The sequence below is a fragment of the Streptomyces sp. NPDC043726 genome (assembly GCF_056436565.1).
Genome location: NZ_JBWKCI010000014.1, coordinates 1 through 56,581 on the forward strand (window position 1 = coordinate 1; position 56,581 = coordinate 56,581).

Annotated in this window: 50 protein-coding genes, 1 tRNA gene, 1 rRNA gene and 1 pseudogene (1 of these 53 cut by a window edge); 31 read left to right on the forward strand and 22 right to left on the reverse strand. The window is 71.5% G+C overall.

Going from position 1 to position 56,581, the window contains the following annotated elements; genetic code table 11:
* The 3 genes from rrf to AC068Z_RS33650 all read left to right on the forward strand — a co-directional run.
* Positions 1 to 95 (forward strand): 5S ribosomal RNA (gene rrf / locus AC068Z_RS33640); the annotation flags it as partial.
* Between the two features lie 114 nt (positions 96 to 209).
* Positions 210 to 872, forward strand: coding sequence for a DegT/DnrJ/EryC1/StrS family aminotransferase (locus AC068Z_RS33645; protein ID WP_478564875.1), 663 nt, complete (start codon positions 210 to 212; stop codon positions 870 to 872).
* Positions 873 to 946: 74 nt separating this feature from the next.
* Positions 947 to 1,022: transfer RNA gene (locus AC068Z_RS33650), tRNA-Thr, on the forward strand.
* A 64-nt stretch (positions 1,023 to 1,086) separates the two neighbouring features.
* Here AC068Z_RS33650 and AC068Z_RS33655 read toward each other — a convergent pair.
* Entirely contained in the window at positions 1,087 to 3,837 is a 2,751-nt protein-coding gene (locus tag AC068Z_RS33655) for a SpoIIE family protein phosphatase (protein ID WP_478564381.1), read from the reverse strand.
* A 436-nt stretch (positions 3,838 to 4,273) separates the two neighbouring features.
* On the opposite strand from AC068Z_RS33655, the gene AC068Z_RS33660 reads away from it, so the two are divergent.
* The 10 genes from AC068Z_RS33660 (at position 4,274) to AC068Z_RS33705 (ending at position 19,105) form a co-directional block, all read left to right on the forward strand.
* Positions 4,274 to 9,676, forward strand: a complete 5,403-nt coding sequence (locus AC068Z_RS33660; RefSeq protein WP_478564384.1) for a HAMP domain-containing protein — start codon at positions 4,274 to 4,276, stop codon at positions 9,674 to 9,676.
* Between the two features lie 366 nt (positions 9,677 to 10,042).
* Positions 10,043 to 10,723 carry a response regulator gene (locus AC068Z_RS33665; RefSeq protein WP_478564387.1) on the forward strand — a complete coding sequence of 227 codons (681 nt, stop codon included), beginning with the start codon at positions 10,043 to 10,045 and terminating at the stop codon, positions 10,721 to 10,723.
* Between the two features lie 134 nt (positions 10,724 to 10,857).
* On the forward strand, positions 10,858 to 13,575 hold the full coding sequence (locus AC068Z_RS33670) for a DNA translocase FtsK (protein WP_478564390.1): 2,718 nt from the start codon (positions 10,858 to 10,860) through the stop codon (positions 13,573 to 13,575).
* A gap of 244 nt (positions 13,576 to 13,819) precedes the next feature.
* Positions 13,820 to 14,656 (forward strand): helix-turn-helix domain-containing protein, encoded by an 837-nt coding sequence (locus AC068Z_RS33675; protein WP_478564393.1) that lies wholly within the window; start codon positions 13,820 to 13,822, stop codon positions 14,654 to 14,656.
* An 84-nt stretch (positions 14,657 to 14,740) separates the two neighbouring features.
* Complete coding sequence (rimO, locus tag AC068Z_RS33680; protein WP_478564396.1) at positions 14,741 to 16,210, forward strand: 30S ribosomal protein S12 methylthiotransferase RimO; 1,470 nt, start codon at positions 14,741 to 14,743, stop codon at positions 16,208 to 16,210.
* Positions 16,207 to 16,914: a CDP-diacylglycerol--glycerol-3-phosphate 3-phosphatidyltransferase gene (pgsA, locus tag AC068Z_RS33685; RefSeq protein WP_478564399.1), complete on the forward strand. Its 708-nt coding sequence runs from the start codon at positions 16,207 to 16,209 to the stop codon at positions 16,912 to 16,914. Before rimO ends, pgsA begins: the two co-directional genes overlap by 4 nt.
* Positions 16,911 to 17,456, forward strand: coding sequence for a CinA family protein (locus AC068Z_RS33690; protein ID WP_478564402.1), 546 nt, complete (start codon positions 16,911 to 16,913; stop codon positions 17,454 to 17,456). The genes pgsA and AC068Z_RS33690 overlap by 4 nt, the downstream gene beginning before the upstream one ends.
* Before the next feature lie 109 nt (positions 17,457 to 17,565).
* Positions 17,566 to 17,946: a helix-turn-helix domain-containing protein gene (locus AC068Z_RS33695; protein ID WP_015657463.1), complete on the forward strand. Its 381-nt coding sequence runs from the start codon at positions 17,566 to 17,568 to the stop codon at positions 17,944 to 17,946.
* Positions 17,947 to 18,105: 159 nt separating this feature from the next.
* On the forward strand, positions 18,106 to 18,576 hold the full coding sequence (locus AC068Z_RS33700; protein ID WP_478564405.1) for a Dps family protein: 471 nt from the start codon (positions 18,106 to 18,108) through the stop codon (positions 18,574 to 18,576).
* Between the two features lie 253 nt (positions 18,577 to 18,829).
* Entirely contained in the window at positions 18,830 to 19,105 is a 276-nt protein-coding gene (locus AC068Z_RS33705) for a hypothetical protein (RefSeq protein ID WP_478564408.1), read from the forward strand.
* Here AC068Z_RS33705 and AC068Z_RS33710 read toward each other — a convergent pair.
* From AC068Z_RS33710 to AC068Z_RS33720, 3 genes are read right to left on the reverse strand one after another with little or no spacing between them, the layout of a single operon-like run.
* Positions 19,053 to 19,817, reverse strand: coding sequence for an SDR family NAD(P)-dependent oxidoreductase (locus AC068Z_RS33710; protein WP_478564411.1), 765 nt, complete (start codon positions 19,815 to 19,817; stop codon positions 19,053 to 19,055). The genes AC068Z_RS33705 and AC068Z_RS33710 overlap by 53 nt on opposite strands.
* A 32-nt stretch (positions 19,818 to 19,849) precedes the next feature.
* A complete protein-coding gene (locus AC068Z_RS33715; RefSeq protein ID WP_478564414.1) occupies positions 19,850 to 20,674 on the reverse strand; it encodes an Fpg/Nei family DNA glycosylase in 825 nt (274 codons plus the stop codon).
* Positions 20,675 to 20,710: 36 nt separating this feature from the next.
* Positions 20,711 to 25,678 (reverse strand): ATP-dependent helicase, encoded by a 4,968-nt coding sequence (locus AC068Z_RS33720; RefSeq protein WP_478564417.1) that lies wholly within the window; start codon positions 25,676 to 25,678, stop codon positions 20,711 to 20,713.
* 93 nt (positions 25,679 to 25,771) lie between these two features.
* On the opposite strand from AC068Z_RS33720, the gene AC068Z_RS33725 reads away from it, so the two are divergent.
* Genes AC068Z_RS33725 through AC068Z_RS33735 form a run of 3 tightly spaced genes read left to right on the forward strand, consistent with a single transcriptional unit; the run spans position 25,772 to position 27,659 of the window.
* On the forward strand, positions 25,772 to 26,728 hold the full coding sequence (locus AC068Z_RS33725; protein ID WP_478564420.1) for an AraC family transcriptional regulator: 957 nt from the start codon (positions 25,772 to 25,774) through the stop codon (positions 26,726 to 26,728).
* Positions 26,635 to 27,357 (forward strand): AzlC family ABC transporter permease, encoded by a 723-nt coding sequence (locus AC068Z_RS33730; RefSeq protein WP_478564423.1) that lies wholly within the window; start codon positions 26,635 to 26,637, stop codon positions 27,355 to 27,357. Before AC068Z_RS33725 ends, AC068Z_RS33730 begins: the two co-directional genes overlap by 94 nt.
* Positions 27,354 to 27,659 carry an AzlD domain-containing protein gene (locus AC068Z_RS33735; protein ID WP_478564426.1) on the forward strand — a complete coding sequence of 102 codons (306 nt, stop codon included), beginning with the start codon at positions 27,354 to 27,356 and terminating at the stop codon, positions 27,657 to 27,659. Before AC068Z_RS33730 ends, AC068Z_RS33735 begins: the two co-directional genes overlap by 4 nt.
* A 25-nt stretch (positions 27,660 to 27,684) precedes the next feature.
* On the opposite strand, the gene AC068Z_RS33740 is transcribed toward AC068Z_RS33735, so the two are convergent.
* On the reverse strand, positions 27,685 to 28,629 hold the full coding sequence (locus tag AC068Z_RS33740) for a hypothetical protein (RefSeq protein WP_478564429.1): 945 nt from the start codon (positions 28,627 to 28,629) through the stop codon (positions 27,685 to 27,687).
* Between the two features lie 80 nt (positions 28,630 to 28,709).
* Between AC068Z_RS33740 and AC068Z_RS33745 the strand changes: the two genes are divergently transcribed.
* On the forward strand, positions 28,710 to 28,907 hold the full coding sequence (locus AC068Z_RS33745) for a DUF3046 domain-containing protein (RefSeq protein WP_478564432.1): 198 nt from the start codon (positions 28,710 to 28,712) through the stop codon (positions 28,905 to 28,907).
* Between the two features lie 60 nt (positions 28,908 to 28,967).
* A complete protein-coding gene (locus tag AC068Z_RS33750; protein ID WP_478564435.1) occupies positions 28,968 to 30,257 on the forward strand; it encodes an AI-2E family transporter in 1,290 nt (429 codons plus the stop codon).
* Positions 30,258 to 30,260: 3 nt separating this feature from the next.
* Here the strand turns inward: AC068Z_RS33750 and AC068Z_RS33755 are convergent, their stop codons facing one another.
* Positions 30,261 to 30,833, reverse strand: coding sequence for a GNAT family N-acetyltransferase (locus tag AC068Z_RS33755; protein WP_478564438.1), 573 nt, complete (start codon positions 30,831 to 30,833; stop codon positions 30,261 to 30,263).
* Positions 30,830 to 31,495, reverse strand: a complete 666-nt coding sequence (locus AC068Z_RS33760) for a class I SAM-dependent methyltransferase (protein WP_478564441.1) — start codon at positions 31,493 to 31,495, stop codon at positions 30,830 to 30,832. The genes AC068Z_RS33755 and AC068Z_RS33760 overlap by 4 nt, the downstream gene beginning before the upstream one ends.
* 253 nt (positions 31,496 to 31,748) lie before the next feature.
* Between AC068Z_RS33760 and recA the strand changes: the two genes are divergently transcribed.
* The 3 genes from recA (at position 31,749) to AC068Z_RS33775 (ending at position 34,987) form a co-directional block, all read left to right on the forward strand.
* On the forward strand, positions 31,749 to 32,876 hold the full coding sequence (recA, locus tag AC068Z_RS33765) for a recombinase RecA (protein WP_478564444.1): 1,128 nt from the start codon (positions 31,749 to 31,751) through the stop codon (positions 32,874 to 32,876).
* Positions 32,877 to 32,879: 3 nt separating this feature from the next.
* Complete coding sequence (gene recX, locus AC068Z_RS33770; RefSeq protein WP_478564447.1) at positions 32,880 to 33,755, forward strand: recombination regulator RecX; 876 nt, start codon at positions 32,880 to 32,882, stop codon at positions 33,753 to 33,755.
* A 275-nt stretch (positions 33,756 to 34,030) separates the two neighbouring features.
* Positions 34,031 to 34,987: a sugar ABC transporter substrate-binding protein gene (locus AC068Z_RS33775; protein WP_478564450.1), complete on the forward strand. Its 957-nt coding sequence runs from the start codon at positions 34,031 to 34,033 to the stop codon at positions 34,985 to 34,987.
* Between the two features lie 188 nt (positions 34,988 to 35,175).
* Here AC068Z_RS33775 and AC068Z_RS33780 read toward each other — a convergent pair whose 3' ends face one another.
* From AC068Z_RS33780 to AC068Z_RS33815, 8 genes are all read right to left on the reverse strand, one after another.
* On the reverse strand, positions 35,176 to 35,586 hold the full coding sequence (locus AC068Z_RS33780) for a rhodanese-like domain-containing protein (RefSeq protein WP_478564453.1): 411 nt from the start codon (positions 35,584 to 35,586) through the stop codon (positions 35,176 to 35,178).
* On the reverse strand, positions 35,583 to 36,077 hold the full coding sequence (locus AC068Z_RS33785; protein WP_478564456.1) for a cupin domain-containing protein: 495 nt from the start codon (positions 36,075 to 36,077) through the stop codon (positions 35,583 to 35,585). Before AC068Z_RS33785 ends, AC068Z_RS33780 begins: the two co-directional genes overlap by 4 nt.
* Before the next feature lie 160 nt (positions 36,078 to 36,237).
* A complete protein-coding gene (locus tag AC068Z_RS33790) occupies positions 36,238 to 36,324 on the reverse strand; it encodes a putative leader peptide (protein WP_351985706.1) in 87 nt (28 codons plus the stop codon).
* Between the two features lie 109 nt (positions 36,325 to 36,433).
* Positions 36,434 to 38,161, reverse strand: a complete 1,728-nt coding sequence (locus AC068Z_RS33795) for an FAD-dependent monooxygenase (protein ID WP_478564459.1) — start codon at positions 38,159 to 38,161, stop codon at positions 36,434 to 36,436.
* A 198-nt stretch (positions 38,162 to 38,359) separates the two neighbouring features.
* Positions 38,360 to 39,265 (reverse strand): amino acid ABC transporter permease, encoded by a 906-nt coding sequence (locus tag AC068Z_RS33800; protein WP_478564462.1) that lies wholly within the window; start codon positions 39,263 to 39,265, stop codon positions 38,360 to 38,362.
* Positions 39,262 to 39,939 (reverse strand): amino acid ABC transporter permease, encoded by a 678-nt coding sequence (locus AC068Z_RS33805; protein WP_451723015.1) that lies wholly within the window; start codon positions 39,937 to 39,939, stop codon positions 39,262 to 39,264. The genes AC068Z_RS33800 and AC068Z_RS33805 overlap by 4 nt, the downstream gene beginning before the upstream one ends.
* A gap of 135 nt (positions 39,940 to 40,074) precedes the next feature.
* Entirely contained in the window at positions 40,075 to 40,920 is an 846-nt protein-coding gene (locus AC068Z_RS33810) for a glutamate ABC transporter substrate-binding protein (protein ID WP_478564466.1), read from the reverse strand.
* Positions 40,921 to 41,000: 80 nt separating this feature from the next.
* On the reverse strand, positions 41,001 to 41,777 hold the full coding sequence (locus tag AC068Z_RS33815) for an amino acid ABC transporter ATP-binding protein (RefSeq protein ID WP_478564469.1): 777 nt from the start codon (positions 41,775 to 41,777) through the stop codon (positions 41,001 to 41,003).
* A 289-nt stretch (positions 41,778 to 42,066) separates the two neighbouring features.
* Between AC068Z_RS33815 and AC068Z_RS33820 the strand changes: the two genes are divergently transcribed.
* Together AC068Z_RS33820 and AC068Z_RS33825 are read left to right on the forward strand one after the other, a co-directional pair.
* Entirely contained in the window at positions 42,067 to 42,753 is a 687-nt protein-coding gene (locus AC068Z_RS33820; protein WP_478564472.1) for a response regulator transcription factor, read from the forward strand.
* 9 nt (positions 42,754 to 42,762) lie between these two features.
* Positions 42,763 to 44,163, forward strand: a complete 1,401-nt coding sequence (locus AC068Z_RS33825; protein WP_478564475.1) for a sensor histidine kinase — start codon at positions 42,763 to 42,765, stop codon at positions 44,161 to 44,163.
* Here AC068Z_RS33825 and AC068Z_RS33830 read toward each other — a convergent pair.
* Positions 44,153 to 45,148 (reverse strand): TAXI family TRAP transporter solute-binding subunit, encoded by a 996-nt coding sequence (locus tag AC068Z_RS33830; RefSeq protein ID WP_478564478.1) that lies wholly within the window; start codon positions 45,146 to 45,148, stop codon positions 44,153 to 44,155. The genes AC068Z_RS33825 and AC068Z_RS33830 overlap by 11 nt on opposite strands.
* Before the next feature lie 64 nt (positions 45,149 to 45,212).
* Here AC068Z_RS33830 and AC068Z_RS33835 point away from each other — a divergent pair, with 64 nt between their 5' ends.
* Positions 45,213 to 45,614: a pyrophosphohydrolase domain-containing protein gene (locus tag AC068Z_RS33835; RefSeq protein WP_478564481.1), complete on the forward strand. Its 402-nt coding sequence runs from the start codon at positions 45,213 to 45,215 to the stop codon at positions 45,612 to 45,614.
* 231 nt (positions 45,615 to 45,845) lie between these two features.
* Here the strand turns inward: AC068Z_RS33835 and AC068Z_RS33840 are convergent, their stop codons facing one another.
* Together AC068Z_RS33840 and AC068Z_RS33845 are read right to left on the reverse strand one after the other, a co-directional pair.
* A complete protein-coding gene (locus AC068Z_RS33840; protein ID WP_478564483.1) occupies positions 45,846 to 47,066 on the reverse strand; it encodes a cation:proton antiporter in 1,221 nt (406 codons plus the stop codon).
* 4 nt (positions 47,067 to 47,070) lie between these two features.
* Entirely contained in the window at positions 47,071 to 47,556 is a 486-nt protein-coding gene (locus AC068Z_RS33845) for a cation:proton antiporter regulatory subunit (RefSeq protein WP_478564486.1), read from the reverse strand.
* Positions 47,557 to 47,721: 165 nt separating this feature from the next.
* Between AC068Z_RS33845 and AC068Z_RS33850 the strand changes: the two genes are divergently transcribed.
* From AC068Z_RS33850 to AC068Z_RS33860, 3 genes are read left to right on the forward strand one after another with little or no spacing between them, the layout of a single operon-like run.
* Positions 47,722 to 48,657, forward strand: coding sequence for a HAMP domain-containing sensor histidine kinase (locus tag AC068Z_RS33850; protein ID WP_478564489.1), 936 nt, complete (start codon positions 47,722 to 47,724; stop codon positions 48,655 to 48,657).
* The gene (locus AC068Z_RS33855; RefSeq protein ID WP_478564492.1) at positions 48,654 to 49,298 is read left to right on the forward strand and encodes a response regulator; all 645 of its coding nucleotides are present in this window, start codon (positions 48,654 to 48,656) and stop codon (positions 49,296 to 49,298) included. Before AC068Z_RS33850 ends, AC068Z_RS33855 begins: the two co-directional genes overlap by 4 nt.
* 49 nt (positions 49,299 to 49,347) lie before the next feature.
* Positions 49,348 to 51,219 carry a glycoside hydrolase family 5 protein gene (locus AC068Z_RS33860; RefSeq protein WP_478564495.1) on the forward strand — a complete coding sequence of 624 codons (1,872 nt, stop codon included), beginning with the start codon at positions 49,348 to 49,350 and terminating at the stop codon, positions 51,217 to 51,219.
* Here the strand turns inward: AC068Z_RS33860 and AC068Z_RS33865 are convergent.
* Both AC068Z_RS33865 and AC068Z_RS33870 read right to left on the reverse strand, forming a co-directional pair.
* Entirely contained in the window at positions 51,195 to 51,512 is a 318-nt protein-coding gene (locus tag AC068Z_RS33865) for a hypothetical protein (RefSeq protein WP_478564498.1), read from the reverse strand. The genes AC068Z_RS33860 and AC068Z_RS33865 overlap by 25 nt on opposite strands.
* A gap of 56 nt (positions 51,513 to 51,568) precedes the next feature.
* Positions 51,569 to 51,997 (reverse strand): annotated as a pseudogene (locus AC068Z_RS33870) (class I SAM-dependent methyltransferase); the annotation flags it as partial.
* Between AC068Z_RS33870 and miaB the strand changes: the two are divergent.
* Together miaB and AC068Z_RS33880 are read left to right on the forward strand one after the other, a co-directional pair.
* Entirely contained in the window at positions 51,914 to 53,431 is a 1,518-nt protein-coding gene (gene miaB / locus AC068Z_RS33875) for a tRNA (N6-isopentenyl adenosine(37)-C2)-methylthiotransferase MiaB (protein WP_478564500.1), read from the forward strand. The pseudogene AC068Z_RS33870 and the gene miaB overlap by 84 nt on opposite strands.
* A gap of 32 nt (positions 53,432 to 53,463) precedes the next feature.
* On the forward strand, positions 53,464 to 54,189 hold the full coding sequence (locus AC068Z_RS33880; protein WP_478564503.1) for a class III extradiol dioxygenase subunit B-like domain-containing protein: 726 nt from the start codon (positions 53,464 to 53,466) through the stop codon (positions 54,187 to 54,189).
* A gap of 104 nt (positions 54,190 to 54,293) precedes the next feature.
* On the opposite strand, the gene AC068Z_RS33885 is transcribed toward AC068Z_RS33880, so the two are convergent.
* Complete coding sequence (locus AC068Z_RS33885; protein ID WP_478564506.1) at positions 54,294 to 54,596, reverse strand: antitoxin; 303 nt, start codon at positions 54,594 to 54,596, stop codon at positions 54,294 to 54,296.
* Positions 54,597 to 54,620: 24 nt separating this feature from the next.
* Positions 54,621 to 54,908 carry a hypothetical protein gene (locus tag AC068Z_RS33890; RefSeq protein ID WP_478564508.1) on the reverse strand — a complete coding sequence of 96 codons (288 nt, stop codon included), beginning with the start codon at positions 54,906 to 54,908 and terminating at the stop codon, positions 54,621 to 54,623.
* Positions 54,909 to 55,091: 183 nt separating this feature from the next.
* Here AC068Z_RS33890 and miaA point away from each other — a divergent pair, with 183 nt between their 5' ends.
* Together miaA and AC068Z_RS33900 are read left to right on the forward strand one after the other, a co-directional pair.
* Complete coding sequence (miaA, locus tag AC068Z_RS33895) at positions 55,092 to 56,030, forward strand: tRNA (adenosine(37)-N6)-dimethylallyltransferase MiaA (RefSeq protein ID WP_478564510.1); 939 nt, start codon at positions 55,092 to 55,094, stop codon at positions 56,028 to 56,030.
* Between the two features lie 108 nt (positions 56,031 to 56,138).
* Positions 56,139 to 56,581: the 5' portion of a hypothetical protein gene (locus tag AC068Z_RS33900; protein ID WP_478564880.1), read on the forward strand. It continues 61 nt past the right edge of the window; the window shows 443 of its 504 coding nt (coding positions 1-443); the start codon lies at positions 56,139 to 56,141; its stop codon lies off the right edge, out of view.

A 56,581-nucleotide genomic window follows, 5' to 3' on the forward strand; every position in this document is an offset into this window, starting at 1 on the left:
AAACGCCCGGTTACATTCCGAACCCGGAAGCTAAGCCTTACAGCGCCGATGGTACTGCAGGGGGGACCCTGTGGGAGAGTAGGACGCCGCCGAACGATTATTGAAAGGGTTGGATCCTGAACTTCGGTTCGGGGTCCAACCCTTTTTTGCTGTGCGTCACTTGAAGTTCACGTTGCGGAACCAACATCCGCAGCATGGGTACTGCTGCAATGCTCAGGGCCGCCGGCGTCGGAGTCGGTGACGAGGTCGTCGTACCGGCCTTCGGGAACGCCGAGGTAGCCGAGGCCGTGGTCCTGGCCGGGGCGCTTCCGGTGTTCGCCGACATAGATCCGGTGACGTACTGCCTGGACGCGTCCCGCGTCGAGTCGGTCGTCACCGCACGGACGGCGGCTGTCGTCGTCGTACACCGCTTCGGTCGGTCCGCCGATGTCGCGCGGCTGCATGGCGTCGGACAGCGGCACGGGCTGCTGGTGCTGGAGCAGGGAGAGTCCGTGGCGCCGTACGACGAGATCGCTCAGCGGCGGCAGCGGGCCGGTTTCCTCGACGCGAAGTTGAAGGGTGTGCAGACGCCCGACGGGGGTGACGGGCACACCTACCAGCAGTACGTCGTGCGCGTGCCCGGCAATGGGCGGCCCGACCGGGACGCCTTCGCCCGCGCTGTGCGGGCTCGTGGTGTCGACTGCAGGGTGCCGGTGAAGACGCCGGTGCACCGGCTGCCGGAGTTCCGTCGGTGTGTGTCCCTGCCGGAGACCGAGCGGGCCGCCGACGAGACGCTCACGCTGCCGGTGGACGCCGGGCTGACCAAGCGGGACATGCAGAGGATCGTCTCTGCGTGCAACGCCCTGGGTGGGCTGCTCCAGCCGGCCGGTTAGCGGTGGTTCGAACCACGCGCGAATTCAGGGTATGATCTACCTCGTTGCCGCGCGGGAAACCGCGCAGGGAACAGGCCCCTATAGCTCAGTCGGTAGAGCGTCTCCATGGTAAGGAGAAGGTCAACGGTTCGATTCCGTTTGGGGGCTCCACAGCACAAAGGCCCTCGCCCTTCCGGGCGGGGGCCTTTCGCATGCGTTCAGTCTTTGTGCTCGTTCAGTCCTTGTGGAGGCCGGGGACGCGCATCGCGAGGATCGCCATGTCGTCGGACGGGGCGTCCGAGGCGAAGCGCTCCACGGCGCGCATGATGCGGGCGGCGACCGCGCCGGCCGTGAGGCCCGTACAGGTCGTCAGGACGTCGGTGAGGCCGTCGTCGCCGAGCATGCGGGTGCCTTCGCGGCGCTCGGTGACGCCGTCCGTGACGCACAGCAGGACGTCGCCGGGGTCGAGCGTCACCGTCTCCTCGTAGAGCTCCAGATCCTCCATCACGCCGAGCAGCGGCTGGGGTTCTGCGGCCGGTTCGACGGTGCCGTCCTGGCGCAGGCGGAGCGGGAGGGGGTGGCCCGCGCAGACCACCTTCAACTCCGCGCTGCCGTCCTCCTGCGGGCGCAGCTCGCCGTAGAGGAGGGTCAGGAAGCGGCTGCGGGCGCCCTCGTCGAGGATCGCGGAGTTGAGGCGCTCCAGGACCGCCGGGCCGCTGAGGCCCTCGCGGGCGAGCAGGCGCAGGGCGTGCCGGGCGAGGCCCGTGACCGCCGCCGCGTTCGGGCCCGTACCGCAGACGTCGCCGATGGCGAAGCCGTAGGCGCCGTCGCTGATCGGGAACAGGTCGTAGAAGTCGCCGCCGACTTCGTTGCCCTCGCCGGCCGCGCGGTAGATGACCTCGACCTCGACGCCTTCGATCTCGGGGAGTTCGGGCGGCAGGAGGCTGCGCTGGAGGGACTGGCTGATGGCCGTGCGCTCGGAGTAGAGGCGGGCGTTGTCGAGGGCGAGAGCGGCCCTTCGGGAGAGGTCCTCCGCCAACTCCAGGATCTCCTGGCGGAAGTGCTCGTCCGTGGGCTTGCCGAGGGTCAGCATGCCGATGACGCGGTTGCGGGCCACCAGGGGCAGTACGACCGTCTCGCCGCCCACCGCCGACGCGGTGGCCAGGGTCGGGCCGATGCCGGAGCTGACGCGGGGGAGCGGCTCGCCGAGGCCCAGGCTGCGCATGGAGGTGCGCAGCGCCGCCTCGTGGGCCGCTTCGGCGGGGGCCGACCAGATGCGGGCGCCGGGCGTCGGGACCGGGTCGGGCGGCGCGATCTTCGAGAGCAACGACTTGATGCCGTCGATGAGTTCCTCGTCCTCGTGCAGGACGTACGACAGGTAGGGCTCGGAGGCCTGGTCCGCGATCGTGTAGACCGCGCACCAGGTGGCGAGGGTGGGGACCGTCATCTGGGCCATCAGGGCCAGGGTCTGATCGCGGTCCAGGGTGCCGGCGAGCAGGTCGGAGGCCTCGACCAGGAAGCTCAGCGAGCCGCGGCGCAGCCGCTCCAGTTCGCCGAGGCGGGCCGACTCCACGGCCAGCGCGATGCGGTCGGCGGCGAACTGCAGGCGCAGGGCCTCTTCGTTGGAGTATCTGCTCGGGGCCTCGGCGGCCACGCCGAGCGAGCCGGTGAGGCGGCCCTCGACCTTCAGCGGGACCGTGACGACCGAGCGCATGCCCGTGCCGCTCAGCAGCGGTACGGCGCCGGGGACCATAGTCAGGTCCTCGTGGACCGCGGGCATGCGGGCGGAGCCGTAGCGGCCGGGGCCGGCCTCGACGGGCACGCGTGCGAAGCGCTGGCGGGCGGAGGGCAGGCCTGTGGAGGCGCGGACCTCCAACTCGGTCTCGTCGTCGGTCGCGAGGAGCAGGAAGGCGGAGTCGCCGTCGAGCATGTCGCGGGCGCGTTCCACCGTGCGCTGGAGGAGGCCGTCCAGGTCGTCCGGGGCCGGGGAGCCGATGAACACCTCGAAGGGGTCGGCGCTCTGGCCCTCGCCGGAGCCGCCGGCGTCGGAGGCAGGCAGGCGCATCGGCGTCTGCAGGACCGCGCGTTCGTGGTCCCGCACCAGCAGGCAGACCGTGGACGGGTCGCCGTCGGTGTCGCGGACGCGGAGGTGTGAGGCGTACACCGGGGTCACCCGGCCGCTGGCGCCGCGGATGCCGTAGCTGCCCTCCCAGCGGGAGAGTTGGAGGGCCTCCGCGATGCCGGTGCTGGTGCCCGGGGTGTGCGGCCAGGCGGCGAGGTCGGTGAGCGGTTTGCCGGTGACCTGCTCGGCGGGGTAGCCGAAGAGTTCCTCGGCGTCTTCGTTCCACGCCGAGATGGAGCCGGTGCGGTCGATCTGGACCACGGCGACGCGGACGCGGCTGTCGGCGAGCGGGAGGAGGTCGGCGGGGAGTGGCGGGCCGGCGGCGCGGGTGCCCACCGGGCGCTCGGGGAGGTCGAGTTGGAACCAGACCTGCTTGTGCGTGGGCGTGTAGTCCACGCCCCAGCGGCCGGCCAGGGCCGCGCAGAGCTGCAGGCCGCGGCCGCCCTCGCGGTCGGGGCTGCCCATGTTGACGGCCGTGCCCTGGAGCGGGATCTCGCGCTCCGGGTAGCGGTCGGCGACCTCGATCCGTACGCCTTCCTCGGAGCGCAGGCACAGGACGTCGGCGGAGGTGCCCGCGTGGACGACGGCGTTGGTCACCAGCTCGCTGGTGAGGACCACGGCGTCGTCGACGATGTCGGCGAAGCCCCAGCCCTGGAGGGTGTCGCGGACGAAGGAGCGGGCGCTCGCGACCGATCGCCCGACGGGCTCGAAGCTGGCGGCCGCGCGCGCGGTGATCACAGAACTCCTCGACCGGTTGTCGACGTGCAGGGCTCCCTGGCCGACCGGCTCCTGCCGCTGATGCGGCAGGCCGCCCGTCGGCCGGGGGTCCGAGGGCTGCTCCCCCGGGATCAGTCCGGTGGTCATGTTGCGGCCGCCCCTCCGATGCCCGCTCGTATCCGTGCCACCGCCCTAGCCGGACGGACCGGTGCGGCTGGACAGCCGCATGCAAGGTTACTTACCTTCGCCGTCCACGCGGATGCCGGTCTGCAGTGTTTCCGCCCGGAGGGTGTGCGGACGGTGTGTGAAGCTGCCGAACTGTTATGGCCGGGTTCAGCCGGGGTGAAACACTGGGCAAGCTTCTTGTGAAGGTGTGGACGGGCCGAGTGCGCGCCGCTCAAGGCGGGCAGCAGCACGTGATGCGGCCTGATGGATCCGGCGGAAATACTCAGTAGTAATCGGTACGCCGTTCGAAAGTGCCGGGAGCACGGCAGTGACGGTCGACCCCTGCGGGAGGGACACAGTGGAGTCTGGCGAAGCGACGCGGGGCACGAAGACGCGCGCGAAAGGCGGACAGTCCCTGATGAACCAGCGCAAACCGCGTGGCGGGACCACCGCGGTGGACACGGCCGCGCTGAACCGGCTGCTGGCGGCCCTCGTCTCCATGCGGGACGGGAACTTCCGCAAGCGGCTCACGGTCTCCGGCGACGGCGTGATGTCCGAGATCGCGGCCGTTTTCAACGAGGTGGCCGACCGCAATCTGCATCTCACCGGCGAGCTGTCGCGGGTACGGCGCATGGTGGGCCGCGAGGGCAAGCTCACGGAACGGCTGGAAACAGGCGCCTGCGAGGGCTCCTGGGCGACCGCCGTCGACAACTCCAACGCCCTGGTCGACGACCTCGTACGGCCCGTCTCCGAGGTCGGCCGGGTGCTCTCGGCGGTGGCCGAGGGTGATCTGTCGCCGCGCATGGAGCTGCGGACGCAGGCGCCGGACGGGACCGGGCATCCGCTGCGCGGGGAGTTCCTCAAGGTCGGCCGTACCGTCAACAATCTGGTCGACCAGCTGTCCACGTTCACCGACGAGGTCACCCGCGTGGCCAGCGAGGTGGGTACCGAGGGCAAGCTGGGCGGGCAGGCACGCGTGCGTGGCATGTCGGGTTCGTGGAAGGACCTGACCGACTCCGTCAACACGATGGCGTACCGGCTGACCGCGCAGGTGCGGGACATCGCGCTGGTGACCACGGCGGTCGCCAAGGGTGATCTGTCGCGGAAGGTCACGGTCCATGTGGCCGGCGAGATGCTGGAGCTGAAGAACACCGTCAACACGATGGTGGACCAGCTGTCGTCGTTCTCGTCCGAGGTGACCCGCGTCGCGCGCGAGGTGGGCACCGAGGGCGAGCTGGGCGGTCAGGCGCAGGTGCCCGGTGTGGCGGGTGTGTGGAAGGACCTCACCGATTCGGTGAACCTGATGGCCGGCAACCTCACGGCCCAGGTGCGCGGGATCTCGCAGGTCACCACCGCGGTCGCCAACGGTGATCTGTCGCAGAAGGTGACCGTGTCGGCGCGCGGCGAGGTCGCGCAGCTCGCGGACACCATCAACCAGATGACCGAGACGCTGCGGATCTTCGCGGACGAGGTCACGCGCGTGGCCAACGAGGTCGGTGCCGAGGGCCGGCTCGGCGGCCAGGCCAATGTGCCGGGTGCCGCGGGCACGTGGAAGGACCTGACGGACTCCGTCAACACGGTCTTCCGGAACCTGACGATCCAGGTGCGCGACATCGCCGCGGTGACGACGGCCGTGGCCAACGGCGACCTCTCGCAGAAGGTCACCGTCGACGTGGCCGGCGAGATGCTGGAGCTGAAGAACACCGTCAACGGCATGGTCGACCAGCTGTCGTCCTTCGGTTCCGAGGTCACCCGCGTGGCCCGGGAGGTCGGTGTCGAGGGCGAGCTGGGCGGGCAGGCGCAGGTGCCCGGGGCCGCGGGGACCTGGAAGGACCTGACGGACTCCGTCAACACCGCGTTCCGCAACCTCACCGGACAGGTGCGCAACATCGCCCAGGTGACGACGGCGGTGGCCAACGGCGACCTCTCCCAGAAGGTCACGGTGGACGTCTCCGGCGAGATGCTCCAGCTGAAGAACACCGTGAACACGATGGTCGACCAGCTCTCGGCCTTCGCCGACCAGGTGACCCGGATGGCCCGGGACGTGGGCACGGAGGGCCGCCTCGGCGGTCAGGCGGTCGTCCCGGGGGTGTCGGGGACGTGGAAGGAGCTCACCGACTCCGTCAACTTCATGGCCGGCAACCTGACCTCGCAGGTGCGGCAGATCGCCCAGGTGACGACGGCGGTGGCCCGGGGTGACCTGTCCCAGAAGATCGACGTCGACGCGCGCGGCGAGATCCTGGAGCTGAAGAACACCATCAACACGATGGTCGACCAGCTCTCCGGGTTCGCCGAGCAGGTGACCCGGGTGGCCCGTGAGGTGGGCACCGAGGGGCGCCTCGGCGGGCAGGCACAGGTGCCCGGTGTGGCCGGTGTGTGGCGCGATCTGACCGACTCCGTGAACGGCATGGCGGGCAACCTCACCGCCCAGGTGCGCAACATCGCGCAGGTCGCCACCGCGGTGGCCCGGGGTGACCTGTCCCAGAAGATCACCGTGGACGCGCGCGGGGAGATCCTGGAGCTGAAGAACACCCTGAACACGATGGTCGACCAGCTCTCCTCCTTCGCGGAGGAGGTCACCCGGGTCGCCCGCGAGGTGGGCACGGAGGGCCAGCTGGGCGGTCAGGCCGAGGTGCAGGGAGTCTCCGGCACCTGGAAGGACCTCACCCAGTCGGTGAACTTCATGGCCAACAACCTGACCATCCAGGTGCGCAACATCGCCGAGGTCACGACCGCGGTGGCCAAGGGCGACCTGTCCAAGAAGATCACCGTCGACGCCAAGGGCGAGATCCTCGAGCTCGTCACCACCGTCAACACCATGGTCGACCAGCTGTCGTCCTTCGCCGAGCAGGTGACCCGGGTGGCCCGTGAGGTGGGCACCGAGGGCATCCTGGGCGGCCAGGCGCACGTGCCGGGCGTCACCGGCATCTGGAAGGACCTCAGCGACAACGTCAACCTGATGGCCAAGAACCTGACCGTGCAGGTGCGGAACATCTCCCAGGTCGCGGCGGCCGTCGCCAACGGCGACCTGACCCGGACGGTGACCATCGAGGCGCGCGGCGAGGTCGCGCAGCTCGCGGACACCTTCAACACCATGGTGAAGACGCTGAGTTCGTTCGCCGACCAGGTCACCAAGGTGGCCCGTGAGGTGGGTACGGACGGCATCCTGGGCGGCCAGGCGCGGGTGCCGGGCGTGGCCGGTACGTGGAAGGACCTCACCGAGTCGGTGAACCAGATGGCGTCCAACCTGACCGGTCAGGTGCGGAACATCGCCATGGTCACCACCGCCATCGCCAAGGGCGACCTTACCAAGAAGATCGACATCGACGCGCGGGGCGAGATCCTCGAGCTCAAGACGACCATCAACACGATGGTCGACCAGCTCTCCTCCTTCGCGGAGGAGGTCACCCGGGTCGCCCGCGAGGTGGGCACCGAGGGACAGCTCGGCGGCCAGGCACGCGTGCGTGACGTCGACGGGACCTGGCGGGACCTGACCGAGTCCGTGAACGAGATGGCCGGGAACCTCACCCGGCAGGTGCGTGCCATCGCGCGCGTGGCGACCGCGGTGACCCGCGGTGACCTGAACCTGAAGATCGACGTCGACGCGTCCGGCGAGATCTCGGAACTCCAGGACTACATCAACAAGATGATCGCCAACCTGCGCGACACCACGATCGCCAACAAGGAGCAGGACTGGCTCAAGGGCAACCTCGCCCGGATCTCCGCGCTGATGCAGGGCCGCCGGGACCTCCAGGACGTGGCCTCGCTGATCATGAGCGAGCTGACCCCGGTGGTCTCCGCGCAGCACGGCGCGTTCTTCCTGGCGATGCCCGACGCGAGCCATGGCGGCGAGGACCAGTACGAGCTGCGGATGCTGGGCAGTTACGGCTACTCGATGGGCTCCATGCCGACGTCGTTCCGGCCGGGGGAGGCGCTCGTCGGCACGGCCGCCCAGGAGAAGCGCACGATCCTGGTGGAGAACGCGCCCAGCGGCTATCTGAAGATCTCCTCCGGCCTCGGCGAGGCTCCGCCCGCGCAGGTGATCGTGTTGCCGGTGCTGTTCGAGGGCAAGGTGCTCGGCGTGATCGAGCTGGCCTCCTTCACGCCGTTCACGCAGATCCAGAAGGACTTCCTCAACCAGATCGCGGAGATGATCGCTACCAGCGTCAACACCATCTCCGTCAACACCAAGACCGAGGTGCTGCTCAAGCAGTCGCAGGAGCTGACCGAGCAACTCCAGGAGCGGTCGGCCGAGTTGGAGAACCGGCAGAAGGCCCTTCAGGCGTCCAACGCCGAACTGGAGGAGAAGGCCGAGCTGCTGGCCCAGCAGAACCGCGACATCGAGGTGAAGAACACCGAGATCGAGGAGGCGCGGCAGGTCCTGGAGGAGCGCGCCGAGCAGCTCGCCGTGTCGATGCGCTACAAGAGCGAGTTCCTGGCCAACATGTCGCACGAGCTGCGCACCCCGCTCAACTCGCTGCTGATCCTGGCCAAGCTGCTCGCCGACAACGCCGAGGGCAACCTCTCCCCGAAGCAGGTCGAGTTCGCCGAGACCATCCACGGCGCCGGTTCCGACCTGCTCCAGCTGATCAACGACATCCTCGACCTCTCCAAGGTCGAGGCGGGCAAGATGGACGTCTCCCCGACCCGTATCGCGCTCGTGCAGCTCGTGGACTACGTGGAGGCCACCTTCCGGCCGCTGACCGCGGAGAAGGGCCTGGACCTGTCGGTGCGGGTCTCGCCGGAGCTGCCCGCCACGCTGCACACCGACGAGCAGCGCCTGCTCCAGGTGCTGCGCAACCTGCTGTCCAACGCGGTGAAGTTCACCGACTCCGGCTCGGTGGAGCTGGTGATCCGGCCGGCCGGGGCGGACGTTCCGGTGGCGATCCGGGAGCAGCTGCTGGAGACCGGTTCGCTGCGGGACGCGGACGCCGATCTGATCGCGTTCTCGGTGACCGACACCGGCATCGGCATCGCCGCCAGCAAGATGCGGGTGATCTTCGAGGCGTTCAAGCAGGCCGACGGCACGACCAGCCGCAAGTACGGCGGTACGGGACTGGGGTTGTCGATCTCCCGGGAGATCGCGCAGCTGCTGGGCGGCGAGATCCACGCGCAGAGCGAACCGGGACGCGGCTCGACCTTCACGCTGTATCTGCCGCTGCACCCGAGCGAGCTGCCGCCGCAGGGCTACCACCAGCAGCCCATGCCCGCGCTGGAGGCCGGGGACCTGGTGGCGTCGGCGGCGGAGCTGTCCGAGCTGTCGGACGTGGAGATCGAGACGCCGGCCGAGGTGAAGTCGTACCGGGAGACCCAGAACGGCGCCGCCGCGCTCTTCCGGCGCCGCCGCAGGACCGGTGCCGAGCTGGAGCAGCGGCCCGCGCAGGTGGAGCAGTGGCCGACGGTGGAGCGGGAGCCGGCGCCGCAGGGGCGCAGGGGCATCCGGTTCGGCGGCGAGAAGGTGCTGATCGTCGACGACGACATCCGCAATGTCTTCGCGCTCACCAGCGTCCTGGAGCAGCACGGCCTGTCGGTGCTGTACGCCGAGAACGGCCGTGAGGGCATCGAGGTGCTGGAGCAGCACGACGACGTGGCGGTGGTGCTGATGGACATCATGATGCCCGAGATGGACGGGTACGCGACGACCACGGCGATCCGCCGGATGCCGCAGTTCGCCGGGCTGCCGATCATCGCGCTGACCGCCAAGGCGATGAAGGGCGACCGGGAGAAGGCGATCGAGTCGGGTGCCTCCGACTATGTGACCAAGCCGGTCGACCCCGATCACCTGCTGTCGGTGATGGATCAGTGGATGCGGGAGGAGTGACGGGACCGGCCGGGCGCCGCCCGGCCCCGGTGTGCGGGCTTCGTACGAGGTTCGTACGGGCCCGGTGACCAGGCCCGTACGGGGCCCGGTGGGAACCTACGGTGTTCACGCGGAGTTGCTGACTCAGTGTGTGCGACGCCGTGTAGAAGTACGGGATGCGGGGAACCTTCTGGTCTCCCGCTACGTTTCTGCTACGTGCACAGTGACATCGCGGTGACAGGGTGTGGCGACAGGCGGGGTGCGGCTACCATGACCGGCACGAGGACGGGCGGCGCAAGGGAGTCGTCCCCCGGGGCGGCGCCCGTCGGCGCTTCCCCAAGTCCTGCGGACAGGGGAGGCCCCATGCCGGGGCGAGGAGGGCGGGCCATGGTGCAGAAGGCCAAGATCCTCCTGGTCGATGACCGGCCGGAGAATCTGCTCGCGCTGGAGGCGATCCTCTCTGCGCTCGATCAGACCCTGGTGCGGGCATCGTCCGGGGAGGAAGCGCTCAAAGCGCTGCTCACGGACGACTTCGCGGTCATTCTGCTGGACGTCCAGATGCCGGGCATGGACGGTTTCGAAACCGCCGCGCACATCAAGCGGCGGGAGCGGACCCGGGACATCCCGATCATCTTCCTCACCGCGATCAACCACGGTCCGCACCACACCTTCCGCGGGTACGCCGCGGGGGCGGTGGACTACATCTCCAAGCCCTTCGACCCGTGGGTGCTGCGAGCGAAGGTCTCGGTCTTCGTCGAGCTGTACATGAAGAACTGCCAGCTCAGGGAGCAGGCGGCGCTGCTGCGGCTGCAGTTGGAGGGCGGCGGCCGGAGCGCCGGCGCCGAGACGAAGGAACCGGCGGGACTGCTGGCCGAACTGTCCGCGCGGCTCGCGGCGGTCGAGGAGCAGGCCGAGGCGCTGTCCAAGCAGCTCGACGACGAGTCGGCGGACGCGGCGGCGGTCGCCACGGCGGCTCATCTGGAGCGCAAACTCACCGGACTGCGGCGCGCGCTGGACGCGTTGGAACCGGGCGCCGGCAACACGTCCTCGGTGTCCTCGCCGAACTGACGCCCGCGTGAGGCGCGTTGGAGATGACCTTTTTGTGAACGCGCGTCAGTTCAGCGCCGTCGTAACGGCGACACGAACGGGTGAAGCAGTGGGCACACGTGTCCCCTGTCGTCTCCACCGGTAATCTCACCTCCATGGCCTCACGTCCCTCCGCAGCCAAGAAGCAGCCCGCGAAGAAGGCGGCCGCTCCCGCGAAGGGTCCGGTGAAGAAGGCCGCTGCCAAAAAGGCTCCTGTGAAGAAGGCGCCCGCCAAGAAGGCCGCGGCGAGGAAGCCCGCGCCCAAGCCGGCCCCGAGCCCCACCGGAGGCGTCTACCGGCTGGTGCGCGCCGTCTGGCTCGGGCTCGCGCACGCGGTCGGCGCCGTGTTCCGGGGGATAGGGCAGGGCGCGAAGAACCTGGACCCGGCCCACCGCAAGGACGGCATCGCGCTGCTGCTCCTCGGGATCGGTCTGATCGTCGCCGCGGGCACCTGGTCCAATCTGCGCGGTCCCGTCGGCGAACTCGTCGAGATCATCGTCACCGGCGCCTTCGGGCGGCTCGATCTGCTCGTGCCGATCCTGCTCGGGGTGATCGCGGCCCGGTTCATCCGGCACCCGGAGAAGCCCGAGGCCAACGGCCGTATCGTGATCGGCCTCTCCGCGCTCGTCATCGGCGTCCTCGGCCAGGTGCACATCGCCTGCGGCTCGCCCGCCCGCAGCGACGGCATGCAGGCGATAAGGGACGCCGGCGGCCTCATCGGCTGGAGTGCGGCGACGCCTCTGACGTACGCGATGGGCGAGGTGCTCGCCGTACCGCTGCTGGTGCTGCTCACGATCTTCGGGTTGCTGGTCGTCACGGCCACCCCGGTCAACGCCATCCCGCAGCGGCTGCGGCTGCTCGGGGTGCGGCTCGGGGTGCTGCACGACCCCTCGGTGGACGAGTTCTCCGACTTCGGCGACGACGAGCGCTACGACGAGCAGTGGCGTGAGGCGCTGCCCGCGCGGGGCCGTCGGCGGCGGCCCGAGCCCGAGTCCTACGACCCCGACGGCGCCGAGCAGGAGGCCCTCTCGCGGCGTCGGGGGCGGCCCCGGCGCTCCGCGGTGCCCCAGCCCGACATGAGCCGTCCCATGGACGCCGTGGACGTGGCCGCGGCGGCCGCGGCCGCGCTCGACGGGGCCGTGTTGCACGGCATGCCGCCCTCGCCGATCGTCGCCGACCTCACCCAGGGCGTGAGCGCCGGGGACCGCGAGGAGACCACGCCGACGCCCACGCCGACGCCCGTACCGGCCGCTCGGCCGCCCCGGCAGGAGAAGCTGAAGGCCGAGGTCGCCGACCTCACCAAGCCCGCCCCCGAGGCCCCCGCCGACCTGCCGCCGCGCGCCGAGCAGCTCCAGCTCTCCGGGGACATCACCTACGCGCTGCCCTCGCTGGACCTCCTCACGCGCGGGGGCCCCGGCAAGTCGCGCAGCGCGGCCAATGACGCCGTCGTCGCCTCGCTCACCAATGTCTTCATGGAGTTCAAGGTCGACGCGGCCGTCACGGGCTTCACGCGCGGGCCGACGGTGACGCGCTACGAGGTGGAACTCGGCCCCGCCGTGAAGGTCGAGCGGATCACGGCGCTGACCAAGAACATCGCGTACGCCGTGGCCAGCCCGGACGTGCGGATCATCTCGCCGATCCCCGGCAAGTCGGCCGTGGGCATCGAGATCCCGAACACCGACCGCGAGATGGTCAACCTCGGTGACGTGCTGCGCCTCGCCGCCGCGGCCGAGGACGACCATCCGATGCTGGTGGCGCTCGGCAAGGACGTCGAGGGCGGCTATGTCATGGCCAACCTCGCGAAGATGCCGCACGTCCTGGTCGCCGGAGCCACCGGTTCCGGTAAGTCGTCGTGCATCAACTGCCTGATCACCTCGATCATGGTCCGCGCCACGCCCGAGGACGTCCGGATGGTGCTCGTCGACCCCAAGCGGGTCGAGCTGACCGCCTACGAGGGCATTCCGCACCTGATCACGCCGATCATCACCAACCCCAAGCGGGCCGCCGAGGCGCTCCAGTGGGTCGTACGGGAGATGGATCTGCGCTACGACGACCTCGCGGCGTACGGCTACCGGCACATCGACGACTTCAACCAGGCGATAAGGGACGGCAAGGTCAAGCCGCCGGAGGGCAGCGAGCGCGAGCTCCAGCCGTACCCGTATCTGCTGGTGATCGTCGACGAGCTCGCCGACCTGATGATGGTGGCGCCGCGCGACGTCGAGGACGCGATCGTGCGCATCACGCAGCTCGCGCGCGCGGCCGGCATCCATCTGGTGCTGGCCACCCAGCGGCCGTCGGTCGACGTCGTCACCGGTCTGATCAAGGCGAACGTGCCCTCCCGGCTCGCCTTCGCCACCTCCTCGCTCGCCGACTCGCGAGTCATCCTCGACCAGCCCGGCGCCGAGAAGCTGATCGGCAAGGGCGACGGACTGTTCCTGCCGATGGGCGCGAACAAGCCCACCCGAATGCAGGGCGCCTTCGTGACCGAGGAGGAGGTCGCGGCGGTCGTCCAGCACTGCAAGGACCAGATGGCGCCGGTCTTCCGGGACGACGTCACCGTGGGCACCAAGCAGAAGAAGGAGATCGACGAGGACATCGGCGACGACCTGGACCTGCTGTGCCAGGCGGCCGAGCTGGTCGTCTCCACCCAGTTCGGCTCCACCTCGATGCTCCAGCGCAAGCTGCGGGTCGGGTTCGCCAAGGCGGGCCGGCTGATGGACCTGATGGAGTCGCGGAACATCGTCGGGCCGAGCGAGGGCTCCAAAGCACGTGATGTTCTTGTGAAACCTGACGAACTGGACGGAGTGCTCGCCCAGATCCGCGGGGAGGCTTGAGGAAAGTCCCTCGCGGGCGGGCCCGGCGATGCGTGATCGTGACTCACCCGTAAGGGATCATTGAGCAACCGTTTCCCTTCGGCGTACGTCAAGTTGAGGGAAGCGAAAAGCTCCTGCCCCACCATCGGTGTGACCGGCCATACCGATGGCGTACAAAGTCCCACCGCCCGGTTGCCCCACCCTTTCGCACCCCCCCTAGACTGAACCTCCAGCACAGGCGGCTACACGCTCGAAAGGCGCCCCCGTGTCCATCGGCAACTCCCCTGAAGACGAGCGTCCGTTCGAAGACGTTTCCGACGAAGCCCGCCTCTCCGTCGGCCGGTCCCTGCAGCAGGCGCGAGTCGCTGCCGGGCTGACCGTCGACGACGTCAGCAACGCCACCCGGGTCCGCCTGCCCATCGTGCACGCCATCGAGGCGGACGACTTCGGCCCCTGTGGCGGCGATGTGTACGCCCGGGGCCACATCCGAACCCTGGCCAAGGCCGTCGGCGTCGATCCTGCCCCGCTGATCGCCCAGTACGACGCGGACCACGGCGGGCGCCCGGCGCCCACTCCCGCGGCCCCGCTGTTCGAGGCGGAGCGCATCCGCCCGGAGCGGCGCGGGCCGAACTGGACCGCGGCGATGGTCGCCGCGATCGTCGCCGTGGTCGGCTTCGTCGGCTTCACCGCGTTCAAGGGTGAGGACGACGGCGGTGCGGCCTCGGTCGCCGAGGGCGCCACGCCCTCGACCAGCAAGCCCGCCACGTCCAAGCCCAAGACCGAGAAGCCCGAGGACCCGAAGCCGGACCCGTCCGACAGTGCCATCGCCGCGGCGCCCCAGGACAAGGTCACGGTCCAGGTCAGCGCCACGGACGGCAAGAGCTGGATCTCCGCGAAGGACCGGAACGGCCGGCTCCTCTTCGACGGCCTGCTCCAGCAGGGCGACTCCAAGACCTTCCAGGACAGCGAGAAGATCAACCTCATCCTCGGCGACGCCGGCGCGATCCAGCTCTACGTCAACGGCAAGAAGATCGACGACGACTGGCAGCCCGGGGCCGTGGAGCGCCTGACGTACACGAAGGGCGACCCGCAGGTCGGCTGAGACGGTGCATTACGTGCGGGGTTGGCTGATCTTGGCCAACCCCGTCGACGTTGGGTGTCAGTGAGACAAAGTAGTCTTGAGCCCATGCCTGAACGCCGTACCGTCGCACTCGTCACTCTTGGCTGCGCCCGTAACGAGGTGGACTCGGAGGAGCTCGCAGGCCGCTTGGAGGCGGACGGCTGGGACCTCGTGGAGGACGCCTCCGACGCGGACGTCGCCGTCGTCAACACCTGTGGCTTCGTCGACGCCGCCAAGAAGGACTCCGTGGACGCCCTGCTGGAGGCCAATGACCTCAAGGGGCACGGAAGAACCCAGGCGGTGGTGGCGGTCGGCTGCATGGCCGAGCGGTACGGCAAGGAACTGGCCGAGGCCCTGCCCGAGGCCGACGGCGTGCTCGGCTTCGACGACTACTCGAACATCTCCGACCGCCTCCAGACCATCCTGAACGGCGGCATCCACGCCTCGCACACCCCGCGCGACCGGCGCAAGCTGCTGCCGATCAGCCCGGCCGAGCGGCAGGAGTCGGCCGCCGAGGTGGCGCTGCCCGGGCATGCCCCGGTGGACCTCCCGGAGGGCCTCGCGCCCGCCTCCGGACCCCGTGCGCCCCTGCGCCGACGGCTCGACGGCGCCCCCGTCGCCTCGGTGAAGCTCGCCTCCGGCTGCGACCGTCGCTGCACCTTCTGCGCCATCCCGTCCTTCCGCGGCTCCTTCATCTCGCGGCGGCCCAGCGACGTGCTGAACGAGACGCGCTGGCTGGCCGAGCAGGGCGTGAAGGAGATCATGCTGGTCTCCGAGAACAACACCTCCTACGGCAAGGACCTCGGCGACATCCGGCTGCTGGAGTCGCTGCTGCCCGAGCTGGCCGAGGTGGACGGCATCGAGCGGGTGCGTGTCAGCTACCTCCAGCCCGCCGAGATGCGCCCCGGGCTGATCGACGTCCTCACCGGCACGCCCAAGGTCGCGCCCTACTTCGACCTCTCCTTCCAGCACTCCGCCCCCGACGTGCTGCGCGCGATGCGCCGCTTCGGGGACACCGACCGCTTCCTGGAGCTGCTGGACACCATCCGGAGCAAGGCTCCCGAGGCGGGCGTGCGCTCCAACTTCATCGTGGGCTTTCCCGGCGAGTCCGAGGCGGACCTGGCCGAGCTGGAGCGTTTCCTCAACCACGCGCGGCTGGACGCCATCGGCGTCTTCGGCTACTCCGACGAGGAGGGCACCGAAGCGGCGACCTACGAGCACAAGCTCGACGTGGACGTCGTCGCCGAGCGCCTCGCGCGGGTCTCCCGGCTGGCCGAGCAGCTCGTCTCGCAGCGGGCCGAGGAGCGCATGGGCGAGACCGTGCGGGTGCTCGTGGAGTCCATGGACGAGGAGGGCGTGTACGGCCGTGGCGCGCACCAGGCGCCCGAGACGGACGGCCAGGTGCTGCTCACGAGCGGCGCGGGCCTGAGTGTCGGTCGTATCGTCGAGGCGAAGGTGGTCGGCACCGAGGGTGTCGATCTCGTCGCCGAGCCGCTCGAGGGCTCGCTCGCACCCGGTCAGGAGGCGGCCAGATGACGGGAGTCCCGGCGTCCGCCGCGGGCGGCTCCGCCAAGGCGACGCCCGCCGCCTCCGGTGAGGCGGGGGGCGCGAAGCCGGCCCGGGGCGGGAAGATCGCGGCGGCGGCCGTCAACCAGGCCAGCGTCTGGAACATCGCCAATCTGCTGACCATGCTCCGGCTGCTGCTCGTGCCGGCCTTCGTCGCGCTGATGCTGGCCGACGGCGGCTATGACCCGGCGTGGCGTTCGCTTGCCTGGGCGGCCTTCGCCATCGCCATGATCACCGACCTGTTCGACGGTCATCTGGCGCGGACGTACAACCTGGTCACCGACTTCGGGAAGATCGCCGACCCCATCGCCGACAAGGCGATCATGGGGGCGGCACTGATCTGTCTGTCCGCGCTCGGCGATCTGCCGTGGTGGGTGACCGCGGTGATCCTCGGCCGGGAACTCGGCGTCACCCTGCTGCGTTTCATCGTCATCCGGTACGGCGTCATCCCGGCGAGCCGGGGCGGCAAGCTCAAGACGCTCACCCAGGGCGTGGCCGTGGGGATGTACATCCTGGCGCTGACGGGGTGGCTGGCCACTCTGAGGTGGTGGGTGATGGCCGCGGCGGTCGTCCTGACCGTGGTCACCGGCCTTGACTACGTAAGACAGGCCATTGTGCTGCGCAGGCAGGGGATCGCCGCGCGCGAGGCCGCTTCGGAGGAGACGGAAGCGTGAATTCCCCGGCCGCTGAGGTGGTGCGACTACTGACCGTGAGGGGCGAGACCCTCGCGGTCGCGGAATCGCTCACTGGTGGCCTTGTTGCGGCGGAAATCACAGCGGCCCCTGGGGCGTCCAAGGCCTTCCGGGGTTCGGTGACCGCCTACGCCACCGAGGTCAAGCACCGGATGCTCGGCGTCGACGCCACCCTGCTGGAGCGGCGCGGAGCGGTGGATCCGCAGGTCGCGGCCGAGATGGCGGCCGGCGTGCGCAAGGCGCTGGATGCCGACTGGGGGATCGCGACGACCGGGGTCGCGGGGCCCGAGGAGCAGGACGGACAGCCCGTCGGAACCGTTTACGTAGCCGTTGACGGCCCCTCGGGAGCGGATTCCGGATCCGCCGGTGGCGGGAAAGTGGCCTCGCTGCGGTTGAACGGCGACCGGGCGGAAATTCGTATGGAGAGTGTACGGAGCGTACTCGCGTTGCTCCTTCAGCAGCTTGCGAGCGAACAGACCGAGAATGAGCGGGCACAGGATACGGAACAGAACGGGGGGTTTTGATGTTTGCAGCCCTGAGTGAACACGACATCGCTCCCCGCACGGCCGCAGCGCGAGGCGGTACGGTGGGGCGTGAAGGATGCGGCTACGCGGTCCGAGGAGGGAGCCACCGATGATTCTGCTCCGTCGCCTGCTGGGTGACGTGCTGCGTCGGCAGCGCCAGCGCCAGGGCCGTACTCTGCGCGAAGTCTCCTCGTCCGCCCGAGTTTCGCTCGGCTATCTCTCCGAGGTGGAGCGGGGGCAGAAGGAGGCTTCCTCCGAGCTGCTCTCCGCCATCTGCGACGCGCTGGACGTACGGATGTCCGAGCTCATGCGGGAAGTGAGCGACGAGCTCGCCCTCGCCGAGCTGGCCCAGTCTGCTGCGGCCACCCCCAGTGAGCCCGTGCCCACGTCGGTCCGACCGATGCTGGGTTCCGTTTCGGTGACCGGTGTGCCACCGGAACGGGTGACGATCAAGGCGCCCGCGGAAGCTGTGGACGTGGTCGCCGCGTGAGTCTCACGCGTGAGACTCCCGAGTTGATCATGCGCTGAGGACGTGTGCGAAGCCCCGGCCGGGGTTTCTCCGGACGATCTGGAGAGGCGGCGGCCGGGGCTTTCGTGCATCGTGGAGGGCGTTGGTACTCGGGGCCGGCCCACCGAACGGAGCATGTGGATGTACGTCGTGAAGAGCCCGTTGTCCGACGCCGACCTGAAGACCGTGTCCGAGGCGCTGCAGGGCGCGCTCGTCGACCTCGTGGACCTCGCCCTGGTGGCGAAGCAGATCCACTGGAACGTGGTCGGGCCCCGCTTCCGTACGGTGCATCTCCAGCTCGACGAAGTGGTCACCCTCGCACGGGCGCACGCGGACACCGTGGCCGAGCGCTCCTCGGCGCTCGGGGTCTCGCCCGACGGGCGGGCCGCCACCGTGGCCGCCCAGAGCGGCATCGGGGCGGTGTCCGACGGCTGGGTCAAGGACGGGGACGCCGTCGGCACCCTGGTGGCGGCGCTCGGCGCGGTCATCACCCGGATGCGGCAGCGGATCGAGGTGACCGAGGATCCGGACCCGGTCACCCAGGACCTCCTGATCGGGATCACCGGCGATCTGGAGAAGCACCATTGGATGTTCCAGGCCGAGAACGGCTGACCGGCGCGGTGCTTCCGTGTGCCGTCGGTGCGCCCTCGTGGTGGCCGGGGCGGTGATCTAGCTTCGGCTGCCTCGGCATGCGCGTCGGGCCGCTTCGGCATGTGCGTCGGGCCGCTTCGGCGTGCGCTTCGGTACTCGCGCCGGGCCGCTTCGGCTTTCGCTCGGGGTCGCTTCGGCAGTCGCTCGGGGTCGCGCCGGCGGTCGGGCGTTCGCGCCTGCGGGTATTCGGCATTTCGGGCTGGAGGTGGCGCTCATGGTGGGGATAGCGCGCTGGGGGGCTGCGCTCGGGCTCGGGGCGCTGTGGTGGTGGGCCGTGCTGCGGCTGGCCGTGGCGCCGGACGCCGGGGTGGTCGAGGGCGCGGTGGCCGCCGGGGGGTGGGGGCTCAGCCTGCTTCCCGTGCACTGCGTGCCGAAGGCGCGGGCCGCGGGTGCCCTGGCCGCGGGGCGGTGGGGTCAGGCGTGGCGGACGGCCCGGGTCACCACGGCATCGCCACACCCCCGTTCGGACGCAGAATCTGACCCGTTGTGAAGGACGAGGCGTCCGAGGCCAGATAGAGCACGGCGTGGGCGACGTCCTCCGGTTCGCCGACCCGGCCGAGGGGCGCCATCCGGGTCATGAGCGCCTCGGTGTGCGCCTGTGCGTCGTCGTCGTGGCGGTCCGTCATGGGCGTACGGATCCAGCCCGGTGCCACGGCGTTGACGCGGATGCCGTGCCGGCCCACCTCGGTCGCGAGGGTCTTCGTCAGCTGGACCACGGCCGCCTTGGCGGCGCCGTAGCAGAGCAGTCCGGGGCCGCCGGTGTCGACGGCGCCCGAGGCCATGGTGACGATGCTGCCCCTCGTGCGCCGGGCGAGCATCAGGCGGGCGGCCTCCTGGCAGGCGTACAGGACGCCCTTGAAGTTGACGTTCAGGACGCGGTCGAGGTCCTCGTCCCTCGTCTCCAGGACCGGGCTGCTGTGCATGATCCCGGCGACCGCGGCCAGCACGTCCAGACGCTCACAGGACTCCACCGCCTGCTTGAGATGTGCGCGGTCCGTCACGTCCAGCGGGTGGGTGTGGGCGGTGCCGCCCCGGTCCTTGATCAGGGTCGCCGTCTCGTGCAGGCCCTGCGGGTCGCGGTCCGCGCAGTGCACGGTGGCGCCGGCCTGCGCGAGCAGGACGGCCGAGGCCCGGCCGATGCCGCTCGCGGCGCCGGTGACGAAGGCGGTGCGTCCGGTGAGGTCGTACGCGGGGACGGCCATGGAGGGACGGTACGAGGGTTTCTGACGGGTCGTCAATTGGTGGTACGGCGGCGATGTCCCGGTGTGGGGGCCGGGCCGGTCTGGCAGTTGGGGCACCAGTACGTGGGGCGTTCGCGGGAGCCGTCACCCTGGTTGGCCAAGCGGATCGGGGTGCCGCAGCGCAGACACGGGCGGGGTGCGCGGCCGTAGACGAAGAGGTCCTGGCCGCGGCGGCCGGTCGTGTTGCGGACCGGGCGTTCGCGGTTGGCCTCCAGCAGGTTCTGGGCGAGCACGGGGAGTTTGGCCGCGCGTTCCGCCGGGAGGGCGCCGACGGGGAGCCAGGGGGTGGCGCCGAGGAGGAAGCAGAGTTCGCTTTTGTAGACGTTGCCGATGCCGGCGAGGTTGCGCTGGTCGAGGAGGGCCTCGCCGAGGGAGCGGGCGGGGTCCGCGAGCAGGTTGGCCAGGGCCTGGTCGGGGTTCCAGTCCGGGCCGAGGAGGTCGGGGCCGAGGTGGCCCACGGCCTTCGTCTCGTGGCTGCTGCGGAGGATCTCGAGGAGCGGGAGTCGGTAGCCGACGGCCGCCAGGTCGGCGGTGGCGAGGATCGCGCGGATCTGGTGGGCGGGGCCGCCGGTCCAGCGCTGCCGCTCGGCGTACACCCGCCAGGAGCCCTCCATGCCCAGGTGCGTGTGGAGGGTGAGGCCGCCCTCGACCCGGGTGAGGAGGTGCTTGCCGCGCGGGGTGACGTTCAGGACGGTGCGGTCGGCGAGGTCGACCGTGGCGTACCTGGGCACGCGGAAGTCGCTGCGGGTCAGCCTCTTGCCCGCCAGGGCTGTGTGCAGGCGGCGGGCGGCCTGCCAGACCGTGTCTCCTTCGGGCATGGGTCAAGGGTGGCACGGCCACATCCGCGGCCCGCGTCACGCGCGCAGGCGCAGACCCCGGGGGGTGGCGATGAAACCCGCTCCTTCCAGGAGGGTGCCGATGGGGGACGTCAGGGCCGAGGTGCCGTTGACGCGCTCCACGGTGACCGTGCCGAGGGAGCCCGCGCGGGCCGCGGCGGCCAGGGCGTCGGCGGCGGACTGGAGGCGGGGGTCCTCGGCGGGGGAGTCGTCGGAGGTGGCGGGCCAGGCGAGCAGGGTCTTGCCGCCGCGTTCCATGTAGAGGGTCAGCTCGCCGTCCACCAGCACCACGAGCGAGCCGGCCTTGCGGCCCGGCTTGTGTCCGGCGCCGGTGGGGGGCTCAGGCCAGGGGAGGGCGGCGCCGTACGCGTTCGCCGGGTCGGCGGCCGCGAGGACCACGGCTCGGGGGTCGGGGGCGGGGCGGTTGTGGCGTCGGTGAGGGGGCGCGGGTGCTGTTGGGGGTGCGGGGAAGTCGCGGGGGGAGATGTACTCGTCGGGCCTGGTGGGGTGGGGCCGGGCCGTCCTGTCGGATCCGGTGTCGAAGGCGCTGCCGAAGTCGCCGTCGAAACCGCTGCCGAAGTCGCCGTCGTGCTGCTCGTCGGTTCCCTCGGGGAAGGGCTGGCCCGCGAAGGCCGTGGTCGGGAAGTCGGTCCTCGGGAAGTCGCTGGCCGGGAAGTCGGTGGCCGAGAACGCGTCGGCCGGGAAGTCGGTGGGCGGGGAGGCCGGTGCCGCCAGGGTCTCGCCCCGGTCGCGGGCGTTCGCCACCGCGCGGAGGCGGTCCACCGCGCCGTCCATCGCGAACTGGGCGGCGCCCAGGCCCTCCACCACATAGCCGCGGCGGGCCTGACCGCTCTCCTCGAACGCTGACAGGATGCGGTACGTCGCCGAGAAGCCGCCCTCGACGCCCTCGGCGGAGACCGCGCCCCGGGTCACCACGCCGTGCCGGTCGAGGAGGGTGCGGGCCAGGGCGTGGGCCCGCACGGTCGGGTCGGGTTCCTGGGCCGGGAGCAGGGACCAGCGGCCGGCGACCGTCGGCGGGCCGGAGCGGGACGCGGGGCGGGCGGCGGCGGTGAGCGAGCCGTAGCGCCCGCGCGGGACGGTGCGCTTGGCGCGGTGGGCCGTGGAGCCGGCGGTGCGGCCCGAGCCCAGCAGGGAGCGCATCGGGGTCAGGGTGTCGTTGGTCAGACGGCCCGACCAGGCCAGTTCCCAGAGGGCGTCGGCGAGTTGGGGGTCGGTGGCGTCGGGGTGGGTCGTGGCGCGGACCTGGTCGGCGATCTGCCGGAAGAACAGGCCGTAGCCCCCGGACAGCGCACCCAGGACGGACTCGTGGAGCGCGGTCAGCTCCAGGGGGTGGGGCGCCGCCAGCAGCAGGGGCGCCGCGTCCGCCATGTACAGGGAGACCCAGCCGTCCTTGCCGGGCAGGGCACCGGCGCCCGCCCACACCACCTCTCCGGCCGCGGTGAGTTCGTCGAGCATCCCGGGCGCGTAATTGGCGACGCGGGACGGCAGGACGAGCTTCTCCAGGGCCGAGGCCGGGACCGACGCCCCCTGCAACTGCTCGATGGCACGCACCAGCCCGTCGAGCCCGCGCAGTCCGTGTCCCTTGCCGATGTGCTGCCACTGGGGGAGGAACTGGGCGAGCGCCGCCGGGGGAACCGGCTCCAGTTCGTGCCGCAGGGCCGCGAGGGAGCGGCGCCTGAGGCGGCGCAGCACCGCCGCGTCGCACCACTCCTGGCCGATCCCGGCCGGGTGGAACTCGCCCTGGACGGCCCTCCCCGCCGCCGCGAGCCGCTGGAGGGCGCCGTCGGTGACCGCCACGCCCAGGCCGAAGCGGGCCGCCGCGGTGACCGAGGTGAACGGGCCGTGGGTGCGGGCGTACCGCGCGAGGAGGTCGCCGAGAGGGTCCTTCACCGGTTCCGTGAAGGCCTCAGGCACGCCGACCGGCAGCGCGGTGCCGAGGGCGTCGCGCAACCGGCCCGCGTCCTCGATCGCCGCCCAGTGGTCGGCGCCGGCGACCCGGACCCGGATGGCGCGGCGGGCGGCCGCCAGCTCCGGGGCCCACTGCGGTTCGGCGCCCCGCTCGGCCAGCTCGGCGTCGGTCAGCGGGCCGAGCAGCCGCAGCAGGTCGGCGACGCCCTCGGCGTCCTTGACGCGGCGGTCCTCGGTGAGCCACTGGAGCTCGCTCTCGAGTTCCGCCAGCACTTCGGCGTCGAGCAGTTCGCGCAGCTCGGCCTGGCCCAGCAGCTCGGCCAGCAGCCGGGAGTCCAGCGAGAGTGCGGCGGCGCGGCGCTCGGCGAGGGGGGAGTCGCCCTCGTACAGGAACTGGGCGACGTAACCGAACAGCAGGGAGCGGGCGAAGGGGGAGGGCTCGGGGGTGGTGACCTCGACCAGGCGGACCTTGCGGGACTCCAGGTCGCCCATCAGCTCGGTGAGCCCGGGGACGTCGAAGACGTCCTGGAGGCATTCGCGGACCGCCTCCAGGACGATCGGGAAGGAACCGAACTCGCTCGCCACCTGGAGCAGTTGCGCCGCCCGCTGGCGCTGCTGCCACAGCGGGGTGCGCTTGCCGGGGTTGCGGCGCGGCAGCAGCAGGGCACGCGCGGCGCACTCCCGGAAGCGGGAGGCGAACAGGGCCGAGCCGCCCACCTGGTCGGTGACGATCTGGTCGACGTCCCCCTTGTCGAAGACGACGTCGGCGGCGCCGACCGGGGCCTGGTCGGCGTCGAACTCGGTGCCGGCCTTCGTGGGCTCCCGGTCGAGCAGGTCCAGGCCCATCAGGTCGGCGTCCGGCAGGCGCAGCACGATGCCGTCGTCGGCGTGCATCACCTGCGCGTCCATGCCGTACCGCTCGGAGAGCTTCGCGCCGAGGGCGAGGGCCCAGGGGGCGTGCACCTGGGCGCCGAAGGGGGAGTGCACGACGACTCGCCAGTCGCCCAGCTCGTCGCGGAAGCGCTCGACGACGATGGTGCGGTCGTCGGGGATGTGGCCGCAGGCCTCGCGCTGTTCGGCCAGGTACGACAGGACGTTGTCCGCGGCCCAGGCGTCCAGCCCCGCGGCGAGGAGGCGCAGCCGGGCGTCCTCCTTGCTGAGCGAGCCGACCTCGCGCAGGAACGCGCCCACCGCGCGCCCCAGTTCGAGCGGGCGGCCCAGTTGGTCGCCCTTCCAGAAGGGGAGCCGGCCGGGGACACCGGGCGCCGGGGAGACCAGGACGCGGTCGCGGGTGATGTCCTCGATGCGCCAGGAGCTGGTGCCGAGCGTGAACACGTCGCCCACGCGGGACTCGTAGACCATCTCCTCGTCGAGCTCGCCGACCCGGCCGCCGCCCTTCTTGGGGTCGGAACCGGCGAGGAACACCCCGAACAGGCCGCGGTCGGGGATGGTGCCGCCGGAGGTGACGGCGAGCCGCTGGGCGCCGGGGCGGCCGGTGATGGTCCCCGCGACGCGGTCCCACACCACGCGCGGGCGCAGTTCGGCGAAGGCGTCCGACGGATAGCGCCCGGCGAGCATGTCGAGGACGGCCGTGAAAGCGGACTCCGGGAGCGAGGCGAAGGGGGCGGCCCGGCGGACCGTCGTGAGGAGGTCGTCGAACTGCCAGGTGTCCATCGAGGTCATGGCGACGAGCTGCTGGGCCAGTACGTCCAGCGGGTTGGCCGGGACCCGCAGCGACTCGATCGAGCCGGTGCGCATCCGCTCGGTCACCACGGCCGCCTGGACCAGGTCGCCGCGGTACTTCGGGAAGACCACGCCGGTGGAGACCGCGCCCACCTGGTGTCCCGCGCGGCCCACGCGCTGCAGCCCGGAGGCCACCGAGGGCGGGGACTCCACCTGGACGACCAGGTCGACCGCGCCCATGTCGATGCCCAGCTCCAGGCTGGAGGTGGCCACCACCGCGGGGAGGCGGCCGGCCTTCAGGTCCTCCTCGACGAGGGCGCGCTGTTCCTTCGAGACCGAGCCGTGGTGCGCTCGGGCGATGACGGGCGGGGCGCCCTGGGCGGCCCCGGAGCCGCCCATGAGCTCGGCGGGGGCGTGGTGCTCGTCCAGGGGTTCGCCGGTGGCCCGCTCGTACGCGATCTCGTTCAGGCGGTTGCACAGCCGCTCCGCCAGGCGGCGGGAGTTGGCGAAGACGATGGTGGAGCGGTGGGACTGGACGAGGTCGGTGATGCGCTCCTCGACATGCGGCCAGATCGACGGCCGCTCCCCGCCCTCGTTGCCCTCGGACACCGGGGAGCCGCCCAGCTCGCCCAGGTCCTCCACCGGGACCACCACCGAGAGGTCGAACTCCTTGCCCGACTCCGGCTGGACGATCTCCACCTTGCGGCGCGGGGACAGATAGCGGGCGACCTCGTCGACCGGGCGGACCGTGGCGGACAGTCCGATACGGCGGGCCGGGCGGGGCAGCAGCTCGTCCAGCCGCTCCAGGGTGAGGGCGAGATGGGCGCCGCGCTTGGTGCCGGCGACCGCGTGCACCTCGTCCAGGATCACCGTCTCGATGCCGGTCAGCGCCTCGCGGGTGGCCGAGGTGAGCATCAGGAACAGCGACTCGGGCGTGGTGATCAGGATGTCCGGCGGGCGGGTGGACAGGGCGCGGCGCTCGGCGGGGGGAGTGTCGCCGGAGCGGATGCCGACCTTGACCTCCGGCTCGGGCAGGCCGAGGCGCACGGACTCCTGGCGGATGCCGGTCAGCGGGCTGCGGAGGTTGCGCTCGACGTCGACCGCGAGGGCCTTGAGCGGCGAGACGTACAGGACCCGGCACCGCTTCTTCGGGTCGGCGGGCGGAGGCGTCGAGGCCAGCTGGTCCAGGGCGGCGAGGAACGCGGCCAGCGTCTTGCCGGAGCCGGTGGGGGCCACCACCAGGACGTCCGAGCCCTCGCCGATGGCCTGCCACGCGCCCGCCTGGGCCGCGGTGGGCGCGGAGAAGGCCCCCGTGAACCAGCCGCGGGTCGCGGGGGAGAAGCCGTCCAGGGCTCGGTGTGCTGAGCTGACCATGCGTCCATCCTGCACCCGGCCACTGACAATCACGCTGACCTGCGCGGACGAGCCCGGCCACGGCGCCGGTCCGGGTGCGGTGAGAATGGGAGCATGGCGGGTTCGAGCGAGCGGGCACGGCACTGGCGGTACCCGGAGCTGCCCGGTGTCGACCTGCTCCGTGCCCGGTACGTCCGCAAGACGTTCGTCCGGCACACCCACGAGAACTTCGTGATCGCCGCCATCGCCGACGGCGTCGAGGTCTTCCACCACCGCGGCTCCGACCAGTACGCGGGCGCCGGAGCCCTGGCGCTGGTCAACCCCGACACCCCGCACACCGGACGGGCGGGGGTGCCGGAGGGCTGGCGGTACGGGGCCGTGTACCCGTCGCCCGAGGTCGTGGCGGAGATCGCGGCCGAGACCACGGCGATCCGCGGCACCCCCGGATTCGTCTCCCCGGTGCTCGATGACCCCTACACCGTCTCCCTCGTCCACCAGGTCCTGCGCGCCGCCGACGAGGGCAACGCCCTGGCCGCCGACACCCTGCTGCGGGTGGCCGTGACCCGGCTGCTGCGGCTCAACGGCGGGGCGCTGCCGCAGCGCGAGGTGCGTACGGCGGGCGCCCGGATCGCGGCACGGGCGCGTGGCGTCCTCCAGGAACGGATGGCCGGGCCGCCGACCCTGGAGAAGCTCGCCGAGGAGCTGGGGACCAGCCCGTTCGCGCTGCTGCGGGCCTTCCGGGACGCCTACGGGATGCCGCCGCACACCTGGCTGACCGACGCCCGGGTACGGCGGGCCCGTGGGCTGCTGGACGCCGGTGTGACGCCGGCCGAGGCCGCCGTCGCCGTGGGCTTCGCCGACCAACCGCATCTGAACCGGCACTTCACCCGGATGGTCGGCGTGCCGCCCGGGGCGTACCAGCGCGAGCGCAAGAACGTACAAGACCCGAAGGGACGGCTCCTCGTACCGTCCGAGGCGTGGCAGACACAACACTCACAGACATACGGGACGGCGAGGGGAAGCCGGACTCCGCCGTCGTACGGGACGGGCTCGGGGTCGGGGTCGCCGTAGGGCTGTCCGGGTTCGCGTTCGGGGTGACCTCGGCCGGCAGCGGGCTCACGCTGTGGCAGACCTGCGCGCTCAGCCTTCTGGTGTTCACCGGGGCGTCCCAGTTCGCGCTCGTGGGGGCGCTGGCCGCGGGCGGCGGGGCGTTCGCCGCGGCTGCCGGGGCCTTCTTCCTCGGGGTGCGCAACGCCTTCTACGGTCTGCGTCTGTCGCAGCTGCTGGCCCTCCCGCGCGCGGTACGGCCGTTCGCCGCGCAGTGGGTCATCGACGAGACGGCCGCGGTGGCGCTGGCCCAGCCGACCCGGCGCGCCGCGCGGATCGGGTTCGTCGTGACGGGGCTCAGCCTGTACGCCCTGTGGAACCTCACGACCCTGGCCGGGGCACTCGGCGCCGAGGTGATCGGGGACACCGACGCGTGGGGCCTCGACGCGGCCGGCCCCGCGGTGTTCCTGGCGCTGCTCGCGCCGATGCTGAAGAGCACCACCGAGCGGGCCGTCGCCGGGGTGGCCGTCGTGCTGGGGCTCGGGCTGCTGCCCGTGCTGCCCGCGGGCGTGCCGGTGCTGGTGGCCGCGCTCGCGGCACCCGCCGTGCTGTGGGCCCAGGGGCGGCGCGGGCCGCGGAAGGAGGACCGATGACCATCTGGATCGCCATCGGGCTGACCGTCCTCGGCTGTTACGCCGTCAAGCTCGCCGGGCTCCTGGTGCCCGCCGGGGTCCTGGAGCGCCCCCTGGTCCGGCGGCTGGCCGCGCTGCTCCCGGTCGCCCTTCTCGCCGCCCTCACGGCCCAGCAGACCTTCGCCGACGGGCGCGCGCTGGTCCTGGACGCCAGGGCTGCCGGCCTCGCGGCGGCCGCCCTGGCGCTGGTACTGCGGGCACCCTTCCTGGTGGTCGTCGCGGCGGCCGTGCTGGTGACGGCGGGGGTGCGGGCGCTGGGCTGACGGTGAAGGGCGCGCTGGTGTTCGGTCACCCGATGGCCCGGCCGTACGCCCTCAGGATGCGCAGGGCGCCGATCGTCACCATGGGGCGGGCCTCCAAGGCGGGAGCCGGGGACCAGTTCCGCCGGCGGACGGGCCAGCCGCCGTCCCGCTGTTGTCCGGCGGCCAGGAAGTCCAGCGAGCGGGCCATCTCGGCGTCGGTGAACCACGGGCGTGCCAGGGAACTCGGCGTGCGCGCGTAGTCGTGCGGGAAGTGGTGCTCGGTGGGGGCGTACCCGGGCGCGACCGGGAAGGCGTCGAGGTCGTCCGGGTCCAGGGCCACGAGCCGGTGTGCGCGCACCAGACGGCCGAGCCGGTCCGCGGCCGCCTCCGCGCGCGGGCGGTCGGGCGCGGAGTCCAGGAAGGCGACGGCCGCCTCGATCTCGTACGGATGGGACTTCTCCAGCGAGTCGACCGCCTGCCAGCAGAAGTCCGTGGCCCTGAACAGCCAGGCGTGCCACACCTCGTTGCGGTGCAGCAATCCCACCACCGGGCCGGTGGCCAGCAGCTCGCTCGGCGGGTCGTCCAGCACCGGGACGAAGGGTGCCGCCGGGTAGCCGCGCTGGCTGGGACGGACCGCCGGAAGCGCGCCGTCCGCGGTGGAGACCGAGGTCAGATAGCGGCACACCCGTTCCACCCGCTGCCCGCCGCAGCGGCCGATGGCGTCCAGCACACGCAGCGCGTGCGCGGTGTGCAGCGGCTGGCTGACCGGACCGCGCAGATCCGGCTCCAGCGCGTGGCCGTAGCCGCCGTCGTCGTTGCGGTAGGCGTCCAGCGCGGTCTCCACCGGGTCGGCGCCGCCGTGCAGGAAGTCGTACGCGAAGAGGCGCTGTTCCAGTACGCGCGCGGTGAGCCACACGAACTGCTCGGCGCGGAAGAGCGGGGAGTGCGCCGGGGGCGTCGGGGGGAGTGGGGAAGCTCCGGTTTCGGCCATGCGTCAGACCGTAGGCCGGAAAGCGGTCTCGGCGAGGGGTCCCGGCTCGGGCCCACCCTCAGGGGCGGGATACTGACGTCATGAGGTTGACGGTCTTCTGGGAGCGGATGGCGGAGCACTTCGGTACGGCGGGATACGCCGACACCTTCGCGCGCGATCACGTGATGTCGGAGCTCGGCGGTCGCACCGTGCACGAGGCGCTGGACGCCGGCTGGGAGGCCAAGGACGTGTGGCGGGTCGTTTGCCGGGTCATGAACGTGCCACAGGAACAGCGCTGACCGGTCACGAAGATCGCCGGACGGCATCCGATTGTCGGTGGCGTGGGCGAGACTTGCTCCGTGGCACCCACTGACGACACCGGGCAGCTCGCCCAGCACGACTCTCCGTTCGGCACGACGCCCCCGACCAGGCCCCCGGCCGACGGCGGCGGCGCGCGGTCGGACGCCCGCATGCCGCCCTGGCTGCCGCGCGCCATGGTGCTCGCTCTGGCGCTCTTCGGCGCGTTCCAGCTCGGCAGCTGGGCCTTCCATCAGCTCACCGGGCTGCTGATCAACATCCTGATCGCGTTCTTCCTGGCGCTGGCGATAGAGCCCGCGGTGAGCTGGATGGCCGCCCGAGGGATGCGCAGGGGGCTCGCCACCGCGGTGGTCTTCCTTGCCGTGATCGTCATCGCCGCCGGTTTCGTCACCCTGCTCGGCTCGATGCTCGCGGGCCAGATCATCAAGATCGTCGAGGATTTCCCGCAGTACCTCGACTCGGTCATCAACTGGGTCAACACCCACTTCCACACCGATCTGAAGCGGGTGGACATCCAGGAGGGGCTCCTGCGCTCCGACTGGCTGCGCGACTACGTGCAGAACAGCGCGACCGGCGTGCTCGACGTCTCCGCGCGGGTCGTCGGCGGTCTCTTCCAGCTGCTCATGATCACGCTGTTCTCGTTCTACTTCGCCGCGGACGGCCCGCGACTGCGCCGCTCCCTGTGCTCCGTCCTGCCGCCCGCGAAGCAGGCCGAGGTGCTGCGCGCGTGGGAGATCGCGGTGAACAAGACCGGCGGCTATCTGTACTCGCGCGGTCTGATGGCGCTGATCTCCGGGATAGCCCACTACGTTCTCCTGGAGTGGCTGGACGTGCCGTACGCGCCCGTGCTCGCCGTCTGGGTGGGCCTGGTCTCGCAGTTCATCCCCACCATCGGCACCTATCTCGCGGGCGCCCTGCCCATGCTGATCGCGTTCACCGTCGATCCCTGGTACGCGCTCTGGGTGCTGATCTTCGTCGTGATCTACCAGCAGTTCGAGAACTACGTGCTCCAGCCCAAGCTGACCGCGAAGACCGTCGACGTGCACCCCGCGGTCGCCTTCGGCTCGGTCATCGCGGGAACCGCGCTCCTCGGCGCGGTGGGCGCGCTGATCGCCATCCCCGTGGTCGCCACCTTGCAGGCGTTCCTGGGGGCGTACGTGAAGCGCTACGACGTCACCGACGACCCCCGGGTCCACGGGCACCGGCGGCATCCCGGGGCCGGTCTGCTCACGCGCGCGCGGCGGCTGTTCGCCCCGCGCGAGGACGCCTCCGGACCCTCGAAGCCCGGACCTTCCAAGCCCGGACCGTCGGAGTCGGACGAGGAGGGCTGAGCCTCAGCGCAGGTCGAGCCGCATCAGGATCCGGGGGTGGCCGGCGAGGACCGAGGTCGTGTCGGCGACATGGACGAACCCGGCGCGCTCGAAGTTCTTCCGGAGCCCGGCGTACGCCATGGTCAGGTCGACCTTGGCGGCGCCGTTGTCGAGGGGGTAGGCCTCCACCACCGGGGCGCCGTGGGCGCGGGCGAACTCCACCGCGCCCGCGATGAGGGCGTGCGAGATCCCCTGTTTGCGGTGGCCGGGGCGGACCCGGACGCACCACAGCGACCAGACCGGCAGATCGTCGACGTGCGGGATCTTGCGGTTGCGGGCGAAGGAGGTTTCCGCGCGTGGGGCCACGGCGGCCCAGCCGACCGGTTCGTCGCCGTCGTAGGCGATCACCCCGGGAGGCGGCTCCGCGCGGCACAGCTCGGCGACGTACTCGCCGCGGTCCGGGCCGCGGAGCTCGTTGTTGAGCTTGGACCCGATCCGGTAGCTCAGACACCAGCAGACGTTCGCCGTGGGCGACTTCGGGCCGAGCACGGCCCGTACGTCCTCGAAGACCGATGCCGGGCGAACCTCGATGGTCATGTCTGCACGATAGACGCCGGTGGTCCCGCGATGCCGACGATGTTCCCGCCCACGGTCCGGACGTCGGCCGTCCAGCCCCGTGCCGTGAGGTCGTCCGTGAGCGTCCGGGCGTCGTGGAACACCTTGACCACCCGGTACGAGCTGCCGTCCTCGAGCCGGCGCAGCACCGTGGGAACGGGCCCCTCGCCGACGCCTTCCTCGCCCTCGGCAGCCGCGGGGCCGTCGTCCACGAACACCGCCCTGCCGCCCGGCGCGAGCATGGCGGCGACGGCGTTCCAGAAGCCGGGCAGCCGCGCCGGCGGGACATGGGAGAGCCAGAAGGCGAAGAACACCGTGTCGTGGGGGCGCGACGGCCGCCACCGGAACACGTCGGCCCGGTGGAACCGGACGTGGGGGAAGGGAGCACGCGCGCGGGCGAGCTCCAGCACCTCCGCGGACACGTCGACGGCGGTCACGGAACGCGCCCGCGCGGCGAGCCTCGGGGTCCATTGACCGGTTCCGCAGGCCAGCTCCAGGACGTCACCGCCGATCGGGAGCCCGTCGACCAGGTCGAGCAACCGCCGCAGCTCCGGGCGGCGTGTGTAGGGCCGGTCGTACTCGGCGGCTCCCGCGCGGTAGTAGGCGATCTGCTCGGTCAGGAGGGCGTCTTCGTCACTGCTCATGAACCGAGGGTCGGGGCTGCCCCAGAGGCAGGGTCAACCCGTCGGGACGACCGCGTGGTGCGCTTGACACGAAAATCGAACATCCATTCTTATGGAATCTCCGGCGGGGCTCTCGGCGGGTGTTTTGCCATGGTTTCGGTGGGAAGGCGCCTGAGTTATCCACAGGCCGGACAGGCGTCGGGGCGCATTGTCAGTGGCAGGCGTTAGCGTCTTTGACGTGAAGCGATCGACTCAAGCAAATCGGGTGGAACCCATGGCAGGAACCGACCGCGAGAAGGCCCTGGATGCCGCACTCGCACAGATTGAACGGCAATTCGGCAAGGGCGCGGTCATGCGCATGGGCGAGCGGTCGATGGAGCCCATCGAGGTCATCCCGACCGGGTCGACCGCGCTCGACGTGGCGCTCGGCGTCGGCGGTCTGCCGCGCGGCCGTGTCGTCGAGATCTACGGACCGGAATCCTCCGGTAAGACGACCCTGACCCTGCACGCGGTGGCGAACGCCCAGAAGGCCGGCGGCCAGGTGGCCTTCGTGGACGCGGAGCACGCCCTCGACCCCGAGTACGCCAAGAAGCTCGGCGTCGACATCGACAACCTGATCCTCTCCCAGCCGGACAACGGCGAGCAGGCCCTGGAGATCGTGGACATGCTGGTCCGCTCCGGCGCCCTCGACCTCATCGTCATCGACTCCGTCGCGGCGCTCGTCCCGCGCGCGGAGATCGAGGGCGAGATGGGCGACAGCCACGTCGGTCTGCAGGCCCGGCTCATGAGCCAGGCGCTGCGGAAGATCACCAGCGCGCTCAACCAGTCGAAGACCACCGCGATCTTCATCAACCAGCTGCGCGAGAAGATCGGCGTGATGTTCGGCTCCCCGGAGACCACGACCGGTGGCCGGGCGCTGAAGTTCTACGCCTCGGTGCGTATCGACATCCGTCGCATCGAGACGCTGAAGGACGGCACCGAGGCGGTCGGCAACCGCACCCGCTGCAAGGTCGTCAAGAACAAGGTCGCGCCGCCCTTCAAGCAGGCCGAGTTCGACATCCTCTACGGCCAGGGCATCTCCCGTGAGGGCGGCCTGATCGACATGGGCGTGGAGCACGGCTTCGTCCGCAAGGCCGGCGCCTGGTACACGTACGAGGGCGACCAGCTCGGCCAGGGCAAGGAGAACGCGCGCAACTTCCTGAAGGACAACCCCGACCTGGCCAACGAGATCGAGAAGAAGATCAAGGAGAAGCTGGGCGTAGGCGTGCGTCCGGAGAAGCCGGCCGCCGAGCCCGGCGCGGACGCCGCGGGTTCCCCCGCCGCGGACGACGCCGCGAAGTCGGTGCCCGCCCCGGCCGCGGCCAAGGCCGCCAAGACCAAGGCCGCCGCCGCCAAGAGCTGACCCGTGACACGACGAACCGACTGGGCCGAGTACGCCTGTCCGGACCCGCTGGGAGAGCGGGACGGAAGGGGCGTCGGGGGCCCTGAGGGGACGAGCGGTGCCGAGTACGGCGAGGGCGGCGCGCTGGGCGCGGACGGGTCCTACGGCGGTGACGGGCCTGCCGGGCCATACAGCGGCGACGGTTCGTTCGGCGGTGACGGGCCGTACGGCGGTGACGGGCCGTACGGCGAAGGGCTCGCCGGTGGTTCGCGTCGGAGGGCCGGCGGGGCTCGTGGCGCGGGCGGCGCCCGGGGGCGTCGTCGGCGCGGTCGCGAAGAGCCGTCCGGTGAGGGCGGAGGCGCCTCCGACTCGTCGAGGGCCGAGGAGGGGGAGCCCCTGGGGGACCCGGTGGAGCGGGCACGGGCGATCTGCCTGCGCCTGCTCACCGGGACTCCGCGTACGCGCAAACAGCTCGCGGACGCCCTGCGCAAGCGGGAGATCCCGGACGAGGCCGCGGAGGAGGTGCTGTCGCGGTTCGAGGAGGTCGGGCTGATCAACGACAGCGCGTTCGCGGACGCCTGGGTGGAGTCCCGGCACCACGGCCGAGGGCTCGCCCGGCGGGCGCTCGCCCAGGAGCTGCGGACCAAGGGGGTCGACTCCTCGTTGATCGACGCGGCCGTCGGGCAGCTGGACTCCGAGCAGGAGGAGGCGACCGCGCGCGAACTCGTCGACCGCAAGCTCCGGTCCACCCGGGGCCTCGACCGCGACAAGCGCCTGCGCCGCCTCGCCGGGATGCTCGCCCGCAAGGGGTATCCCGAGGGCATGGCGTTGCGGGTGGTCCGGCAGGCGCTGGAGGCGGAGGGGGAGGACGCGGACTTCCTGGACGGCGAGGGGTACTGACGCGGCACGCGGGGCATCCCGCCGCGTGCCCAGGCACGGTGGTCGTGTGCACCGCGGTCGCCGTGTGCACGAACCGCAGTCTTACCTTGCGTCCCTGGCGGGGTCGAGCGGGCTCCGGGTGGCTGTACCGTCTGCCGTCGTCGCGCGGACGTTCGAGTCGATGTCGGTTCCCCGGTGAGCCACGGCCGGCTTCAAGTCTGTGGCCCCACCGACGAGTTGACCCTGACGACTCCCGCACGGGCCCGTCTCCCGTGCGCTGCGAAAGGCAGCCCGCCATGCCTTGTTCCGTCCGCCGTCCTGCCCTGCTCCTGGCCGGCGCCCTGATCCTCAGCGGCTGTGGGATTCTGCGGCCGGAGGCCACGGACCCGGGGGACGGTCCCCTCTCCCTCGGGTTCGTCAACGGCGGCACCTCGCCGTTCCACACCTGTCTGGAGGCGGCCGTCGACGACACGGCCCGGAACAACCTCGCCGAGATGCACATCGCCAACTCCCGTCAGGACGCGGCGACCGAGCTGGCCAACATCGAGGACATGATCGCCCGCGAGGTGGACGCGATCATCGTGCAGACCGTGGACGTCGACGCGCTCCGCGACGACATCGCCAAGGCGAAGAGCGCCGGTGTTCCCGTCTTCCTCACCTCCGTCGTCCCCGAGGACACCTCGGACGTCCTCGGCGCGGTCGTCGTCGACCTCGAGCACGTCGGCCGGCTCGACGCCGGCTGGATCGAGAAGGACGCCGCCGGGAAGAACGTGCAGGTCGGCATCGTCGCGGGGGCGCCCGGGGCCGCCTCGGACCTGCTGGTCGGCGGCTTCGAGTCCGCGCTGCCCGCCCAGGCGGAGGTCGTCGCGAAGGAGCCGGGCATGTTCGATCCCGAGAAGGCCGCTGAGGTGGCCGAGGGGATGATCCGCGACCACCCCGGCCTCGACTACGCCTTCGTCGCCAACGAGGAGATGGCCTTCGCCGTCCGTGAGGCCTTCGACACGGCCGGCGCCGAGGCCGTCAGGATCGTCACGGTCAACGGCACCGACGAGGGGCTTGCCGCCCTCAAGGACGGCCGTTTCGCGGCGACCGTCGCCAACTCGGCCGCCGACACCGGAGAGTTGGCGGTGACGAACGCCATCGCGCTGCTCCGTGGCTGGGACGCCGACCGGATCGCCCACACCCCCGTCCGTCTGGTGACCAGACACAACGCGGACATGGCCCCGCTCTACTGCCCACCGAACGCGGGGTGACGGGCGCCCGGCGAGCGGCGAGCGGGGCCCGGCGACCGGGGCCCGGCGCTCGGCGACCGGCAACCGGGGCGCGGGGCCGCGCGATGACCTGCGTGACTGTCACCCCGGCCCCGCCGTGAGCCTCCGCCCTGCCGTCAGCGCCCGCCCCGCCGTGAGCCTCCGCCCCGCCGTCAGCCCTCGCCCCGCCGTCAGCCCCCGCCCCCCACCACCGGCAACCCCGCCTCCCGCCAGGCCTGGAAGCCGCCCGTCAGGTCGGTTGCCCGGTGCAGGCCCAGGCGGTGCAGGGACTCGGCCGCGAGGCTGGAGGCGTAGCCCTCGTTGCAGAACACCACCACCCGCAGGTCATGGCTGCCGGCCTCCGGAACCCGGTGGCTGCCCCGCGGATCGAGCCGCCACTCCAGTTCGTTCCGCTCGATCACCAGCGCCCCGGGGATCACCCCGTCCCGCTCGCGCAGGGCCGCGTACCGGATGTCCACCAGCAGCGCCTCGCCGGACTGGGCGGCGGTGTAGGCCTCGTGCGGCCCGACGCGTACGTAGGTCGCGCGTACCCGCTCCAGCAACTCGTCGATGCCGAGGGACCGTTCACCCGTGCCGCTCACTGCCAGTCCTCCGGTCGCTCCACCTGCTCCAGGCGCAGAACGGGCCCGCTGCGGCTGTAGCGGCGGATGCGGGGCAGCGGTGGATAGTAGGCGTGCACGGAGATTGCGTGCCGGTCGGGGGAGTCGTTGAGGACCTCGTGGACGTGGTGGTGGCCGAAGGAGCGGCCCTTGCCGGCCGGCAGCCTGCGCTCGCGGTCGACGTCCTCGCTGAGTTCCAGGGTCTTCCAGCCGTCCGTGGGCAGCCGCGCCGCGAGCGAGTTCTCCCTGAGCTCACCGGCCGCCGTCAGGAACGCGCCGACCGAGTCCGCGTGGTCGTGCCAGCCCGTGCCCGAACCGGGCGGCCAGCCGATCAGCCAGGCCTCGCTTCCGGCGGGCCCCTCCAGACGCACCCAGGTGCGCCCCTCGGGGTCGAGCGGAAGCGAGGCGATCAACTCGGCGTCGGCGGCGGTCCGCCGTACGAAGTCGAGGAGGTCCGCCTGCGTCGGGCCCACGGAGGCGGGAGCGGGAGCGGATGCGGATGCGGATGCGGATGCGGCAAAGGATGAAGCGGAAGGGGAGACAGACACTTCGACCGTCCTGATGAAGGTTCGCGGGATGCACGCGGCGGCAGAAAACGGCGGCGCGCGCGGATGAGATGAGAGAGATGCGAATTCAGCAGGACCGGGTACACATGCAGCCCGCGTAGCGGACGAGGTCCACATGGACCTTCCGCCACAGGTGCACACAGGTGTCGGTCATGGTGCGGAGTACACCATGACCGTGCGGACCGGTCAACTCACCGTCAGTATGTGGACAATGGCCGCCTCGAAAGCCCCCCGTGGCCGCCACAAGAGCCCTCCGGGCCCGCTCAGCGCGACCCGGCCGTGGCCTCCGCCTCCGAGGCCACCGGACCGCCGAGCGTCGCCTCGGCGGCCGCGTACAGGTCGGCGGGGCGCACCCCGCCGAGCGCGGTGACGAGATGGCCGTCGGGCCGCACGAGCAGGACCGTGTGCGGGGCGGCGCCCGGGTAGTTCTCGGCGACGAGCAGTTCCGCCGGGTGCGGCAGCGCCGTCACCGCCGCCGCGAGCCGGGGCATGATCCCGGCGGTCACCCAGTGCTTGCGGTCCCACACCCCGGTGCCCGGCGCGATCAGCAGCACGAGCAGCGCGCCCCGCCCGAGCCGGTCCCGCAGCCGTACGAACGAGCCGTCCTCCGCGGTGACCCGCACATCGGCGACCGGCGCGCCCACCGCGGTGTCCACGGACACCTCGCCCTCCAGGTGCCGGGGCGCCAGGGGCGAGTCGCCGTACGTCCCCGGCGCGCCGAGCGCTCCACGGCCCAGATGACCCTCGGCGAGCAGCGCGTCATGGCCCCGGGCCGAGCCGGGGACGTACGCGCGCAGTCCGCCGCCGCCGCGCAGCAGCGGCAGCGCCTGGTCGGCGGCGCGCAGCCGGGCGGCGACGACCGCGCGGCGCTCCGTCTGGTAGCTGTCGAGCAGCGCCTCGTGCGGCCCGTGATGCCAGGCCAGTGCCAGCTTCCAGGCGAGGTTGTCGGCGTCCCTGAGCCCCTCGTCGAGCCCCTGGGTGCCGAGCGCTCCGAGCAGATGCGCCGCGTCCCCGGCGAGGAACACCCGCCCGGCCCGCCAGCGCCTCGCCAGCCGGTGGTGCACGGTGTGGACTCCGGTGTCGAGGAGTTCGTACGGCGGTGTCGGGCCGCCCGTCCAGCCCGCGAGCGTCTCCCGGACGCGGGCCACGAGCAGTTCCGGTGTGACCAGGTCCTTGCCCGGCGGCAGCAGCCAGTCCAGGCGCCAGACGCCGTCGGGGAGCGGACGTCCCGCCACCTCCCCGGCCGAGGGGCCCGACGTCCGCCACGGCGGCATCCGGTGGAGCAACGCCTGGCCCTCCCACGGAAGTTCCGTGCGCAGCGCGGCGACCGCGTACCGCTCGACGGCCGTACGGCCGGGGAAGCGGATGTCCTGGAGCTTGCGCACGGTGGAGCGGGGGCCGTCGCAGCCGACCAGGTAACTGCCCCGCCACCAGGTGCCCTTGGGGCCGCGGGTGTGGGCGGTGACGCCCGAGGTCTCCTGCTCGATGCCGTCGAGGCGGCTGTCCACGACGATCCGCGCCAGCCGCTCACCGGCGAGCGCCTCGCGCAGGGCGCCGGTCAGGACGTGCTGGGCGATGTGCACGGGGGCGGAGGGAACGGCCGAATCCCCACCGGAGCCGGAGCCGGAGCCGGAGCCGAAACCAGAGCCGGAGCCGGAGCCGGGGCCGGAACCAGAGCCGGAGCTTGAGCTTGAGCCAGGGGCGGAGCCCGCGCCCGCCCCGGAGTCCTCGAAGGACACCTCGCGCATCACCTGCTTGCGCCGCAGCGACCGCCATCCGGCCCAGCGGCAGCCGGCCTCCGCGACCGGGAGCCCGGTCAGCCGCTCCACCAGGGCGGCCGTGTCCTCGCGCAGCACGAGGGTGCGCGCGAGGCGGGGTTCGTCCTTGCCGGGCCCCTCGTCGAGGACGACGGACGGCACCTCCTGACGCGCCAGCGCCAGGGCGAGCGTGAGCCCGACGGGCCCCGCTCCGACGATGATCACCGGGTCCACGGCGTGGTGCCCCCTGCCCGCAGCGGTGCCCCGGGGGACGTGGGTGAACAGGAGGTTGGAGCAGGGTGCACGATCACAGAACGTATGCAACCCATTGCCGGTGCTTGCGTCAAGTGACGAAGGCAGTGGCGATCATGCCACTGCCTTCGTGTCGTTCACGCCATGCTCAGCATGTCGCTCAGGTCACTTGACCGTGCGTCAGGTGATGCCGCCCTTGCCGGTTCCGGGGGTGCCGATCTCGGCGGCGTTGAGTTCATCCACGTCCTCCGCGCCGAGCACCGCGCCCGTGCTGCGCTTGCTGCGCCGCAGCCTGGCCTCCAGCCAGCTCGCGAAGCTGGTCAGGAGGAAGTTCAGGACGATGTAGATGATCGCCACCACGATGAAGCTCGGAATGACGTTCGCGTAGTTGGCCGCGAGCGTGCCGCGCGCGTTCAGCAGCTCGGTGAAGCCGAGCATCACGCCGCCCAGCGCGGTGTCCTTCACGATGACGACGAGCTGGCTGACGATGGCCGGCAGCATCGCTGTCACGGCCTGTGGCAGCAGGATGGTGGACATCGTCTGGCCCTTGCGCAGACCGATCGCCTGCGCGGCCTCCGTCTGTCCCTTGGGCAGGGCGAGGATGCCCGCGCGGACGATCTCGGCGAGGACCGAGGCGTTGTAGAGCACGAGGCCGGTGACGACCGCGTACAGGGGGCGGTCCGCACTGCTCACGTCCGTGTAGCGAGCGTAGAACTCGTTGGCGAACAGCATCAGCAGCAGGACCGGGATCGCCCGGAAGAACTCGACCACGGCGCTGGCCGGCATCCGCACCCAGCGGTGGTCGGACATCCGGGAGATGCCGAAGAAGGCGCCCAGCGGCAGCGCGATGATCATGGCGAGCGCCGCGGCCTTCAAGGTGTCGCCAAGGCCGGGCAGCAGATACGTCGTCCAGGCCTCGGCCTCGGTGAACGGCTTCCACAGGGACCACTTCAGCTGGCCCTTGTCGTCCATCACCTGCCAGACCCACCACACCAGCAGGGCCAGGAGGACGAAGAAGACGATCGAGAAGATCACATTGCGCCGCTTGGCCTTCGGGCCGGGGGCGTCGTACAGAACCGAGGTCACCGCTTCACCGCCAGTCGCTTGCTCAGCCAGCCGAGGAACAGGCCGGTGGGCAGGGTCAGTACCACGAAACCGAAGGCGAAGATCGCGCCGATGAGCAGCGTCTGTGCCTCGTTCTCGATCATTTCCTTCATCAGCAGGGCCGCCTCGGCGACACCGATCGTGGCCGCCACGGTGGTGTTCTTGGTGAGCGCGATCAGGACGTTGGCCAGCGGGCCGATGACCGAGCGGAACGCCTGCGGCAGGACGACGTACCAGAGCACTTGGCTGAAGCTCAGGCCGAGGGCGCGTGCCGCCTCCGCCTGGCCGACGGGAACGGTGTTGATGCCGGAGCGCAGCGCCTCGCACACGAAGGCGGCGGTGTAGCCGACGAGACCGAGGATCGCCAGGCGGAAGCCCTGGGCCTCGAAGTCGTCCGGCGCGCCCATCGTCATCCCGAAGATGTCGGCGAGGCCGAGCGAGGTGAAGACGATGATGACGGTCAGCGGGATGTTCCGCACGATGTTCACGTAGGCGGTGCCGAAGCCGCGCATCAGCGGGACCGGACTGACCCGCATGGCCGCCAGCAGCGTGCCCCAGATCAGGGAGCCGATGCCCGAGAAAATGGTGAGCTGCACCGTCACCCAGAAGGCGCCGAGCAGGCTCGGGTCGTCATAGTCAGAAAGAAAGTCGAACACGATCTCCCGCGCTTCCGGGTGGGTGGCGTACGTGGGGTACGGCGGCGGTCGTGTCGGGCCGCCGCCGTACTGACGTGTTGCGCCGCCGCCGTGAGGAACGGGCCGACGGCGGCGGCGCGGGGGCGGAAGTCCGCGTTACTGAACGACGTTCCCGATCTTCGGGGCGGGCTCGTTCTTGTAGTCGGCGGGGCCGAAGTTGTCGGTCACGGCCTTGTCCCAGGCCTTCTCGCTGACCATCTTCTCCAGCGCGTCGTTGATGTTGTTCACCATCTCGGTGTCGCCCTTCTTGACACCGATGCCGTAGTTCTCGTTGCTGAGCTTGAGGCCCGCGAGCTTGAACTGGCCCTTGTACTGGTCCTGCGCGGCGAAGCCGGCGAGGATCGAGTCGTCGGTGGTGACCGCGTCGACGGCGCCGCTCTGCAGACCGGCGATGCACTCCGAGTACGTGCCGTACTCCTTGAGCTGGGCGTCCGGGGCGATCTCGTCCTTGACGTTCTGCGCCGAGGTCGAGCCGGTGACCGAGCAGAGCTTCTTGCCGTTGAGGTCGGTGCCCTCGGCGATGTCCGAGTCGGCCTTGACCAGCAGGTCCTGGTGGGCGAGCAGGTACGGGCCGGCGAAGTCGACCTTCTCCTTGCGCTCGTCGGTGATGGAGTAGGTGGCGGCGATGAAGTCGACGTCGCCACGGGAGAGCGCGTTCTCACGGTCGGCGCTCTTGGTCTCGATGAACTCGATCTGGTTCGGCTCGTAGCCGAGCTCGCCCGCCACGTACGTGGCGACGTCCACGTCGAAGCCGGAGAAGGAACCGTCGGGCTCCTTCAGGCCCAGACCGGGCTGGTCGTACTTGATGCCGACCTTGATCTTGTCGCCGCCACCGGAACCCGTGTCGCCGCTGTCGCTGTCGTCGTCGCCGCCACAGGCGGTCGCGGTCAGCGAGAGGACGAGCGCAGCGGCGGCCGCGGCGGTGACCTTGCGGAGCTTCATGGTGAACATCCTTTGTCTGGTGAAGAGATGCGAGCCGTCAGTGCGGGTGACGCAAGGAGCGTCGAGGACGTCGGTGCGCCTCAGTGGTGCAGGATCTTGGACAGGAAGTCCTTTGCGCGGTCGCTGCGCGGGTTGCTGAAAAACTGGTCCGGCACAGCCTCTTCGACGATTCGGCCGTCCGCCATGAACACCACTCGATTGGCGGCCGAACGGGCGAAGCCCATCTCATGGGTCACGACGATCATGGTCATGCCGTCCCGGGCGAGCTGCTGCATGACCTCCAGCACCTCGTTGATCATCTCCGGGTCGAGGGCCGAGGTCGGCTCGTCGAAGAGCATGACCTTGGGCTCCATCGCCAGGGCGCGCGCGATGGCCACGCGCTGCTGCTGGCCGCCGGAGAGCTGGGCGGGGTACTTGTCCGCCTGGCTGGCCACACCCACCCGGTCGAGCAGCTTGCGGGCCTTCTCCTCGGCCTTCTTCTTGTCGGTCTTGCGGACCTTGATCTGGCCCAGCATGACGTTTTCGAGCACGGTCTTGTGCGCGAAGAGATTGAACGACTGGAACACCATGCCGACGTCGGCACGCAGCCGGGCCAGCTCCTTGCCCTCGGCGGGCAGCGGCTTGCCGTCGAGGACGATCGTCCCCGAGTCGATCGTCTCCAGGCGGTTGATGGCGCGGCACAGAGTGGACTTCCCGGACCCGGAGGGCCCGATGACCACGACGACCTCGCCGCGGGCGATCGTCAGATCGATGTCCTGGAGCACGTGCAACGCGCCGAAATGCTTGTTGACGCTCTTCAGGACGACCAGCTCGCCGGTCGCGGCCACATCTTCCTTGGCCACCGATACTTCGGTCATCGCTCTCAGGCTCCGTCCTCCTCGGTTTCGGAGGACAGTAATAACCGTATCCGACCTGCGTCATTAGTTCTGAGGGGAATCTGAGCATCACGATCCGATAGCAATCGGACACGTGTCGTAGCACTTGTGAGCTGGGCGCGTACCGGGTGGGTAACGACAAGCCTCGCGCAACCGGAACCCACTTGACGGCGTCGGCGTCCATCAGCGTGACTGCCATGTGCACGCGCGCGCGTGCTGGATCTTGTCTAGTTGATCAACCCGTACGGCCGATGAACAGGAGGGGGACGGGATGAGACTGCTCCTCGTCGAGGACGACAACCATGTCGCCGCCGCCCTTTCCGCGGTCCTGGCCAGGCACGGCTTCGACGTCACCCATGCCCGCAGCGGCGAGGAGGCGCTCCAGGCGCTGGTCCCGGAGGGGCCCGGCTTCGGCGTCGTCCTGCTCGACCTCGGCCTGCCCGACCAGGACGGCTACGAGGTCTGCGGCAAGATCCGCAAGCGCACCAGCACCCCCGTGATCATGGTGACGGCCCGCTCCGACGTGCGCTCGCGCATCCACGGCCTCAACCTCGGCGCCGACGACTACGTGGTCAAGCCGTACGACACCGGCGAGCTGCTCGCCCGGATCCACGCCGTCAGCCGGCGCAGCGTCCACGAGGACCCGGCGTCCGGCGGCGACACCGTGCTGCGGCTCGGCCCGGTCCACATCGAGCTGCCCACCCGCCAGGTCAGCGTGGCCGGCTCGGTCGTCCAGCTGACCCGCAAGGAGTTCGACCTGCTGGCCCTGCTCGCCCAGCGGCCGGGGGTGGTCTTCCGCCGGGAGCAGATCATCAGCGAGGTCTGGCGGACCAGCTGGGAGGGGACGGGCCGCACCCTGGAGGTCCATGTGGCGTCCCTGCGCGCCAAGCTGCGGATGCCGGCCCTGATCGAGACCGTGCGCGGCGTCGGCTACCGGCTCGTCGCCCCGGCCGCCTAGCGGGTACGGGTGCGCACTCGACTCCTTCCGCTGCTCATCGTCCTGATGGCGGCCGTCCTGCTGGCGCTCGGTGTCCCGCTCGCCGTCAGCCTGGCCGCCGCCCAGCAGCAGAAGGTGGTCGTCGACCGCATCGACGACACGGCGTACTTCGCCGCCATGGCCCGGTCCGTCATGGACACCCCCGAGGGACCGCGCGACGAGGGCCGCACCCTGAGCCGGGAGCTGGAGAGCTACTACGGCGTCTACGGCATCCGCGCGGGCGTCTTCCTGCCCGGTGACACCCCGCTCGCCAACGCGCCGGAGACCTGGTTCCTGCCCGAGACGGGCGAGGTGCGCGACGCCTTCGAGGAGGCGCTGCTCAGCCGCCGCAGCCACGACCCGGAGCAGGTGTGGCCCTGGCAGCGGGGCCGTCTCGTCGTCGCCTCGCCGGTCGTCCGGGACGGCGACGTCGTCGCGGTCGTCGTCACCGACTCGCCCACCGGGGAGATGCGCTCGCGCATCCTCCAGGGCTGGCTGGTCATCGCCGCGGGCGAGTTCGCCGCGATGCTGCTGGCCGTCGGCGCCGCGCTCCGGCTGACCGGCTGGGTGCTGCGTCCCGTACGCGTCCTGGACACCACCACCCACGCCATCGCCAGCGGTGCCCTGAAGTCCCGGGTCGCCGCGGCCGGCGGCCCGCCGGAACTGAGGCGCCTGGCCCGGTCGTTCAACGAGATGGCGGACAACGTCGAGGACGTGCTGGAGCAGCAGCGCGCCTTCGTCGCCGACGCCTCGCACCAACTGCGCAACCCGCTCTCGGCGCTGCTGCTGCGCATCGAGCTGCTCGCCCTGGAGCTGCCGGAGGGCAACGAGGAGATCGCCTCCGTCCAGGCGGAGGGCAAGCGCCTGGCGCAGGTGCTGGACGATCTGCTCGACCTCGCGCTCGCCGAGCACACCGCGGCCGACCTCCGGCTCACCGACATCGGCGCGCTGACCGCCGAGCGGGTCGCGGCCTGGTCGCCGACGGCCGAGGCCAAGGGCGTGACGCTGGTCGGCGACTGCCCGCCCACCACCGCGTGGGTCGACCCGGTGGCGCTCTCCTCCGCGCTGGACGCGGTGATCGACAACGCCGTGAAGTTCACGCCGGAGGACGAGCGGGTCGAGGTGGCGGTGGCCTCCAACGGCGACACCGCCACCGTCGTGGTGGCCGACCTCGGCCCCGGACTGACCGACGAGGAACTCGCCCGCATCGGCGACCGGTTCTGGCGCAGCGGCCGCCATCAGAACGTCAAGGGCTCAGGCCTCGGCCTGTCCATCTCCCGGGCCCTGCTCTCGGCGGGCGGGGGCACGATCTCGTACGACCATCATGCGCCGCACGGTCTGAAGGTCACCGTGCGCGTGCCGCGGAGCGGGGCCTCGGGGCTCACGGCTTGACCGAGCGGTAGTAGCGCCGGGCGCCCGCGTGCAGCGGGAGCGGATCGGTGTAGATCGCGGTGCGTACGTCGACCAGCTGGGCGGAGTGGACGTGCGCGCCGATGCCGTCCCGGCTGTCGAGGACGGTCCGGGTCAGCCACTCTGTGAGCCGGGGGTCGAGGTCCTTGCGGGTCACGAGCAGGTTGGACACGGCCATCGTCGGGACGGTGGAGCCGTTCTGGATGGTCTTGTAGGCCGACTCCGGCATGTTGGTGGCCCGGTAGTAGCGGGTGGCGCCGCCCTGCGCGTGCACCTTCGCGACCAGGTCCTCCTCGATCGGCACGAAGCGGAAGGTGGAGGTCTCCGCGATCTGGGTCAGGCCGCGGGTGGGCAGCCCGCCCGACCAGAAGAACGCGTCGAGGTCCCGCCCGAGCAGCCCGGGGCCGGTGTCGATGCCGTCCGAGCGGGGCGTGATGTCCTTCTGCGGGTCGATGCCGGCCGCCTCCAGCACCCGGGTGGCGATCAGCCGTACACCCGAGTCGGGCAGCCCTATGGCCACCCGCTTGCCCCGCAGGTCCTTGACGGACCTGATGTCGGAGTCCGGCGGGACGACGAGCTGCACGTAGTCGTCGTACAGCCGCGCGACTCCGCGCAGCCGGCCGGCGCCGGGGCCGTCGCCGAGCTCGTACGTCTCCACCGCGTCGGCGGCGGCGATGGTGATGTCGGCCGAGCCGGTCGCCACCCGCTGCACGTTCTGCTGCGATCCGGCGCTGGTCAGCAGGTCGACGTCCAGGTCCGGCATGTCCTTGGCCAGCTCGGCGCGCAGCCGTTCGCCGTACTCGTGGTAGACGCCGGCCCGGGTGCCCGTGCTGAACGTGATCGTCCCGCTCGGCGGCCTTTCGCCCAGGGGCAGCAGCCACCACAGCAGCAGCCCGAGCGCGACGAACCCGGCGACCGCGCCCTGAAGGGCCCGGCGCCTGCCGATACGGGGGAGCAGCGTGGACATGCGGGCGATCCTGCCAGGCGGTACGCGGTGCTGACCAGGGCGGCGGGGTCGGTAGGGTCGCCGCATGAGTGCTTCGCCCGCCGACCTCGTCCGCGCCTTCCACCACGCCTTCGGCCTCGCGGTCCGCACCGAACCCACCGAGGTGTCGGCCGAACTGGCCGCGCATCGAGGGGAATTGCTCGCGGAGGAAGCCGCGGAGGTGGCCGAGGTCTCCGTCACGGGGCCGCTGGACAGGCTCGCGCACGAACTGGCCGACGTGGTGTACGTCGCGTACGGCACAGCCCTCGTCCACGGGATCGACCTCGACGCGGTGATCGCCGAGGTCCACCGCTCCAACATGACCAAGCTGGGGCCCGGCGGGCGGGTGGCCCGGCGGGCCGACGGCAAGGTGCTCAAGGGTGAGCACTACGAGGCGCCGGACGTGGCCGGGGTGCTGAGGCGCCAGGGGTGGAACTCCGCCGGGTAGCCGGGACGCCCGGGTCAGACACTGTCGCCTGCCGGCGAGCTTCCACTCGCGACGCAGGGCGCCCAGCGGGATGTCGTGGCGGATCACCGGCGCGCCGAAGACCGAGAGCGGGACGTGCAGGGTGCCCTTGAGGTCGACTCCGCCGTACACGGCCCACCGGGGCTCCGCATCTCCGCCACATCCTCAAGTGGCCCGATTCACGGCGAGTTGAGGCTGATCTGCGAGGAGTCCTCAGTCGCTCGCCGCCGCCTGTGCCGGTGCCGTTCCCTCCGCCGCTTCCCGCGGTTGCGCCTTCCGCCGCCCCGCCCACCACATGGCCACCGGTTCGGTGAACCGGGCGGTGAGCGGACCTGCGACGACGAGGATGAGGACGTAGGCCGTGGCCAGGGGGCCCAGGGAGGCCGGTTCGATGCCCGCGCTCACCGCGAGCCCCGCGATGACGATCGAGAACTCGCCGCGCGCCACCAGCGCCCCGCCCGCCCGCCAGCGGCCCCGCACCGAGATCCCGGCCCGCCGCGCCGCCCAGTAGCCGGTGCCGATCTTCGTCGCGGCGGTGATCACGGCCAGCACCAGCGCGGGCAGCAGGACCGGCGGAATGCTGGCCGGATCCGTGTGCAGCCCGAAGAAGACGAAGAACACCGCGGCGAACAGGTCCCGCAGCGGGCTGAGCAGCGTGTGCGCCCCCTCCGCGACCTCCCCGGACAGCGCGATGCCCACCAGGAACGCCCCCACCGCGGCCGACACCTGGAGCTGCTGCGCCACGCCCGCCACCAGGATGGTCAGGCCCAGCACCACCAGCAGCAGCTTCTCGGGGTCGTCGCTGGAGACGAACCGGGAGATGACCCGGCCGTAGCGGACCGCGACGAAGAGCACGAGGCTCGCCGCGCCCAGGGCGACGGCCAGCGTCACGCTGCCCGCCATCAGGCCCGCCCCGGTCACCAGGGCGGTGACGATGGGCAGGTACACCGCCATGGCCAGGTCCTCCAGGACCAGCACGCTCAGGATCACCGGCGTCTCGCGGTTGCCGATCCGTCCCAGGTTGCCCAGCACCTTCGCGATGACGCCGGACGAGGAGATCCACGTGACGCCCGCCAGCACGACGGCGGCCACCGGACCCCAGCCGAGCAGCAGCGCCATCGCCGCGCCGGGCAGGGCGTTGAGCGCGGCGTCGACCAGGCCCGCCGGGTAGTGGGCCTTGAGGTTGGTGACGAGATCGCCGGCCGTGTACTCCAGGCCGAGCATCAGCAGCAGCAGGATGACGCCGATCTCCGCGCCCGCCGCGATGAACTCCTCGCTCGCCCCGAGCGGCAGCAACCCGCCCGTGCCGAAAGCGAGCCCGGCGAGCAGATACAGCGGGATCGGCGAGAACCGGAGGCGGGCGGCGACCCGGCCCAGCAGCCCCAGGGCGAGGATGATCGCGCCGAACTCGATCAGCAGGATGCCCGAGTGCACCGGCTCACTCCCGCCCGAGTATCGCGGCGGCGGCGTCCACGCCCTCGCGGGTGCCGATGACGATCAGGGTGTCACCGCCGACCAGCCGGAAGTCCGGCGCCGGGGAGGGGACGGCCTCGGCCCGGCGCAGCACGGCGACGACGGAGGCGCCGGTCTCGGTGCGCATCCGGGTGTCGCCCAGCAGCCGTCCGTTCCAACGGGAGGTCGCGGCCACCTCGATCCGCTCGGCCACCAGGCCCAGGTCGGTGGTGTAGAGCAGGCTCGCGCTGTGGTGGGACGGCTTGAGCGCGTCGATCAGCGAGTCCGCCTCGGGTCCGGTCAGCCGCAGGGACTGCAGACAGGAGTCGGGATCGTCGGCCCGGTACACGTTCACCGTGCGGCCCCCGTCGCGGTGCGCCACCACGGACAGATGACGGTGTTCCCGGGTCACGAGGTCGTACTGGACCCCGATGCCGGGCAGCGGTGTGGCCCTGAGGCGCGGTGCGGACACGGTTCTCTCCCCATGCTCTTCGTGATCTTGACCGACGCTCGGCATGCTGTCAGCTCCCCGTACGGTGGCGATATGGGTGACGGCACGGATATACGCGAGGGCGCTCGAGCGGCGAGGCTGGTGACGGCCGTGCCGCGGCGGACCGGAAGGAGTCGGAACGCGCCCGTGTCCCTGTTCTGGCGGATCTTCTCGCTCAACGCGGCGGGCCTGGTGGTGGCCGCCGCGCTGCTGCTGGGCCCGGTCACCGTGTCGACGCCGATCCTGCCCGTCGAGGCCCTGGTGGTCGTCGTGGGCCTCGCGCTGCTGCTGGTCGGCAACGCGCTCGTGCTGCGCCTCGGCCTCGCCCCGCTGCACCGGCTGGGCCGGGCCATGGCCGACGCGGACCTGCTGCGTCCCGGAGCGCGCGCGGAGGTCGCCGGTCCGGCGGAGGCGGCCGAGCTGATCACGACGTACAACACGATGCTCGACCGGCTGCAGAGCGAGCGGGCCGCCGGGGCCGCCCGGGCGCTGTCCGCGCAGGAGCGGGAGCGCCACCGGATCGCGCGCGAACTGCACGACGAGGTCGGGCAGACCTTGACCGCCGTACTGCTCCAGCTCAAGCGGGTCGCCGACCGCGCGCCCGAGGACCTGCGCGAGGAGGTGGGCCAGGCCCAGGAGGCCACCCGCGCCGGACTCGACGAGATCCGGCGCATCGCCCGCCGGCTGCGCCCCGGTGTCCTGGAGGAGCTGGGGCTGGTCAGCGCGCTGCGCTCGCTCGCCACCGAGTTCACCGCGCACGGCCTGACCGTCCGCCACGCCTTCCCCGCCGACCTGCCCCCGCTCACCGAGGAGTCCGAACTCGTGCTCTACCGCGTCGCCCAGGAGGGCCTGACCAACACCGCCCGGCACTCCGGCGCCGACCGCGCGGACATCGAGCTCCGCAGCCGCGGCGGCCACGGCGTCGAACTCGTCGTACGCGACAACGGCAAGGGCATCGGCGACTCCCCGGAGGGCGCCGGACTGCGCGGGATGCGGGAGCGGGCGCTGCTGGTCGGGGCGGAGCTGTCCGTCGTGCCCGGGGCCGGCGGGGGCACGGAGATCCGGCTGGGGGTGCCGGGATGATCCGCGTGCTCCTGGCCGACGACCACACGCTCGTCCGCCGCGGCGTACGGCTGATCCTCGACGGCGAGCCGGACCTGGAGGTCGTCGCGGAGGCCGCCGACGGCGCCGAGGCGGTGGCGGCGGCCAGGTCCACCGAGGTGGACCTGGCGGTGCTGGACATCGCCATGCCCCGGATGACCGGCCTCCAGGCGGCCAGGGAACTCTCCCGGCGGCTGCCGGAGCTGCGGATCCTGATCCTCACCATGTACGACAACGAGCAGTACTTCTTCGAGGCGCTGAAGGCGGGCGCGGGCGGCTATGTGCTCAAGTCCGTCGCCGACCGCGATCTGGTCGAGGCGTGCCGGGCGGCCGTACGGGACGAGCCGTTCATCTATCCCGGTGCCGAACGGGCGCTGGTCCGCTCCTACCTGGAGCGGCTGCACGGCGGCGGGCGGCTGCCGGAGCGGCCGGTGACCGAGCGCGAGGAGGAGATCCTGAAGCTGGTCGCCGAGGGGCACACCTCGAAGGAGATCGGCGAACTGCTCTTCATCAGCGCGAAGACGGTCGAGCGGCACCGGGCCAATCTGCTGCAGAAACTGGGTGTGCGGGACCGGCTGGAGCTGACCCGGTATGCCATACGGGCGGGGCTCATCGAGCCGTGAGAGCGCGGGTATGGACTAGGGGCGGCCTCGGCGTCATCATGACGACGCCATGACAATAAGGATGCGCTTCCTCAGAGCGGCACTGGTCGCCGTACTCCTCCTGGTACCTCTGACGTCCGTGCCTTCCCAGGCGGCGGCGCGGGAGGACTGGACGGGTCCGCTCAGCACCCGGGGCCGCTGGATCGTCGACGCGGACGGCGACCGCTTCAAGCTGCGCTCGGGCAACTGGCACGGCGCCAGCGGCACCTGGAACGGCTCCGGGAGCACCGAGGAGGACGCCAACCATCACGCGGGCGAGAACTCCGGCCGGATCCCGCTCGGCCTGGACCGCGCGCCCATGGCCGAGATCATCGCCGGTCTCGAGGAGATCGGGATCAACAGCGTCCGGCTGCCCTTCTCCAACGAGATGGTCCACGACACCCGGCCCGTCACGGACGACGCCATCGCCGCCAACCCGGCCCTGCGCGGGAAGACCCCGCTCCAGGTGTACGACGTGGTGGTCCGCGAACTCACCGCCGCCGGACTCGCCGTGATCCTCAACAACCACACCAACACCACCCGCTGGTGCTGCGGGGTCGACGGCAACGAGCGCTGGAACACCAGCCAGTCCACGGCAGCCTGGGAGAGCGACTGGCTGTTCATGGCGAGCCGCTACCGGGACAACAAGCGGGTCGTCGGCGCCGACCTCTACAACGAGGTCCGCCGGAACATCTGGGACGACCCCAACTGGGGCCGGGGCGACGACCACGACTGGTTCGCGGCCTCGCAACGGGTCGCCGACCGGCTGCTGCTGGAGGCCAACCCCGACCTCCTGATCATCGTCGAGGGCATCAACTGGACCGGCATCCCGATCGACGGCTTCGCCCACGAACGCCCCACCCTGGAGCCGGTACGCCGCCTCTCGCACACCCTCGTCGACTCCGGCAAGCTCGTGTACTCCGCCCACTTCTACGACTACACGGGCCCGAACCACTCCGGAGCCACCGGAACCGGCGAGACCACCGACCCGCGCTACCGCGACCTCAGCCCCACCGAGCTGTTCTCCGTCCTGAACCGCCAGGCGTTCTACGTCGCCGCCGAACCGGACCAGCACTTCACCGCCCCCGTCTGGATCAGCGAGTTCGGCGTCGGGGGCCGCCAGGAGACCGGCGCCAAGCAGCGCGCCTGGTTCGAGAACTTCGTCGACCACCTCGTCCGCACCGACGCGGACTTCGCGTACTGGCCGCTCGTCGGCTGGCACGAGAACCGCACGGGCAACGGCTGGGCGCTGCTCCACTGGGACGCGGCCGGCCGGCGCATGGGCGTGTACGACGGCGACGACTGGCGGGCCGGGGCCTGGAGCCGGCTCGTCGGGGCGCGGGGCCGGACCGGTCAGGTGGCCCGGGTGGCCGACTGGTCCCAGCTCAGCCCCGACCACGGCGACTTCATCGCCTCCCGGCGGATGCGGGGCCTGCCCGACTGGGACTCCGGCGCCCGCAAGGCGGTCTGCCCGGACGGACAGCGGCTGCTGGGCCTGAGCCACACCGGGAACCGGGGGCTGTGCTCGGACGCCGGGCTCTCGTGGCGCCCGGGCGGGCACGAGGTGGTCGTCGACGAGCGGCACGTCCGGCAGGACTGGGCCTCCGGCTACACCAAGCTCCAGTGCCCCGACGGCTCCCTGCTCACCGGCTACAGCGTGCGGGGCGCGGCCGTCTCGGCGGCGCTGTGCGCGCCGGCCCCGGTCGGCACCGGCGGCGGCCGCACGGTCTGGTTCGACCGGGGCGACAACCGGGGGCCGGCGCCCAAGGGCGGTGACTTCGCGTACGGCCACTACAAGGGGCAGTGCGCCGAGGACGAGTACGCGGCCGGGATCGCGTACACGGGCCGAGTGGGCTCGGGACGGACGCCGGACGCGCTCTACTGCCGGACTGTCGCACGGTAGTGCGGATCATGTAGGGGGCACCGCACTCTTGGCGGCCGGTGCCCGCATGGCCGGTCGCGCATGGCCGGCTCGGAGAAACCGGCCGCGGTGAGCAGGGCGCCGTACGCGTCCGCCGGGCGGAACCAGCAGGCGGTGGTGACCCAGCCGCCGTCGAGTTGCCGCAGTTCCGTGGGCATGGGCGCGACCGGTGCGCAGGCCGTGTCCGGATCGCCGTACCGCAGCGTGGCGAACCGCTCTCCGAGGGCGCCGGTGTTGAGGTCGACGAGGACGGACGGGGCTCCCGGCCGCAGCATGCTGTGGGTCTGTCAGCGCGGCCAGGCGCCGGTCGTCGGGGTCGGTGCAGTGGACGGAGACGGCACACCGCCGCGTCGACGCTCGCGTCCGGCCGCCAGTCCGGGGCGCGGCCGTCGAAGCGCCGGTAGTCCACGCGCGGGTGGGGGCAGTCGGCGCGGGCTAGGTCCAGCATGTGCGCCGAGGGGCCGACGCCCTGCACCGCCCAGCCCTGCCGCTCGGCCAGTCCGAGCGCGCGGGCGCCGGTGCCGCAGCCGATGTCCAGCACGGTTGCGCCCGGGTCCGCTCCAGCACCGCGGGGAAGATCAGCTGCCGGGCCAGTCGCATGCCGCGGTTCCGACGGGCGGGTGCGGAGAACCGGCGGCCGGGAGGGGTGCTCCCGGCGCGCCCTTACCCTTGTTCCATGAGCAGCATCGACCGGAGCCACGCCGTGGACGTCAAGCGAACGTATGAGGTGCGCACCTACGGGTGCCAGATGAACGTCCACGACTCCGAGCGATTGTCCGGGCTGCTGGAGGACGCCGGTTACGTCCGCGCCCCCGAGGACGCCGACGGCGACGCCGACGTCGTCGTCTTCAACACCTGCGCCGTACGCGAGAACGCCGACAACCGGCTCTACGGCAACCTCGGGCGGCTCGCGCCGAGGAAGGCCTCGCGCCCCGGGATGCAGATCGCGGTCGGCGGCTGCCTGGCCCAGAAGGACCGGGACACCATCGTCAAGAAGGCGCCCTGGGTGGACGTCGTCTTCGGCACGCACAACATCGGCAAACTGCCGGTCCTGCTGGAGCGCGCCCGGGTGCAGGAGGAGGCGCAGGTCGAGATCGCCGAGTCCCTGGAGGCGTTCCCGTCCACGCTGCCGACCCGGCGCGAGAGCGCGTACGCCGCGTGGGTCTCCATCTCCGTCGGCTGCAACAACACCTGCACCTTCTGCATCGTCCCGGCGCTGCGCGGCAAGGAGAAGGACCGCCGGACCGGCGACATCCTCGCCGAGATCGAGGCGCTGGTCGGCGAGGGCGTCTCCGAGATCACGCTGCTCGGCCAGAACGTCAACGCGTACGGCTCCGACATCGGCGACCGCGAGGCGTTCAGCAAGCTCCTGCGGGCCTGCGGGAAGATCGAGGGCCTGGAGCGCGTCCGCTTCACCTCCCCGCACCCGCGCGACTTCACGGACGACGTGATCGCGGCCATGGCCGAGACCCCGAACGTGATGCCGCAGCTGCACATGCCGCTGCAGTCCGGCTCGGACACGGTGCTGAAGGCGATGCGCCGCTCGTACCGGCAGGAGCGTTACCTCGGGATCATCGAGAAGGTCCGCGCCGCCATTCCGCACGCGGCCATCACGACCGACATCATCGTGGGCTTCCCCGGCGAGACCGAGGAGGACTTCGAGCAGACGCTGCACGTCGTGCGCGAGGCCCGGTTCGCGCAGGCCTTCACTTTCCAGTACTCCAAGCGGCCCGGGACCCCGGCCGCGACCATGGAGGACCAGATCCCCAAGGAGGTCGTCCAGGCGCGGTACGAGCGGCTCGTCGCCCTTCAGGAGGAGATCTCCTGGGACGAGAACAAGAAGCAGGTCGGCCGCACCCTGGAGCTGATGGTCGCCGAGGGCGAGGGCCGCAAGGACGGCGCCACCCACCGGCTGTCCGGCCGCGCCGCCGACAACCGCCTGGTCCACTTCACCAAGCCGGACCAGGAGGTCCGCCCCGGCGACGTGGTGACCGTCGAGATCACCTACGCGGCCCCGCACCACCTGCTCGCCGAGGGCGCGGTCCTGGACGTCCGCCGCACCCGCGCGGGCGACGCCTGGGAGAAGCGCAACGCCGCCGAGGCCGCGAAGCCGGCGGGCGTCATGCTGGGCCTGCCGCAGATCGGCGTTCCGGAGCCGCTGCCGGTGGCGACCGGGGGCTGTGCCCTCGACTGACGTGCGGGGGCGTGGGGGTTACCCTGCCGATCATGCTTGTCGCTGCCGCCGTCTGCCCCTGTCCGCCCCTGCTCGTGCCCGAGGTCGCCGCGGGCGCCGCGCCCGAACTGGATGAGGCGCGCGCCGCGTGCGACGAGGCGGTCGGCGCCATGCTCGCGGCCCGGCCCGACCTGGTGGTGATCGTCGGTGAGGGCCGCCGCGACGCGTTCCACGAGGCCGGTGCCCGGGGCTCCTTCAGGCCGTTCGGGGTCGCGGTGGACGTGAGTCTCGGCGCACCGTCCGACGCCGTCGGCGCACCGTCCGACGCCGTCGGGGCGACGCTGCCGCCGTCCCTGTCGGTCGGCGCGTGGCTGCTCGCCCGCGCTGGCTGGGGCGGCGCCGTACGCGGCTACGAGGTGACGGGTGACCGCTCCTGGCCGGACAACGGGGAGGCCGGTGTCCGCCTCGCCGCCGCGGCGGACCGGGTGGGCCTGCTGGTGATGGGCGACGGCACCGCCTGCCGCACGCTCAAGGCCCCCGGCTACCTCGACGAGCGCGCCGCGGGCGTGGACGCGGACATCGCCGCCGCCCTGCGCGACCTGGACTCGGAGGGCTGGTTCGGGCGGCTGGACACCGGCCTGGCCCGCGAGCTGAAGATCTCCGGCCGCTCCCCGTGGCAGATCCTCACGGCGGCCTGGGACAAGGAGCCCGGCACGAGCCGGTTGCTGTACGAGGACGCGCCTTACGGAGTGGGCTACTTCGTGGCGTCCTGGACGTAACGGCCGAGACGCGAAGAGCCGAGAGACGAAGGGCGGGACGGACGACACGGCGGACGGCCGGGAGCGAAGTCGTGCTCCTCGGCCGTCCGTCGGTGTGCCGTGGTTCAGGAAGCCGGAGGCGGGCTGCTCGGCGGGGTGGTGCCGGGGCCGGGACCGGTTCCGCCCGTTCCCGTGCCGCCCGTTCCCGTGCCGCCCTCGTCCTTGTGCGCGAGTCGGTCCATGGCGCCCTTGGCCTTGCCTGTGCCCGTCTGGATCTTGTCGCTGTACTTGCCCTTGGTCTTCTCGTCGACGGCCTTGGCGGCCCGGTCCAGACCGTGCTGGATCTTGTCGCCGTGCTGCTGGGCGAGGTCGGACACCTTGCCCTTGGCCGGGCTGAGCTTGGCCTTCAAATTGTCCAGGAGACCCATCGTTCACCTTCCCACGCGGGATCGTCAGGTGTGGGCGCCGTCGCCGGCCTCGCGGTCGGCCGCCTCATCGGCGGACTGCTGCCTGGGGATCTCGACGCCCTCCGAGTCGACGCCCTCCGAGTCGACGCTCTCGGAGTCGCCGCGCCGGCAGTCGGCGCCCTCGGTGTCGACGGCCTCCGTCGCCGTCGCCCCCTCCGGAGCCGCGTTCTCGGTCTCGGCCTCGGTCGAGCCCTTCGCCTCAGTGGCCTCCTCCGTCTGAGCCGCCTCTTCCGTCGCCTTCGACCTCCGGAGAAGCCGTGCCAAAACGCCCATATCAACTCCATACGTTACTCGTGCGGGCGAAATCCCGCGTCGTCCGGTGCGTCCGTTTGCGTCGCCCGGATCGCCGCCTCTCGACGTGCGGCAGCGCGTATCTCGCAACTGGCAACGACGTCGGTCCCGCACCGTCACGTAACTCGTTCGAGGCCACCCTGTGAGGTTTGCGAGACTGGGGCGGTGAGCAGCACACCCTCCCCTCCCCGCGTCATCGCCGTCGTCGGCCCCACTGCGGCCGGAAAGTCCGATCTGGGCGTCTTCCTGGCCCGGCGGCTCGGCGGCGAGGTCGTCAACGCCGACTCCATGCAGCTCTACCGAGGGATGGACATCGGCACCGCCAAGCTGACGACCGAGGAGCGGGCGGGCGTCCCCCATCACCTGCTGGACATCTGGGACATCACCGTCACCGCCTCCGTCGCCGAGTACCAGCGCCTCGCGCGCGAGCGGATCGACGCGCTGCTCGCCGAGGGACGCTGGCCCATCCTGGTCGGCGGTTCCGGCCTGTACGTCCGTGGCGCCGTCGACAACCTGGAGTTCCCCGGCACCGACCCCGAGGTCCGCGCCCGGCTCGAGGAGGAGCTGACGCTGCGCGGCTCCGGCGCGCTGCACGCCCGGCTGGCCGCCGCCGACCCCGACGCGGCCCACGCGATCCTGCCCAGCAACGGCCGCCGTATCGTCCGCGCCCTCGAGGTGATCGAGATCACCGGCCAGCCCTTCACGGCCAACCTGCCGGGCCACGACTCGGTCTACGACACCGTGCAGATCGGCGTCGACGTCGCCCGCCCCGAGCTCGACGAGCGCATCGCCCGCCGCGTCGACCGGATGTGGGACGCGGGGCTCGTCGACGAGGTGCGCGCGCTGGAGGCGCAGGGGTTGCGCGAGGGGCGTACGGCCTCGCGCGCGCTCGGCTACCAGCAGGTGCTCGCGGCGCTCGCCGGGGAGTGCACCATGGACGAGGCCCGCGCCGAGACCGTACGTGCCACCAAACGCTTCGCGCGCCGCCAGGATTCATGGTTCAGACGCGATCCGCGGGTGCACTGGCTGAGTGGGGCTGCGGCGGATCTCACAGAACTTCCGCACCTCGCACTGGCGTTGGTCGAACGACCGGTTACAGCCTGATCACGTCATGGCATCGGGACGCTCCGGCCGTCATCGTGGCCTCCGGCGCCGTGCCATCATCGAGCTTCGATCGACCAAGTGGAGTCCGAGTTGGGAGGGCGCGTGGCGATGGAGGCCGGCCCTCGCGACACCGCACAAGGCACCGAGCCCGTCACCGGTGAACGGGGCGAGGCGGAGCAGGACGGTGCCCGGCTGAGCCCGGACGGGCCCGACGAGACCCCGGACGGCGTGACCGAGGACGGTCCCGAGCCCGAGGAGATGTTCGCGGGCGGTCCCGAGGTCGAGGTCGAGCTGCGCCCGCAGCGCCGACTGCGCATCTGGCAGCTCGCGCCCATCGTGTCCCTGGCCGCGGTCGGCTCCCTGATGTTCGCCTTCCCCCTCGCCTTCGACTTCGGCGACAGCGGCGCGGTGATCGCCATGCTGGGCCTGCTGATCTGCTCGTGCGCCGCGGGCTGGGGAATGATGGCGGCGCGCCGCGTGGGTTACACGTGGCCGGGCCTGCCCCAGCGGGGCTCGGGCAAGCGCCCGGACTGGCGGGTCGTGATCGCGTA

Coding starts and splice junctions, on each gene's coding strand:
- AC068Z_RS33790 (WP_351985706.1), bottom strand. CDS start 36,324: ATGACCGACACCTGTGTGCACCTGTGGCGGAAGGTCCATGTGGACCTC.
- AC068Z_RS33855 (WP_478564492.1), top strand. CDS start 48,654: ATGATCCGCGTGCTCCTGGCCGACGACCACACGCTCGTCCGCCGCGGC.
- AC068Z_RS33715 (WP_478564414.1), bottom strand. CDS start 20,674: ATGCCCGAAGGAGACACGGTCTGGCAGGCCGCCCGCCGCCTGCACACA.
- AC068Z_RS33695 (WP_015657463.1), top strand. CDS start 17,566: ATGATTCTGCTCCGTCGCCTGCTGGGTGACGTGCTGCGTCGGCAGCGC.
- AC068Z_RS33660 (WP_478564384.1), top strand. CDS start 4,274: ATGAACCAGCGCAAACCGCGTGGCGGGACCACCGCGGTGGACACGGCC.
- AC068Z_RS33890 (WP_478564508.1), bottom strand. CDS start 54,908: ATGGGCGTTTTGGCACGGCTTCTCCGGAGGTCGAAGGCGACGGAAGAG.
- AC068Z_RS33705 (WP_478564408.1), top strand. CDS start 18,830: ATGGTGGGGATAGCGCGCTGGGGGGCTGCGCTCGGGCTCGGGGCGCTG.
- AC068Z_RS33865 (WP_478564498.1), bottom strand. CDS start 51,512: ATGCTGCGGCCGGGAGCCCCGTCCGTCCTCGTCGACCTCAACACCGGC.
- AC068Z_RS33665 (WP_478564387.1), top strand. CDS start 10,043: ATGGTGCAGAAGGCCAAGATCCTCCTGGTCGATGACCGGCCGGAGAAT.
- AC068Z_RS33740 (WP_478564429.1), bottom strand. CDS start 28,629: ATGGCCGAAACCGGAGCTTCCCCACTCCCCCCGACGCCCCCGGCGCAC.
- AC068Z_RS33655 (WP_478564381.1), bottom strand. CDS start 3,837: ATGACCACCGGACTGATCCCGGGGGAGCAGCCCTCGGACCCCCGGCCG.
- AC068Z_RS33810 (WP_478564466.1), bottom strand. CDS start 40,920: ATGAAGCTCCGCAAGGTCACCGCCGCGGCCGCCGCTGCGCTCGTCCTC.
- pgsA (WP_478564399.1), top strand. CDS start 16,207: ATGACGGGAGTCCCGGCGTCCGCCGCGGGCGGCTCCGCCAAGGCGACG.
- rimO (WP_478564396.1), top strand. CDS start 14,741: ATGCCTGAACGCCGTACCGTCGCACTCGTCACTCTTGGCTGCGCCCGT.
- AC068Z_RS33760 (WP_478564441.1), bottom strand. CDS start 31,495: ATGAGCAGTGACGAAGACGCCCTCCTGACCGAGCAGATCGCCTACTAC.
- AC068Z_RS33670 (WP_478564390.1), top strand. CDS start 10,858: ATGGCCTCACGTCCCTCCGCAGCCAAGAAGCAGCCCGCGAAGAAGGCG.
- AC068Z_RS33860 (WP_478564495.1), top strand. CDS start 49,348: ATGACAATAAGGATGCGCTTCCTCAGAGCGGCACTGGTCGCCGTACTC.
- AC068Z_RS33820 (WP_478564472.1), top strand. CDS start 42,067: ATGAGACTGCTCCTCGTCGAGGACGACAACCATGTCGCCGCCGCCCTT.
- miaB (WP_478564500.1), top strand. CDS start 51,914: ATGAGCAGCATCGACCGGAGCCACGCCGTGGACGTCAAGCGAACGTAT.
- AC068Z_RS33645 (WP_478564875.1), top strand. CDS start 210: ATGCTCAGGGCCGCCGGCGTCGGAGTCGGTGACGAGGTCGTCGTACCG.
- AC068Z_RS33885 (WP_478564506.1), bottom strand. CDS start 54,596: ATGGGTCTCCTGGACAATTTGAAGGCCAAGCTCAGCCCGGCCAAGGGC.
- AC068Z_RS33815 (WP_478564469.1), bottom strand. CDS start 41,777: ATGACCGAAGTATCGGTGGCCAAGGAAGATGTGGCCGCGACCGGCGAG.
- AC068Z_RS33835 (WP_478564481.1), top strand. CDS start 45,213: ATGAGTGCTTCGCCCGCCGACCTCGTCCGCGCCTTCCACCACGCCTTC.
- AC068Z_RS33755 (WP_478564438.1), bottom strand. CDS start 30,833: ATGACCATCGAGGTTCGCCCGGCATCGGTCTTCGAGGACGTACGGGCC.
- AC068Z_RS33745 (WP_478564432.1), top strand. CDS start 28,710: ATGAGGTTGACGGTCTTCTGGGAGCGGATGGCGGAGCACTTCGGTACG.
- AC068Z_RS33720 (WP_478564417.1), bottom strand. CDS start 25,678: ATGGTCAGCTCAGCACACCGAGCCCTGGACGGCTTCTCCCCCGCGACC.
- AC068Z_RS33830 (WP_478564478.1), bottom strand. CDS start 45,148: ATGTCCACGCTGCTCCCCCGTATCGGCAGGCGCCGGGCCCTTCAGGGC.
- AC068Z_RS33700 (WP_478564405.1), top strand. CDS start 18,106: ATGTACGTCGTGAAGAGCCCGTTGTCCGACGCCGACCTGAAGACCGTG.
- AC068Z_RS33880 (WP_478564503.1), top strand. CDS start 53,464: ATGCTTGTCGCTGCCGCCGTCTGCCCCTGTCCGCCCCTGCTCGTGCCC.
- AC068Z_RS33725 (WP_478564420.1), top strand. CDS start 25,772: ATGGCGGGTTCGAGCGAGCGGGCACGGCACTGGCGGTACCCGGAGCTG.
- AC068Z_RS33735 (WP_478564426.1), top strand. CDS start 27,354: ATGACCATCTGGATCGCCATCGGGCTGACCGTCCTCGGCTGTTACGCC.
- AC068Z_RS33710 (WP_478564411.1), bottom strand. CDS start 19,817: ATGGCCGTCCCCGCGTACGACCTCACCGGACGCACCGCCTTCGTCACC.
- recA (WP_478564444.1), top strand. CDS start 31,749: ATGGCAGGAACCGACCGCGAGAAGGCCCTGGATGCCGCACTCGCACAG.
- AC068Z_RS33775 (WP_478564450.1), top strand. CDS start 34,031: ATGCCTTGTTCCGTCCGCCGTCCTGCCCTGCTCCTGGCCGGCGCCCTG.